49 protein-coding genes, 5 tRNA genes and 1 riboswitch are annotated in these 55,980 nt (G+C 67.2%); of the genes, 12 read left to right on the top strand and 42 right to left on the bottom strand.

Annotated elements, in window-relative coordinates; all coding sequences use genetic code 11:
• Nucleotides 1-3: 3 nt before the first annotated feature.
• The 18 genes from AC1DKQ_RS16420 to AC1DKQ_RS16335 form a co-directional block, all read right to left on the bottom strand.
• The gene (locus tag AC1DKQ_RS16420) at nucleotides 4-1,170 is read right to left on the bottom strand and encodes an NAD(P)-binding domain-containing protein (RefSeq protein ID WP_476885147.1); all 1,167 of its coding nucleotides are present in this window, start codon (nucleotides 1,168-1,170) and stop codon (nucleotides 4-6) included.
• Between the two features lie 43 nt (nucleotides 1,171-1,213).
• Nucleotides 1,214-1,426 carry an alkylphosphonate utilization protein gene (locus tag AC1DKQ_RS16415; protein WP_476885146.1) on the bottom strand — a complete coding sequence of 71 codons (213 nt, stop codon included), beginning with the start codon at nucleotides 1,424-1,426 and terminating at the stop codon, nucleotides 1,214-1,216.
• A 48-nt stretch (nucleotides 1,427-1,474) separates the two neighbouring features.
• Entirely contained in the window at nucleotides 1,475-2,326 is an 852-nt protein-coding gene (locus tag AC1DKQ_RS16410) for an amino acid ABC transporter ATP-binding protein (protein ID WP_476885145.1), read from the bottom strand.
• Nucleotides 2,313-2,978: an amino acid ABC transporter permease gene (locus tag AC1DKQ_RS16405; RefSeq protein WP_476885144.1), complete on the bottom strand. Its 666-nt coding sequence runs from the start codon at nucleotides 2,976-2,978 to the stop codon at nucleotides 2,313-2,315. The genes AC1DKQ_RS16410 and AC1DKQ_RS16405 overlap by 14 nt, the downstream gene beginning before the upstream one ends.
• A 36-nt stretch (nucleotides 2,979-3,014) precedes the next feature.
• Nucleotides 3,015-3,836, bottom strand: a complete 822-nt coding sequence (locus tag AC1DKQ_RS16400; RefSeq protein WP_476885143.1) for an amino acid ABC transporter substrate-binding protein — start codon at nucleotides 3,834-3,836, stop codon at nucleotides 3,015-3,017.
• 220 nt (nucleotides 3,837-4,056) lie between these two features.
• Nucleotides 4,057-4,132 (bottom strand) — tRNA-Ala (locus AC1DKQ_RS16395).
• A 187-nt stretch (nucleotides 4,133-4,319) separates the two neighbouring features.
• A tRNA-Ala gene (locus AC1DKQ_RS16390) sits at nucleotides 4,320-4,392 on the bottom strand.
• A 166-nt stretch (nucleotides 4,393-4,558) separates the two neighbouring features.
• Nucleotides 4,559-4,960: a ribosome silencing factor gene (rsfS, locus tag AC1DKQ_RS16385; protein ID WP_277525625.1), complete on the bottom strand. Its 402-nt coding sequence runs from the start codon at nucleotides 4,958-4,960 to the stop codon at nucleotides 4,559-4,561.
• A gap of 132 nt (nucleotides 4,961-5,092) precedes the next feature.
• Nucleotides 5,093-6,352, bottom strand: coding sequence for a hypothetical protein (locus tag AC1DKQ_RS16380; protein ID WP_476919585.1), 1,260 nt, complete (start codon nucleotides 6,350-6,352; stop codon nucleotides 5,093-5,095).
• A gap of 7 nt (nucleotides 6,353-6,359) precedes the next feature.
• A complete protein-coding gene (gene nadD / locus AC1DKQ_RS16375) occupies nucleotides 6,360-7,043 on the bottom strand; it encodes a nicotinate-nucleotide adenylyltransferase (RefSeq protein WP_476885216.1) in 684 nt (227 codons plus the stop codon).
• A gap of 55 nt (nucleotides 7,044-7,098) precedes the next feature.
• Entirely contained in the window at nucleotides 7,099-7,338 is a 240-nt protein-coding gene (locus AC1DKQ_RS16370) for a hypothetical protein (protein ID WP_476885141.1), read from the bottom strand.
• An 80-nt stretch (nucleotides 7,339-7,418) separates the two neighbouring features.
• Nucleotides 7,419-8,810 (bottom strand): glutamate-5-semialdehyde dehydrogenase, encoded by a 1,392-nt coding sequence (locus AC1DKQ_RS16365; RefSeq protein ID WP_476885140.1) that lies wholly within the window; start codon nucleotides 8,808-8,810, stop codon nucleotides 7,419-7,421.
• A 26-nt stretch (nucleotides 8,811-8,836) separates the two neighbouring features.
• Complete coding sequence (gene proB, locus AC1DKQ_RS16360) at nucleotides 8,837-10,009, bottom strand: glutamate 5-kinase (protein ID WP_476885139.1); 1,173 nt, start codon at nucleotides 10,007-10,009, stop codon at nucleotides 8,837-8,839.
• Nucleotides 9,999-11,585, bottom strand: a complete 1,587-nt coding sequence (gene obgE / locus AC1DKQ_RS16355) for a GTPase ObgE (protein WP_476885138.1) — start codon at nucleotides 11,583-11,585, stop codon at nucleotides 9,999-10,001. The genes proB and obgE overlap by 11 nt, the downstream gene beginning before the upstream one ends.
• A 117-nt stretch (nucleotides 11,586-11,702) precedes the next feature.
• Nucleotides 11,703-11,966: a 50S ribosomal protein L27 gene (rpmA, locus tag AC1DKQ_RS16350; RefSeq protein ID WP_069952019.1), complete on the bottom strand. Its 264-nt coding sequence runs from the start codon at nucleotides 11,964-11,966 to the stop codon at nucleotides 11,703-11,705.
• Between the two features lie 61 nt (nucleotides 11,967-12,027).
• Entirely contained in the window at nucleotides 12,028-12,336 is a 309-nt protein-coding gene (gene rplU / locus AC1DKQ_RS16345; RefSeq protein ID WP_018773353.1) for a 50S ribosomal protein L21, read from the bottom strand.
• Nucleotides 12,337-12,739: 403 nt separating this feature from the next.
• Nucleotides 12,740-14,425, bottom strand: coding sequence for a bifunctional hydroxymethylpyrimidine kinase/phosphomethylpyrimidine kinase (locus AC1DKQ_RS16340; protein WP_476885137.1), 1,686 nt, complete (start codon nucleotides 14,423-14,425; stop codon nucleotides 12,740-12,742).
• A riboswitch (TPP riboswitch) is annotated at nucleotides 14,408-14,505 on the bottom strand. (Overlaps the previous gene by 18 nt.)
• 145 nt (nucleotides 14,506-14,650) lie before the next feature.
• On the bottom strand, nucleotides 14,651-17,923 hold the full coding sequence (locus tag AC1DKQ_RS16335) for an Rne/Rng family ribonuclease (protein WP_476885136.1): 3,273 nt from the start codon (nucleotides 17,921-17,923) through the stop codon (nucleotides 14,651-14,653).
• A 474-nt stretch (nucleotides 17,924-18,397) separates the two neighbouring features.
• Between AC1DKQ_RS16335 and AC1DKQ_RS16330 the strand changes: the two genes are divergently transcribed.
• The gene (locus tag AC1DKQ_RS16330) at nucleotides 18,398-19,069 is read left to right on the top strand and encodes a vitamin K epoxide reductase family protein (protein WP_476885135.1); all 672 of its coding nucleotides are present in this window, start codon (nucleotides 18,398-18,400) and stop codon (nucleotides 19,067-19,069) included.
• Nucleotides 19,070-19,179: 110 nt separating this feature from the next.
• Here the strand turns inward: AC1DKQ_RS16330 and ndk are convergent, their stop codons facing one another.
• From ndk to ileS, 4 genes are all read right to left on the bottom strand, one after another.
• Complete coding sequence (gene ndk, locus AC1DKQ_RS16325) at nucleotides 19,180-19,593, bottom strand: nucleoside-diphosphate kinase (RefSeq protein WP_476885134.1); 414 nt, start codon at nucleotides 19,591-19,593, stop codon at nucleotides 19,180-19,182.
• A 108-nt stretch (nucleotides 19,594-19,701) separates the two neighbouring features.
• A complete protein-coding gene (locus AC1DKQ_RS16320; protein ID WP_476885133.1) occupies nucleotides 19,702-20,157 on the bottom strand; it encodes a DUF4233 domain-containing protein in 456 nt (151 codons plus the stop codon).
• Nucleotides 20,158-20,160: 3 nt separating this feature from the next.
• A complete protein-coding gene (locus AC1DKQ_RS16315) occupies nucleotides 20,161-21,519 on the bottom strand; it encodes a bifunctional folylpolyglutamate synthase/dihydrofolate synthase (protein WP_476919584.1) in 1,359 nt (452 codons plus the stop codon).
• Nucleotides 21,520-21,522: 3 nt separating this feature from the next.
• Complete coding sequence (gene ileS, locus AC1DKQ_RS16310) at nucleotides 21,523-24,867, bottom strand: isoleucine--tRNA ligase (protein ID WP_476885131.1); 3,345 nt, start codon at nucleotides 24,865-24,867, stop codon at nucleotides 21,523-21,525.
• Between the two features lie 447 nt (nucleotides 24,868-25,314).
• Here ileS and AC1DKQ_RS16305 point away from each other — a divergent pair, with 447 nt between their 5' ends.
• Nucleotides 25,315-26,337, top strand: a complete 1,023-nt coding sequence (locus tag AC1DKQ_RS16305; RefSeq protein ID WP_476885130.1) for an endonuclease/exonuclease/phosphatase family protein — start codon at nucleotides 25,315-25,317, stop codon at nucleotides 26,335-26,337.
• Here AC1DKQ_RS16305 and AC1DKQ_RS16300 read toward each other — a convergent pair.
• The 3 genes from AC1DKQ_RS16300 to AC1DKQ_RS16290 form a co-directional block, all read right to left on the bottom strand.
• Nucleotides 26,334-27,404, bottom strand: coding sequence for a glycerophosphodiester phosphodiesterase (locus tag AC1DKQ_RS16300; RefSeq protein WP_476885129.1), 1,071 nt, complete (start codon nucleotides 27,402-27,404; stop codon nucleotides 26,334-26,336). The genes AC1DKQ_RS16305 and AC1DKQ_RS16300 overlap by 4 nt on opposite strands.
• A 203-nt stretch (nucleotides 27,405-27,607) precedes the next feature.
• Nucleotides 27,608-28,414 carry an SDR family oxidoreductase gene (locus tag AC1DKQ_RS16295; protein WP_476919583.1) on the bottom strand — a complete coding sequence of 269 codons (807 nt, stop codon included), beginning with the start codon at nucleotides 28,412-28,414 and terminating at the stop codon, nucleotides 27,608-27,610.
• Between the two features lie 65 nt (nucleotides 28,415-28,479).
• Nucleotides 28,480-28,851, bottom strand: a complete 372-nt coding sequence (locus AC1DKQ_RS16290) for a DUF488 domain-containing protein (RefSeq protein ID WP_476919582.1) — start codon at nucleotides 28,849-28,851, stop codon at nucleotides 28,480-28,482.
• 95 nt (nucleotides 28,852-28,946) lie between these two features.
• Between AC1DKQ_RS16290 and valS the strand changes: the two genes are divergently transcribed.
• Nucleotides 28,947-31,565: a valine--tRNA ligase gene (valS, locus tag AC1DKQ_RS16285; protein WP_476919581.1), complete on the top strand. Its 2,619-nt coding sequence runs from the start codon at nucleotides 28,947-28,949 to the stop codon at nucleotides 31,563-31,565.
• A 102-nt stretch (nucleotides 31,566-31,667) separates the two neighbouring features.
• Here valS and AC1DKQ_RS16280 read toward each other — a convergent pair whose 3' ends face one another.
• The 8 genes from AC1DKQ_RS16280 to AC1DKQ_RS16245 form a co-directional block, all read right to left on the bottom strand.
• A complete protein-coding gene (locus tag AC1DKQ_RS16280) occupies nucleotides 31,668-31,961 on the bottom strand; it encodes a putative quinol monooxygenase (protein WP_476885125.1) in 294 nt (97 codons plus the stop codon).
• Nucleotides 31,962-32,119: 158 nt separating this feature from the next.
• Nucleotides 32,120-34,012: a glycoside hydrolase family 15 protein gene (locus AC1DKQ_RS16275; protein ID WP_476919580.1), complete on the bottom strand. Its 1,893-nt coding sequence runs from the start codon at nucleotides 34,010-34,012 to the stop codon at nucleotides 32,120-32,122.
• Between the two features lie 350 nt (nucleotides 34,013-34,362).
• Complete coding sequence (locus AC1DKQ_RS16270; RefSeq protein ID WP_476919579.1) at nucleotides 34,363-34,968, bottom strand: mycothiol-dependent nitroreductase Rv2466c family protein; 606 nt, start codon at nucleotides 34,966-34,968, stop codon at nucleotides 34,363-34,365.
• A gap of 140 nt (nucleotides 34,969-35,108) precedes the next feature.
• Nucleotides 35,109-36,389, bottom strand: coding sequence for an ATP-dependent Clp protease ATP-binding subunit ClpX (gene clpX, locus AC1DKQ_RS16265; RefSeq protein ID WP_229993382.1), 1,281 nt, complete (start codon nucleotides 36,387-36,389; stop codon nucleotides 35,109-35,111).
• Nucleotides 36,390-36,520: 131 nt separating this feature from the next.
• Nucleotides 36,521-37,180 (bottom strand): ATP-dependent Clp protease proteolytic subunit, encoded by a 660-nt coding sequence (locus AC1DKQ_RS16260; RefSeq protein ID WP_264357398.1) that lies wholly within the window; start codon nucleotides 37,178-37,180, stop codon nucleotides 36,521-36,523.
• 38 nt (nucleotides 37,181-37,218) lie between these two features.
• Complete coding sequence (locus AC1DKQ_RS16255; protein WP_476885122.1) at nucleotides 37,219-37,857, bottom strand: ATP-dependent Clp protease proteolytic subunit; 639 nt, start codon at nucleotides 37,855-37,857, stop codon at nucleotides 37,219-37,221.
• A gap of 297 nt (nucleotides 37,858-38,154) precedes the next feature.
• Entirely contained in the window at nucleotides 38,155-39,549 is a 1,395-nt protein-coding gene (gene tig, locus AC1DKQ_RS16250) for a trigger factor (RefSeq protein WP_476919578.1), read from the bottom strand.
• Nucleotides 39,550-39,617: 68 nt separating this feature from the next.
• Nucleotides 39,618-39,692 (bottom strand) — tRNA-Pro (locus AC1DKQ_RS16245).
• A gap of 131 nt (nucleotides 39,693-39,823) precedes the next feature.
• Here AC1DKQ_RS16245 and AC1DKQ_RS16240 point away from each other — a divergent pair.
• A tRNA-Gly gene (locus tag AC1DKQ_RS16240) sits at nucleotides 39,824-39,894 on the top strand.
• A 151-nt stretch (nucleotides 39,895-40,045) separates the two neighbouring features.
• Here the strand turns inward: AC1DKQ_RS16240 and AC1DKQ_RS16235 are convergent.
• Nucleotides 40,046-40,963, bottom strand: a complete 918-nt coding sequence (locus tag AC1DKQ_RS16235; protein WP_476919577.1) for an Fpg/Nei family DNA glycosylase — start codon at nucleotides 40,961-40,963, stop codon at nucleotides 40,046-40,048.
• On the bottom strand, nucleotides 40,963-41,454 hold the full coding sequence (locus AC1DKQ_RS16230) for a ribose-5-phosphate isomerase (RefSeq protein ID WP_476885119.1): 492 nt from the start codon (nucleotides 41,452-41,454) through the stop codon (nucleotides 40,963-40,965). Before AC1DKQ_RS16230 ends, AC1DKQ_RS16235 begins: the two co-directional genes overlap by 1 nt.
• 212 nt (nucleotides 41,455-41,666) lie before the next feature.
• Between AC1DKQ_RS16230 and AC1DKQ_RS16225 the strand changes: the two genes are divergently transcribed.
• Nucleotides 41,667-41,963, top strand: a complete 297-nt coding sequence (locus AC1DKQ_RS16225) for a hypothetical protein (protein ID WP_476885118.1) — start codon at nucleotides 41,667-41,669, stop codon at nucleotides 41,961-41,963.
• Nucleotides 41,964-41,988: 25 nt separating this feature from the next.
• Here the strand turns inward: AC1DKQ_RS16225 and AC1DKQ_RS16220 are convergent, their stop codons facing one another.
• Entirely contained in the window at nucleotides 41,989-42,990 is a 1,002-nt protein-coding gene (locus tag AC1DKQ_RS16220; RefSeq protein WP_476885117.1) for a hypothetical protein, read from the bottom strand.
• Between the two features lie 236 nt (nucleotides 42,991-43,226).
• Here AC1DKQ_RS16220 and pepN point away from each other — a divergent pair, with 236 nt between their 5' ends.
• Complete coding sequence (gene pepN / locus AC1DKQ_RS16215; protein ID WP_476885116.1) at nucleotides 43,227-45,782, top strand: aminopeptidase N; 2,556 nt, start codon at nucleotides 43,227-43,229, stop codon at nucleotides 45,780-45,782.
• A gap of 84 nt (nucleotides 45,783-45,866) precedes the next feature.
• A complete protein-coding gene (locus AC1DKQ_RS16210; protein WP_476919576.1) occupies nucleotides 45,867-46,352 on the top strand; it encodes an OsmC family protein in 486 nt (161 codons plus the stop codon).
• Nucleotides 46,353-46,401: 49 nt separating this feature from the next.
• On the opposite strand, the gene AC1DKQ_RS16205 is transcribed toward AC1DKQ_RS16210, so the two are convergent.
• The gene (locus AC1DKQ_RS16205) at nucleotides 46,402-47,424 is read right to left on the bottom strand and encodes an NAD-dependent epimerase/dehydratase family protein (RefSeq protein ID WP_476919575.1); all 1,023 of its coding nucleotides are present in this window, start codon (nucleotides 47,422-47,424) and stop codon (nucleotides 46,402-46,404) included.
• A gap of 133 nt (nucleotides 47,425-47,557) precedes the next feature.
• Between AC1DKQ_RS16205 and AC1DKQ_RS16200 the strand changes: the two genes are divergently transcribed.
• Entirely contained in the window at nucleotides 47,558-48,217 is a 660-nt protein-coding gene (locus tag AC1DKQ_RS16200) for a mechanosensitive ion channel family protein (RefSeq protein WP_476885113.1), read from the top strand.
• A gap of 4 nt (nucleotides 48,218-48,221) precedes the next feature.
• Nucleotides 48,222-48,680, top strand: coding sequence for a globin (locus AC1DKQ_RS16195; RefSeq protein ID WP_476885112.1), 459 nt, complete (start codon nucleotides 48,222-48,224; stop codon nucleotides 48,678-48,680).
• 46 nt (nucleotides 48,681-48,726) lie between these two features.
• Here the strand turns inward: AC1DKQ_RS16195 and AC1DKQ_RS16190 are convergent, their stop codons facing one another.
• Nucleotides 48,727-49,386 (bottom strand): DUF8185 domain-containing protein, encoded by a 660-nt coding sequence (locus AC1DKQ_RS16190; RefSeq protein WP_476919574.1) that lies wholly within the window; start codon nucleotides 49,384-49,386, stop codon nucleotides 48,727-48,729.
• A gap of 81 nt (nucleotides 49,387-49,467) precedes the next feature.
• On the opposite strand from AC1DKQ_RS16190, the gene AC1DKQ_RS16185 reads away from it, so the two are divergent.
• Nucleotides 49,468-50,412, top strand: a complete 945-nt coding sequence (locus AC1DKQ_RS16185) for an acyl-CoA thioesterase (protein WP_476885110.1) — start codon at nucleotides 49,468-49,470, stop codon at nucleotides 50,410-50,412.
• Between the two features lie 159 nt (nucleotides 50,413-50,571).
• Here AC1DKQ_RS16185 and ettA read toward each other — a convergent pair whose 3' ends face one another.
• From ettA to AC1DKQ_RS16170, 3 genes are all read right to left on the bottom strand, one after another.
• Complete coding sequence (gene ettA / locus AC1DKQ_RS16180) at nucleotides 50,572-52,254, bottom strand: energy-dependent translational throttle protein EttA (protein ID WP_476885109.1); 1,683 nt, start codon at nucleotides 52,252-52,254, stop codon at nucleotides 50,572-50,574.
• A gap of 163 nt (nucleotides 52,255-52,417) precedes the next feature.
• Nucleotides 52,418-53,011 (bottom strand): DUF6993 domain-containing protein, encoded by a 594-nt coding sequence (locus tag AC1DKQ_RS16175; protein ID WP_476885108.1) that lies wholly within the window; start codon nucleotides 53,009-53,011, stop codon nucleotides 52,418-52,420.
• 67 nt (nucleotides 53,012-53,078) lie between these two features.
• Nucleotides 53,079-53,663 (bottom strand): single-stranded DNA-binding protein, encoded by a 585-nt coding sequence (locus AC1DKQ_RS16170; protein ID WP_476885107.1) that lies wholly within the window; start codon nucleotides 53,661-53,663, stop codon nucleotides 53,079-53,081.
• A gap of 245 nt (nucleotides 53,664-53,908) precedes the next feature.
• On the opposite strand from AC1DKQ_RS16170, the gene AC1DKQ_RS16165 reads away from it, so the two are divergent.
• A tRNA-Arg gene (locus tag AC1DKQ_RS16165) sits at nucleotides 53,909-53,981 on the top strand.
• 65 nt (nucleotides 53,982-54,046) lie between these two features.
• On the opposite strand, the gene AC1DKQ_RS16160 is transcribed toward AC1DKQ_RS16165, so the two are convergent.
• Nucleotides 54,047-55,063, bottom strand: coding sequence for a magnesium and cobalt transport protein CorA (locus AC1DKQ_RS16160; protein WP_476885106.1), 1,017 nt, complete (start codon nucleotides 55,061-55,063; stop codon nucleotides 54,047-54,049).
• Nucleotides 55,064-55,356: 293 nt separating this feature from the next.
• Between AC1DKQ_RS16160 and AC1DKQ_RS16155 the strand changes: the two genes are divergently transcribed.
• Nucleotides 55,357-55,830: a LapA family protein gene (locus AC1DKQ_RS16155; RefSeq protein ID WP_476885105.1), complete on the top strand. Its 474-nt coding sequence runs from the start codon at nucleotides 55,357-55,359 to the stop codon at nucleotides 55,828-55,830.
• The last annotated feature ends 150 nt before the right edge of the window (nucleotides 55,831-55,980 follow it).

Raw genomic sequence — 55,980 nt, 5'->3', positions numbered from 1 at the left:
GCGTTATCCCGAACGGGCCAGCAGTGTGACGATTCCGGCCACGGCAGCCCTGCCGGCACGGTTGGCGCCGATGGTGGACGAGGACGGCCCGTAACCGACGAGGTGCACCCGGGGCTCGGCGGCAACCTGGGTGCCGTCCATCGCGATGCCGCCGCCGGGTCCGCGCAGGTGCAACGGTGCGAGGTGTTCGAGTTCGGCCCGGAATCCCGTGGCCCACAGGATGACCCCGGCGGCCAGGAAGCTGCCGTCTGCCATCCGGACGCCGTCGGGCTCGATCGCCGTGAACATGGGGTGCCGGTCCAGGACGCCGCGCGCTGCGGCGGCGCGCAGGGCCGGAGTCCAAATGAGGCCGGTCACGGAGACAACGCTCTGCGGCGGGAGGCCCTGGCGCACCCGCTCCTCAACGAGGGCGACGGCGTCGTGGCCTGCCTGCCGGTCGAAGGCAGCCTCGCGCCAGAGGGGTACCCGGCGCGTGAACCATGTGGTGCTGGTGACCTTGGCGATCTCATCGAGCAGCCCGACGGCCGAGATCCCGCCGCCGACCACGATGACGTGCTGGCCGCGGAAGTCGTCGGCGGAGACGTAGTCGGCGACGTGCAATTGGCGGCCGCGGAAGCTGGCCTTGCCCGGATAGATGGGCCAGAACGGCCGGGTCCAGGTGCCGGTCGCGTTGATCACGGCGCGGGCAGAGAACCTGCCGCGGGAGGTAGTGACGGTCAGCCGTCCGGCGGGATCATCGTCTTCCCGGGTCACCGACTGCACTTTCACGGGCCGCTCGATCGCGAGGCCGAGGTCGTGTTCGTACCCGCCGAAATAGCGGGTGAGGAAGCTGGAGCTGGCCTCGGCGGGATCCACGTCGGGCTGCGGGATTCCCGGGAGGTCGCTGATGCCGTTCACCGTGGCCATCAGCAGGCTCTTCCAGCGGTGCCGCCAGGCGCCGCCTGGCCCGTCCTCGGCGTCGAGCACGATGTACGTCCCCGCCGGCGGGCCCTCCCCTGCTGCCGGTCCTCCTTCTGCGGCCCCTCCCGAGCCGGCCCCGCCTCCCGAGCCGGCCGCGACGAAGCCCGCCGGGACAAATCCACGGCGCTGAAGGTGGTAGGCCGCCGACAGCCCCGCCTGCCCCGCGCCGACCACGACGACGTCGGCCAGGCGCGCTGTCTCCGCAGTCAAGATCGGGCCAGTCAAGATCGGGCCAGTCAAGATCCGGCCCCGGTCAGATCTTTTTGACGACGCTGGACTTGAGCTGCATGGGGCCCACGCCGTCCACCTTGCAGTCGATGTCGTGGTCGCCAACACCGTTGACCAGGCGGATACCGCGGACCTTTGTGCCGACCTTGATGACCGTGGAGCTGCCCTTGATTTTCAGGTCCTTGACATAAGTGTATTCGCTGGAACATTCGGGACACGGGGGCAGGGAGTCGTTCACCCGTCCAAGTTTAGTCGCCGTTGCTCGCCCGTCACCGCCTGGAACGCCTTAGAACGGGTTCAGAAGGCGGTCCACGAACTGCCGCGTGCGTTCTTCCCGCGGGTCCCGCAGCACAGTGTCGGGGTGGCCGCGTTCGACCACCACGCCGCCGTCCATGAAGATGACTTCGTCGGCCACCTGGCGGGCGAACGCGAGCTCGTGAGTGACCACCACCATGGTCCAGCCCTCGTCCGCGAGTTCCTTGATGACGGTCAGGACCTCGCCCACGAGTTCCGGGTCCAGCGCCGAGGTGGGCTCGTCGAAGAGCAGCAGTTGCGGGCGCAGGGCGAGGGCACGCACAATGCCGACACGCTGCTGCTGGCCGCCGGAGAGCTCAAAGGGATAGCTGTCCTCCTTGCCGGCCAGGCCAACGCGGGCCAGCAGCTCCCGGGCCGCCTGGATCGCCTCGGCTTTGGGCCGCTTCTGCACCTGGACGGGGCCTTCGATCACGTTCTCCAGGACGGTCTTGTGCGGGAAGAGGTTGTAGTGCTGGAACACCATGGCGCTGCGGTCGCGCAAGGCGAGCACCTGCTTCTTCGCCACCGGATTGGAGAAGTCGACGGTCAGTTGCCCCGCGAACTCAGCGACGCCGGCGTCGGGCATTTCGAGGCCGTTCAGGCACCGGAGGACCGTCGTCTTGCCTGATCCGGACGGCCCGATCAACGTGACCACTTCGCCGCGGCGGACCTCAAGGTCGATGGATTTCAGCACTTCGTGCTGGCCGAACGCCTTGCGCAGGCCAGTGACGGTCAGCAGGGCGGCCTCCGGGAGGGCGGCGTCCGGGACCGGAACCCCAACGGGCGGCGGTTCAAGGGGGCCGGAAGGGTGCCGTTCAGGGGGCGGGAGTTCAGTGGGCGACATAGCGGTCCAATCTCTTCTCCAGGGCGGACTGTCCGCTGGCGAGGACGAGGCAGATGATCCAGTAGATCACGGCCGCCTCCAGGTACAGCAGCATGAATTCCTGGCTGAAAGCGGCCACCTGCTGCGCCACGCGGAACAGTTCGGTGACGAGGATCAGCGACGCCAGCGAGGTGTCTTTGACCAGGCTGATGAAGGTGTTGGACAGCGGGGGGACCGAGACCCGCGCGGCCTGCGGCAAAATGATCCGCACCAGGGTCTGGTGGCGCGACATCCCGATGGTGTGGCCGGCCTCCCACTGCCCCTTGGGGACAGACAGGATGGCCGCGCGGATGACCTCCGCGGCATACCCCCCGACGTTCAGGGAGAACGCGATGATGGCGCTGGGCCAGGGGCTGATGGTGATTCCGACGGACGGCAGTCCGTAGAAGATGACGAACAGCTGGACCAGGAGCGGGGTTCCGCGGATGACGGAAATGTAGGTCCGTGCCACCGCGGAGAGCGCGCGATTGCGGCTCAGCCGCATGAGGGCGACCACCAGGGCCAGCAGCAGGCCGAGGCTGAACGAGGCCAGCGCCAAGGGAATAGTGCCGGTGATTGCCCCGATCAGGAGGGGGCCCAGCGATGACCACACGAGTTCCCAGTTGATGTTCATGCCCGGACTCGGCGTTTCTCTGCGGCTTTCACAGGCCTACTTTGAGACGTCGGCGTCGAAGTACTTCTGGGAGATCTTCGTCAGGGTGCCGTCGGCCGCCAGCTCGCCGAGGGCCTTGTTGATGGCGTCGGTCAGGCTGGTCGATCCCTTGCGCAGGGCGAAGGCGCTCAGCGACTTGTCAGTGGTCTCGGCGGCAATCTTGATGGCGGCGTCGTGGTCGGTCTTCTGGGAGTCCAGGTAGGTCAGCTTGTCGTTGATGGTGGCATCGACACGGCCCTGCTTGAGCAGCGTGATGGCCTGTGCCCAGCCCTCCACGGCCTCGACGTTCGCGCCGCTCTGCTGCGCCAGTTTGTACCAGTTGCTGGTCAGGGACTGCGCCGTGGTCTTGCCCTTCAGGCTGTCGAAGGAGGTGATGTCGTGGTTGTCAGACTTGGTGACGATGACGCCGGTGCTCACCGTGTAAGGAGTGGAGAAATCGTACTTCGCCTTGCGTTCGTCCGTGATGGAAACCTGGTTGGCGACGACGTCGAACCGTTTGGCGTCCAGGCCGGCGAAGATGGCGTCGAACTGCGTCTCCTGGAAGGCCGGCTTGACGCCCAGCTTCGCGGCGACGGCGTTGATGATCTCCACGTCGTAGCCGGTCAGTTCACCGCTGCCGTTGGCGTGGAACGTGAACGGCTTATAGGTGCCTTCCGTGCCGACCTTGAGCACGCCCGCGCTCTTGACGTCGCTCAGGGACGTGTCCGCGCCGGCTGCCGGCGCCGAGCTGGCCGGAGTGGTGGACGCGGAGCCGCACCCCGCCAGGGCGAGCCCTGCTGCAGCAATGAGGCCGATAACTGAAAGTCGTGTGCGCTTCATGATGGTCCTTAGTCGTCGAGCCGGAAATGGCCTTCCAGCTGAGCCGCGTGGCGGCCTGTCTCCTAGCGACGATAGCAAGGTCCTGCTCAGGGTGGAGAGCTTAAATGACAGTTTGTGACGTCCGGCCATGAGACGGTCTTGACTGATGGACGTTTTGACGTGCGGCACACCTGCGCAGGATACGAAAAAGGGAACCACCGCCTGACGGTAATTCCCTTTCTGGTGGAGCTGAGGGGACTCGAACCCCTGACCCCCTGCATGCCATGCAGGTGCGCTACCAGCTGCGCCACAGCCCCGAATTTCCTGAGGACGAATCAACGTCCCGCAAGCAACCTGATTAGCTTAAACCACAAATCGCGTTCACGCTAATCGGCTCGCCGGCCGGTGAAACTGGACGAGTGAGCTGCCCCGGGTGCGGTCCCCATCCTGGATCCGGGCAGAAAAAAATCCGCCGGAATCTTTCGATTCCGGCGGATTACCCGGTGGAGCTGAGGGGACTCGAACCCCTGACCCCCTGCATGCCATGCAGGTGCGCTACCAGCTGCGCCACAGCCCCGAATTTTCGCTGCTCCGAGCACGTCTACTGACCTGCAAAGCTCCGGTTCTTTGTCCGGATCTCTCCGAAGCAACTCAAATATCTTAGACCAGCCCTTCGGAAAATTCCAAATCGGGCATATTCGCCTCTGTTTAGCGCCGCCGGCGCGTGGCCGGTGCGCGGATTGTTACTCCGTGTCGGTACCGGCGGAGGCCTTGGCGGAGGCGTCGTCGCCCAGCTGCAGATCGACGACGGGGCAGTCCTTCCACAGGCGTTCGAGGGCGTAGAAGATGCGGTCTTCCTCGTGCTGGACGTGGATGACGACGTTGGAGTAGTCCAGCAGGACCCAGCGACCGCCGGAGCGGCCCTCGCGGCGGACGGGCTTCTGGTCGAACTTGGCGAGCTCGTCCTCGATGCCGTCCACGATCGCATTGACCTGGCGTTCGCTCGGGGCCGAGGCGATCAGGAAGACGTCAGCCAGGGCCAGCCGTTCGCTGACATCCAGGGCCACGATGTCCTCGGCAAGCTTCTCCGAGGCAGCGCGGGCTGCGTGGCGGGCGGTAGTGATGGATGAATCGGTTGCAGTCACGGGACTCCTTGTAGTGATGAAAATCTATGGTGATGAAAATTCTTGGAACGAAAACTGCGGGGCGAACGCTGCGGTGAAAATAGGGCCGAATCGCCGCGGTGCCGTTTCTTAATGACGTGGACGGCCGCCGGCCTAGCGGGCCAGCCCGGTGACGATCAGCGTGATGCCGGCGATGAGGGCAACGATCCCCAAGGCCAGGACGCCGAACTGCAGCATGCGCAGGCGCCGCGCCCGGCCCAGCCCGGCGGTAGCGGCATCCAGGGGTTCCAGTCCGTAGGCCGAATTCGCGGCCACGGGCTCCCCGCCCACCAAGCGCTCGTCGTTCTCCCCGGCGGTATTCGCCGCGGCGCTTGCCGGCCGTGCCGGTCCGGCCTTGGCGGCAGCTTCTGCCCGGGCCAGGACGCCTGCCCTGCCAGCGGCAGAACCCGTAGCCGGAGCTGCGGGCCGCTGGCGGGACAAGCTTGGCCGCCGCAGGCCGGGTTTCCGTGGTGTATCCAGCCGGGGACCCGGGTTGGTGACCACCGGAACGTACGACGTGGCAGGGCGCTTCATGACGGGCCGCTCCACGCCGGGAACCTTCTCAAATTCCAAGGGGGTGACCATGGCCAGGTTGTTGGCCGTGGTCGGATCGTTGCGGGGAGCTGCCGGCTGGCTGTTTTGCTCTGCGAGCTTCTGCTTGGCGGCGGCGCGGCGGTTCAGCACCGCGGCGCGCTCCGCCAAGGCGATCTGCTCGGCCAGGACGGCAGGGTCGACGGCGTCGGGATCCGTGGCCGCGATGTGCTCCATCTTGGCCACTTGGTTCTTGGCCTGCTCCGCGAGGAGTTCCCGGGCGGCCAGCGCCTGCTCCACGGTCAGGCCCTCTGACGTCTTCCCGCCGGGTCCTGCGCCGCCGGCCGCCGGAACCTTGGGCGCCGGGGCGGCTGACGGGGCGGCATCCTTCGGGGCGGCATCCTTCGGGGCGGCGTCCTTCTGACCAGCGTCCTTCTGAGCCGCGTTCTTCTGAGCAGCGTTCTTCTGAGCCGGGGAAACCACCGGAGTGGCGCGGGTCCGCGGCGACACCGGCACGATCGTGTTGGCCTGGGTGGCGGGGGCGGTCTCGGTGGCCAGTTCCAGGAGCCGGAGCTGGCGCCGTGTGGGTGGCCCTCCCTGCGCCAGCTGGCCTTCCTTCTCGGCGAGTTCCTTGATGGTGCGCAGCGCGGCACGGTCCCGTGCCCGGACCTGGGATGACCGCTCGGCAGCGCCAGGCACAGAGTCCACCGGAGCGTCAGCGACGCGACGCCGGCCGGTGATTTCGGCCTCGGTCGGCTCGCCGGGTCCCGGAGTGTCCAGACGTTCATCTCTGGCCTGCCGCAGTTCGCGGCGGCTGCGGATGGGAGGCTGTTCCTGACTCATGGCAAACTCATTCAGTGCTGGCTGGTTGGGTTATCTCGAAGGTGGGATCGTGCTGTGCGGGGTCAACCCCTGTGCTGCCGTTTCCGGTATTGGTGGCCTCGGCGTGTTCGGCATCGGCGCGAAGCGGGTCGGTGCTGCTGTGGTACAGGCCGTACTTGGCGATGTACTGGACCACCCCGTCCGGAACGAGATACCAGACAGGGTTGCCTTCGGCCACCCTCGTGCGGCAGTCCGTGGAGGAGATGGCCATGGCCGGGACCTCCAGGAGGCTGACGTCTTTGCGGCCCATGCCGTCCAGGACGTGGCCTGGCCGGGTCACGCCCACGAAGTGTGCCAGGGACCAGAGTTCGTCGATGTCTTTCCAGGACAAAATCTGGGCCAGGGCGTCCGCGCCGGTGATGAAGAACAGATCGGCTTCCGGCCGCAGGGTGTGCAGGTCACGCAGGGTGTCGATCGTGTAGGTCGGCCCCGGACGGTCAACGTCAACCCGGCTCACAGTGAAGCGCGGGTTCGAGGCCGTGGCGATGACCGTCATGAGATACCGGTGCTCGGCTTCGCTGACCTTCTTGGCATTCTTCTGCCAGGGCTGGCCGGTGGGCACAAACACGACCTCGTCGAGGTCGAACTTGGCCGCGACCTCACTGGCCGCGACAAGGTGGCCGTGGTGGATGGGATCGAACGTGCCGCCCATCACACCCAGACGCAGGCGGCGCTGGGCGCCGCGCTGCCTCATGGTGGCGGAAATATTAGTGACCTTGGCCGTGATCGTGCTTGTTCGGGTGCTGGCGGTGCGGATCCGCGTGCTCCTCGACGGCCACGTGGCGCCTGCCCAGGTTGGAGTAGGACAGCGTGATCAGCAGCAGGGTTACCAGAATCAGGAACATGGAACCGCCAATGACAAACGGCGGTGCGATGAGCGGTGCGAGTTCCTCGTGGCCCGATTCGCCGACGGCGGCGACGAAAGTGGCGATCTGCTGCGACAGCATGTTCTCCCCTAGTGAGTTTAAAATTTGACGACGGCGGAGGTGCCCGCCGTTCCGGTCTTCCGTTCCATGTTACAGCGTTGCTAGCCCCGGATCTGGCCCTCGCCCTGCACGATCCACTTCGTGGTGGTCAGCTCCGTCAGTCCCATGGGGCCTCGGGCATGCAGTTTTTGGGTGGAAATCCCCACCTCGGCGCCGAGGCCGAGCTCGCCGCCGTCGGTAAAGCGGGTGGAGGCGTTCACGATCACGGCGGCCGAATCGACCTCGGCGATGAAGCGCTCGGCGTTGGCGAGGTCGTTGGTCAGGATCGCCTCGGTGTGGCCCGTGGTCCACTTCCGGATGTGGTTGACGGCCTCGTCCAGGCTGTCCACCATGGCCACCGCCAAGTCCAGGTCCATGTATTCAGTGGCCCAGTCTTCCTCCGTGGCCGGAACGGTGGGGATCGACGCGGGCAGCGCGGCGCGGATCCGCTGGTCCACATGGAGGGTGACCCCCGCTGCCCGCAGTGCCGCGGCGACGGCGGGAAGGACTGTGGACTTGGAGTGCACCAGGAGCGTTTCGACGGTGTTGCAGACGCTGGGGCGCTGGGTCTTGGCGTTCAAGAGGATGTCTACGGCCATTTCCTCGCCGGCGGAAGCGTCCAGGTAGATGTGGACGTTTCCCTCACCGGTCTCTATGACCGGTACGGAGGAGTTCGTCACTACGGCCTGGATCAGCTCGCGCCCGCCGCGGGGAATGAGCACGTCCACGCGGCCGCGCGCCCGCATGAGGGCGTTGGCGCCGTCGCGGCCGTACTGGTCCACGGTCTGGACGGCGTCGGCGGGCAGGCCCACCGATTCCAACGCATCCCTCAGGATGGTGATCAGGGCGGCGTTGGTGGCAGCGGCGGCTGATCCGCCGCGCAGGATGACGGCGTTGCCGCTCTTGAGGGCCAGGCCGGCGATGTCGACCGTGACGTTCGGGCGGGCCTCGTAGATCGCGGCCACCACCCCCATGGGCACGTTGATTTGGCGCAGGCGCAGCCCGTTGGGGAGGGTCTGGCCACGCACCACGTTTCCTACGGGATCGGGCAAGGTGGCGAGGTTTTCCAGGGCGGCGGCCAGGGCCGTGATGCGTGACTCGGTCAGCGTCAGGCGGTCCAGCAGGGCAACGCTGGTGCCACCGGACCGGCCGGCCGCGACGTCCTTGACGTTGGCGGCCAGGATCTGGTGCTTGTGTTCCACCAGCGCCTTGCCGATGGCGCGCAGGCCCCGGTCCTTCCAGGCCCGGTTGGCGTGCGCCATCTTGCGGGCGGCGTGGCGTGAGCGGTCGGCGATCGCGTGGACGGCGGCTTCGATGTCCGCTGCCGTGGCCGGCGTTCCAGCCGGATCCGGCTCCCCGGCGTAACCCTGTGCGGGAACGGGAGTGCCAGAGGTGGCGGGCTCAGCCGGGGCGGCGTTGGCGGGCACGGCAGCGGAAGTCAGGGCCTCAGTCATGCTCCCAGTTTAGGCGTCCAGTGGACCTAGACCAGCACCAAGTCGTCAACATGAACAACTTCGCGGTCATATCCGCGGCCCAGCGCCTCGCCCAGTTCCCGCGTGGAGCGGCCCAGCATTTGGGGCAGCTCAGCGGCGGAATAGTTGACCAGCCCGCGGGCGATCAATGTGTTGTCGACAGACACCATCTCCACGGCGTCGCCGGCCTCGAAGTGGCCCTTCACCGCGGCGATCCCGGCCGGCAACAGCGAGGTGCGGCGGTCGCGGACGGCCTTGACCGCACCGTCGTCGAGCACCAGAGTGCCCTGCACCGACGCGAGGTGGGCCAGCCACAGAAGCCGGATCGGCTTGCGCGCACCATTGACGGAGAACCAGGTGCCCACGTCCTCGCCGGCCAGTGCGGCAGCCGCATTGGGCGTGGAGGTGACCAAGGCATGGATGCCGGAACCGGCGGCCATGCTGGCGGCTTCGACCTTGGTGGCCATGCCGCCCGTGCCCACGCCGGCCTTGCCGGTACTGCCAATCGACACGCCATCGAGGTCGTGGGGGCCGGAGACGTGCGCAATCCGTTTGGCGCCGTGCGAAGGCGGGCCGTCGTACAGGGAGTCGACGTCGGAGAGCAGCAGGAGTGCGTCGGCGCGGACCAGGTGGGCCACCAGGGCCGCGAGCCGGTCGTTGTCGCCAAAGCGGATTTCGTGGGTGGCCACGGTGTCGTTTTCGTTGACCACGGGGACGACGCCGAGGTTCATTAGCCGGTTCAGCGCGCGGAACGCGTTGGTGTGCTGGCTGCGGCGCACGAGGTCTTCCGCGGTCAGCAGCACCTGGCTGACGGTGACCCCGTGTGCCCCGAAGGCATGGGTGTACCGGGCCATCAGCAGGCCCTGGCCCACACTGGCTGCGGCCTGCTGCGTGGCGAGGTCCCGGGGACGCTTCTCAAGTCCCAGTGGGGCGAGCCCGGCGGCGATGGCGCCGGAGGACACCAGAATGATCTCCGTGCCGGCGTTGCGCTTGTGCGCCAGGGCGTCGGCGAGGGCGGTCAGGGCCTCTTCGGAGATCCCGCCCTTGATGGACGTCAGCGAGGACGAGCCCACCTTGACGACAATCCGGCGCGCCCCGGACAGCGCGGTGCGGTCCGGGGCGTTGAGGGTCTGGGCCTTGAGGGGCTGCGACCGGTGCTCGATGACGGTCTTACTCGTCATCTGTTGCGCCCAGTCCACTCTCCTTGAGCGGCCGCGCCCGGCGTCCGCTGACGGACTCGGTCCAGATGCCGGCCTTGCGTTCTGCTTCGAGTTCAGCGCGGGCGGCGGCCTTGGCGTCGCGGCGTTCCTGCTGTTCGTCGCGCTTCTGGCCACGCGTCGGGCGGTCGCCGATGTCGGCGAAGCGCACGTCGGTGCCGCGCGGCGAGGCGAGCAGCTCGGCGCCGGCCATCATGGTCGGCTCCCAGTCGAAGACGACGCCGTCGTCCTCGCCGATGACCACCGTGTCGCCCGGCACGGCACCCTGCTTGAACAGTTCGTTTTCCACGCCGAGCTTGGCCAGGCGGTCTGCGAGGTAGCCGATGGCTTCCTCGTTGGTGAAGTCGGTCTGCTTGACCCAGCGCACGGGCTTGTCGCCAAGGACGCGGAAGAGCGGCTCGAGGTTCTTCTCTTCGCGGCGGATTGTGAAGCCGCTCTCGTTGACGGCGCGGGGGCGCAGCACGGGGGCCGCCACCTTCGGCGGGGCCGCGGCGACGGCGTCACGGGCGGCCTGGACGATTTCGGCCATGGCGAAGCCGAGCTGGCGGAGGCCTTCGTGGCTTGTCGCGGAGATTTCGAAGACCTTGTAGCCGCGGGATTCCAGTTCGGGGCGGACGAACTCGGCCATGTCCTTGCCGTCGGGCAGGTCCACCTTGTTCAGGGCCACCAGGCGGGGGCGGTGGTTCAGCGGAACCACTTCGCCGTCGGATCCGCTGTAGCTCAAGTCCACGGCGTACTTCTCCAGCTCGGCCTCGATGATGGCGAGGTCGGAGAGCGGATCGCGGTCGGATTCGAGCGTGCCGCAGTCCAGGACGTGGACCAGGGCGGCGCAGCGTTCGACGTGGCGCAGGAAGTGGTGGCCGAGGCCCTTGCCTTCGCTGGCGCCTTCGATCAGGCCGGGAACGTCGGCGATGGTGAAGCGGACTTCACCGGCCTGGACGACGCCCAGGTTCGGGATGAGGGTGGTGAAGGGGTAGTCGGCGATCTTGGGCCGGGCGGCCGACATGGCGGCGATCAGGCTGGATTTGCCGGCGGAGGGGAAGCCGACCAGGGCGATGTCCGCGATGGACTTCAGTTCCAGGACGACGTCGCTGGATTCGCCCTCGATGCCGAGCAGCGCGAAGCCGGGGGCCCGGCGCTTCTGGGAGGACAGGGACGCGTTGCCGAGGCCTCCGATGCCGCCGGCGGCGGCGATGTATTCGTCGCCTTCGGCCACGAGGTCGGCGATGACTTCGCCGGACTTGGACTTCACCACGGTGCCCACGGGCACCGGAAGGATCAAGGTTTCGCCGTTCTTGCCGCCGCGCCAGTCGCCCATGCCGGGGCCGCCGTTGGTGGCGTGCCGGTGGGGCGCGTGGTGGTAGTCGAGCAAGGTGGTGGTCTGGGGGTCGACGCGCAGGATGACGTCGCCGCCGTTGCCGCCGTTGCCGCCGTCGGGACCGCCGAGGGGCTTGAACTTCTCGCGGTGAACGGAGACACAGCCGTGGCCGCCGGTACCGCCGGATACGTGCAGTACTACCCGGTCTACAAAGCTCGCCACGTGGATCTCCTCAGTGCTGTTCCCCGGACCCACAAAGGGGCCCAAGATGATTGTAATGCGGTTAAAACACCGGTGGAGCGGACCTAATGGCCCGCCCCACCGATTTAGAACTTATTGCTACTCTGCAGCTGCAGCAGCCACGATGTTCACAACGCGGCGACCACGGCGGGTGCCGAACTCGACAGCACCGGGGGCCAGTGCGAACAGGGTGTCATCGCCGCCGCGGCCGACGCCGGCGCCCGGGTGGAAGTGGGTGCCACGCTGGCGGACGATGATCTCGCCTGCGGAAACTACCTGGCCACCGAAGCGCTTGACGCCAAGGTACTGGGCGTTGGAGTCACGACCGTTGCGAGTGGAACTCGCGCCTTTTTTATGTGCCATTTGGAATGCCTGCCTTCAAAAATTCTGGGGAATCTGCTGGAACCTGAACGGTAACGAAGAGTTACTTGATACCGGTGATCTTGACCTTGGTCAATTCCTGACGGTGACCCTGGCGCTTCTTGTAACCGGTCTTGTTCTTGAACTTCTGGATGACGATCTTCGGACCACGAAGGTCTTCGAGGATCTCAGCCGTAACCGTTACCTTGGCCAGGTCCGCAGCGGCAGACGTGACTTTGTCACCGTCCACCAGGAGCAGTGCGGGCAACTCAAAGGTGCTGCCGGCTCCACCGGGGACGCGGTTCAGGGTAACGAAGTCTCCAACGGAAACCTTCTCTTGGCGGCCGCCTGCGCGGACAATCGCGTACACCACTGGGGAACTCACTTCTCTCGACGTTTATTACTAGATTTGCGTGCGGAACCTGGAACCAAATTTTATGGACCGGTTCACGCTGTGCCTCAACGCCGGTGGGTTCCCCGGGGGAACCCATGAGCTACCCCCGGAACAAATCCACTTGGAATTCCAAGCAGGCTGTTCACAGGGTCGTAACCCAAGTGTTGGCGTAAGCACCGAAGATCTAGAATACGCTAATTTTGCCTTCGGCCGCAAATGAGGCTGGTTCCGGCGGATAGTCCGTGATAGGCGCCACAACGTCTTGAAGCAAAGATCATGTCAATGTTCTTGACCTTGATCTCGACCGTCTAGATGCTGTGATTCCGCAACGACTTCCGGAACCGTGCCCCACTATCGTACCGGCTGTGCGCGGCAGGTTGTGTCAGGCGTACAGCCGCGGCGCGTCGAAGAAGGCCACTTCGTACCCCGATGACTGGCGGAAAGCCAGTGCCATGGCCTCCCGCTCGCTCCCGGATGCCCGTCTTGCCGCAGTGTCCGTGTACGCGATGGCCTGCCGGGTGGCGGCGGCGAAGTCCTCATCGGCGTACGTCCGCAGCCAGTCGGCGTACGGGTGTGCCACGGAGGCGCCGCCGGCCAGGAACTCTCGGTGCAGGGTGGAACCGACCTCGGCGTAGAGCCAGAAGCACGGCAGGGCTGCCGCCACGAGGACCCCGTAGCTGCCGGACACCGAGGCGGCCAGCAGGTGGTCCACGTAGGACTTCGTCACTGGGCCCAGGGTGGGCGCCGTGGGGCGGGTGCTAAGCCAGGACCGGTGCAGCTCGGACTCGACCTCCAGGCAGGTCTGCGCCGAACGGGCCCAGAACAGCTGTTCGGCCTCGGTGGGGGCGATCGCGGCAGCTCGGGCCAGGACCCGGGAGTAGCCGTTGAGGTAGATGGCGTCCTGGGCGAGGTAGTAGGCGAACTCGTGCTCGGGCAGGGTTCCGTCGGCCAGTCCGCGGATGAAGTCCAGGGCGTAGATGGCGTCAAGATCGCCAGAAGCCCCTTCGCGCAGGGCTGCGGCGAACTCGCCTTCGGCCGGACCGTGTACGTGGCTTGCCTGGCTGACCTGGCCGTGCTGGCCGTTCGCGAGGTGCTGCACGTGGTGGAAGTGGTGGACCGGGCCGTTCCCGGAACCGACGTCCAGGACCGCGGCTTCACGGAGCGCACCCAGCAGCCACGGCTTCACCTCCCGCAACGCCGCTTCCCAGTCCCCCACCCGGGCCTGCACGGTGGCCATGGCCGAGGACAGGGAGCAGCCGGTGCCGTGGCTGTTGCGCGTGGCGATCCGCTCCCCCGGCACCACCACCGTTTCGGTGCCGAGCAGGCCACCGGTGTTGACCAGCGCATCCGGGCAGCCGCCGTCGGCGCCGTTCCCGCCCTGCGCGACGTCGCCGTCATCGCAGTCAGGGCCGGGCCCGTTCCCGGGTTGTCCGCCCTGGAGATGACCGCCCTTGACCAGCACAGTGGTGCCGGTCAGGGCGGCCAGCCGCTTGCCCTGGGCCAGGGCCTCGGCCCAGTCGGCCGCGGCGGGCTCTTTGAGCAGGATAGCGAGTTCGGCCAGGTTCGGCGTGATGAGGTCCGCCAGCGGCAGGAGGGCCTGCAGGGCGGCCTCGGCCGACTCCTGGAGCAGCCGGTCGCCGCTGGTGGCGACCATTACCGGGTCCAGGACGACGACGGCGGGCCGCACCTTCTCCAGCCAGACGCGGACGGCGTGGATCACTGCGGCGTCGCCGAGCATGCCGATCTTGACGGCATCGATGCCGATGTCGTCGCTGATGGCGTCCAGCTGGGCGGTGAGGAACGCGGCCGGGGGCACGTGGACGGCGCGCACGCCCTGGGTATTTTGTGCTGTCAGGGCCGTGATGGCGGCCATGCCGTAGCCGCCGTTGGCTGCGATGCTCTTCAGGTCGGCCTGGATCCCGGCCCCGCCGGACGGGTCGGAGCCGGCGATGGCGAGCACGCGGGGAATGCGCAGCGGCGCGGACGGGGACGGCGGTGAGGACTGGGGGAGCAGAAACTCGCTGGGCGGAAACTCGGACGGATTCGATCTCGCGGACAAGTCAGACATCCCTTCGCCGGTGCTAACCGGACAGGTTCAACGGGTCTGGATCTCAGCCGGCCCGATGCGCGGCACCCCGTGTCAGTGTCCCAGCCTAGCCGTTGCCGCCGGGCTGGCCCGTTAACGCAGCAGCGGGCCCGGGCCGGAGCGGACGTATGTTACGCCCGCTCGGGCCCGGGCCCGCAGCCCGACCGGTCGAAGTGACCGGCCGGGGAAGCGATGAGTCGCGGAGGACTAGAGCTCCGACGCCGGTACGCCGACGCCGAGGATGATCGGCTCGTTACCGGCCGGGACGGAGGCCGGCCTGGCCGCTGCGGGTGCCTTGGCCTCGTGAACAGATCCTGCCGCTGCAGGCCGTGTGGCCTCGCGGTGCTCCACGGAGGTCTCGTTCGCAGCGCCCTGGGCGCGGCTGGCGCTCCGGTTGCGGCGCCCGCGACGGCCACGGGTGGTGGTGTCCGCTGCCCGTGAAGCCGGAGCCTCCGCAGCGCGCACGGTTGCGGGCGCCTCGGGTGCTTCGGTGGCCGGGGCCTGCAACTCGTCCTGCCTAGCGGCCTGCTTGCCGGCCTCGGCGTCGCCCAGGTTGGCGAAGGCCTCGGTCAGCAGGTCCAGGGTCAGGGCCGGTTCCGGCGCGTCCTCGGCGTGCTCGACGAAGGGCAGGGCCACCTGTTCGCCGCCGAACGTCAGCACGGTCGCGGGGCGTCCGGCTGCCTCTTCCGCGGCAGCAAGCTGTGTGACGGCGTCGACGGCGGCCTGGCGGGCCCCGGCGTCGCTGGCAGCGGCTGCCTCACCGTCGTGCAGATGCGCGGCGTGCGCAGCGGCGGCGATGTTCGCCAGAGCGGCACGGGTGGCTTCAGCCTTGGCGTGGCGTTCGGCCTCGGTGGGCTCGGCGTGGACGGCGGCGGGCGTGGCCGGAGCGGTCTCCGGGCCCTGGGCTCCCCTGCCGCGGCGACGGCTCTTGCGCTCCGTACGGGCAACCGGCTGAGCCTCGGTGCGCGGCACGTAGTGCTCCGCGGCAACCGTGTTGGCGCGGCGGTGTTCCACGGGCTCGTCGTGCGTGACGATGCCGCGGCCCGCGCAGGTTTCGCACTGTTCGCCAAAGACCTCCAGCAGCCCGGTGCCCATCCGCTTGCGGGTCATCTGCACGAGGCCCAGCGAGGTCACCTCGGCCACCTGGTGCTTGGTCCGGTCCCGGCCCAGGCACTCCACCATGCGGCGCAGCACGAGGTCGCGGTTGGATTCGAGCACCATGTCGATGAAGTCGATCACGATGATGCCGCCAATGTCGCGCAGGCGCAGCTGCCGGACCACTTCCTCGGCGGCTTCCAGGTTGTTCTTGGTGACGGTTTCCTCGAGGTTGCCGCCGGAGCCGGTGAACTTGCCGGTGTTGACGTCCACCACGGTCATGGCTTCGGTGCGGTCGATCACGAGGGAGCCGCCGGAGGGCAGGAAGACCTTCCGGTCCAGGGCCTTGTGGATCTGCTCGTCGATGCGCCAGGCAGCGAAGATGTCCGTATCCTTGGTCCACTTCTCGAGCCGGCCCACGAGGTCCGGTGCCACGTAGGTGACGTAGGCCTCGATGGTGTCCCAGGCTTCCTCGCCGGAGACGATCAGCTTGGAGAAGTCCTCGTTGAAGACGTCGCGGACCACCTTGATGGTCAGGTCAGGTTCGCCGTAGAGCAGCTCGGGAGCGAGGATCTTGGTGGACGTCGACTGGCTCTCGATGCCCTCCCACTGTGCGCGGAGGCGGTTGATGTCGTGCGTCAGCTCTTCCTCGGAGGCACCCTCGGCCGCGGTGCGGACAATGACGCCCGCGTCCTCGGGCAGGCGGTCCTTGAGGATGCGCTTGAGGCGGTTGCGTTCGACGTCGGGCAGCTTGCGGGAGATGCCGGTCATGGAACCGCCGGGCACGTACACGAGGTAGCGGCCGGGCAGCGAGATCTGGCTGGTGAGGCGGGCGCCCTTGTGGCCGACCGGGTCCTTGGTGACCTGGACCAGCACGGAATCGCCGGACTTCAGCGCGTTCTCGATCCGGCGCTGCTTGCCCTCGAGGTTGACGGACTCCCAGTTCACTTCGCCGGCGTAGAGCACGGCGTTGCGGCCGCGGCCGATGTCCACGAATGCGGCTTCCATGGAGGGCAGCACGTTCTGGACCTTGCCCAGGTAGACGTTGCCGATCAGGGAATCCTGCTGGGTCTTGGACACGAAGTGCTCGGCCAGGACGCCGTCTTCGAGGACACCGATCTGGATTCTGTCGTCGCGCTGGCGGACGATCATCTGGCGGTCCACGGACTCGCGGCGGGCCAGGAACTCGGCCTCGGTGATGACGGTGCGGCGGCGGCCGGTGTCGCGGGATTCGCGGCGGCGCTGCTTCTTGGCTTCCAGGCGGGTGGAGCCCTTGACGGACGTGACGCGGTTGTTGACCGGCGCCTCGGCCATGGCCCGGGGCGCCCGGACGCGGGTCACCGTGTTGGGCGGGTCGTCGCCTTCCCCGCCGGTCAGTTCCAGGTCCTGGTCACCGCGGCGACGGCGACGGCGGCGGCGCGAGGTCACGCCGTCTTCAAGGGTGCCTTCGGAGCGTTCGTCGCCCTCTTCCTCAGAGCCCTCGGCAATGCCTTCGGTCTCGGTGTCGGAATCGGCGGACGTGCGCGTACGCCCGCGACGGCCGCGGCTGCGGCGCCGACGGCGGTTTCCGGCGTCCTCGTCCTCGTCGCCTTCTTCTTCCGCAGGCTCCGCTGCTGCTGCGGCGGCAACGGGGACCGAACGCACCACGGTGCTGAGGTCGGGGGCCTGGAAGATCACGGAAGTGAGGGCACCGGGTTCCATGAACAGCGAGGCGGCCGGGCTGTCCTCGGGCCGGGCTTCGGGCTCTTCGGGCTGGGCTTCTTCGATCCGGGCCTGGGCGGGCTGGGCGTCCGCGGCGGGCGCGTCCACGGGCTGGGCTGCAGCGGCTTCCTCCGGTTCGGCCTGCTCGGCCGGGACGGCTACTGCGGGTACGTCCTCGGCTTTCGGAGCGGCCTTGGCGCGGCTGGCGCGGCGGCGGACCGGCTTCTCGGCGACCGTCTCTGTGACGGCGGCTTCGTCGGAAGCAGCGGCTGCCTCGGGAGCCTCTGCCGCGGCGGAGGCGTTGGCTTCGGGCTCTCCGGCGAAGGCAGGGAGCGGTTCCGGCGCGGCAACAGCCTTGCGGGCACGGGTGCGCCGAGCGGGCGCCTTTGCCGGCGTTTCGGCGGCGTCGGGCGCCGCAGTTTCGGGTACAGCTGCTTCGGGGGCGGTTTTAACGCCGGCTGCTTTGCGGCGGCCGGCGACGGGCTCGTCCGAGCCGGCTGCGTCCGCCAGGGCCGCGGCTTCAGCCACAGCCTCCGCGGCGGCCGCAGCGTTAACCTTTGCGACGGGCGCCTTCCGGCGCGTCCGGACGGCCCTCTTCGGCGCTACCGGAGCCTCTGCTTCCGCAGTTACTGCTTCCCCGGCGACTAGTTCTTCGTTACCGGCTACAACCTGGTCATTATCCATATGTGGCGACACTCCTGCCCCTGATGCGCCGCCACATTCGGCGCCCGTTGGGGCAAATATGCGTCAACACCCGCAGGCATTGACAGAAGTCAATTGGATACCCTCAGGTTCGCACCGGCAGTGGGGTGCGGCAGCCCTGGAGGGCCGGCGAGATTGTTTTGGAACCCGTTGACCTACATGCCACAACCAGGTGCCGTCCAATGGCATTGCGGGACAGCTGGAATCAGAGGATCCGCAGCTCCCTGCTCATCATTGGCGGTCTTGAAACAAAATCGCCGGACCGGAATCCGGATGTGGATCGGGTTCCAGCCACGATCATTGTCTCACAGGAGCCGCCAAAGCTGGCGTAGGCGGGGCCCCGGAGCGCAACAGGTGCGGCAGGGCGGGCACGGGCAGGGGCTGTTCTGCGGCGCCGCCCAGCCTGCGGCGTTACAATCGGGGCCAGAAGCACACGATCAAAAGGACTCATATTCCATGCCCAGCATCTCCAGCACTGCCGGCGACGCGACCGTACACCAACCGGGTTCCGGCCCGGCTCCCGCGGACCGGTCCCTTCCCACGATGACCCGCGACCGCCCGTTCGCCTGGCTCCTCCTGATCACCGGCGTCATTGGCTGGCTCGCTTCCGGGGCCCTGGTGCTGGAGAAGCTGGAGGTCCTCAAGGACCCCAACCACGTCACGGTCTGCGACGTGAACCCGTGGATCTCCTGCGGCCAGGTCATGCAGACGCCGCAGAGTTCCGTGTTCGGCTTCCCCAACATGTTCATCGGGATCGTCGCCTTCGCGGTGATCATCACCACAGCCATGGGTATCCTGGCGGGCGCGAAATTCGCCCGGTGGTACTGGCTGGGGCTTCAGGCAGGGGTGACGCTGGGCTTCGCGTTCGTGGTCTGGCTCTGGTCCCAGGCCCTGTACGCCATCCACATCCTCTGCCCGTTCTGCATGATCGTCTGGGCCGTGATGATCCCGTTGTTCGTCTGGGTGAGCGTCCGCAACATCTCCCACGGTGTGATCGCGCTGCCCGCCGGTCCCACCAAGATCATCGGCGACTCCGGCTGGATCCTCACGGCACTGCTGTACATCGCCGTCATCGCGACCATCTTCTTCGCCTTCATCCAGGTTTTCATCGGGACCTCCGGCTACTAAGCGCTCCAAAACGCCGCGAGACGACAGAAAAGGCCAATGTTCGCTCGCGTTCATTGGCCTTTTCTGTCGTCTCGGTCTCTCACATGGTGAGGTCCGCGTCAGGGGTTCCCCTAGAACCAGATCTTGATCTCGCGCTCGGCCGATTCCACCGAATCCGAGCCGTGGACCAGGTTCTGCTGCACCTTCAGGCCCCAGTCACGGCCGAAGTCGCCGCGGATGGTGCCGGGCGCCGCCGTCGTGGGGTCCGTGGTGCCGGCGAGGATACGGAAGCCCTCAATCACTCGGTGGCCCTCGAAGATCGCGGCGACCACCGGGCCGCTGAGCATGAACTCAACCAGCGGCTCGTAGAACGGCTTGCCGACGTGCTCCTCGTAGTGCTGCTCCAGCAGCTCGCGGTTGGCATGGACCTTCTTGAGCTCGGCCAGGGTGTAGCCCTTGGCTTCGATCCGGCTCAAGATGGCGCCGGACAGGTTGCGGGCGACGCCGTCGGGCTTGATCAGGACGAGGGTGCGCTCAATGCTCACAGCTGCTCCAATGTGTTGGGGTGGGGTTCGGGTCAAGTCTACGGGGTGCGGGCTAACGCGCCTGGCGCAGGTACAGGCGCAAATTCAGGCTCAGGTTTCGGCGCAGGTTCAGGCGCCGTTTGTGGGTGCGGGTCCCTGGGGGTGGGCCGCATCCCAGTCAGCCTGCTCGCGCTCCCGCTGCGCGGCTTCCTGGTCAATCCGGATGCCGGTGCGGATCCCGTACCACCAGGCCACGGCGAAGAGCGCGCCGACGAGGTACATGGCAGGTTCCACGAGGCCGCCCAGGATCAGGACGAGCTGCAGGACCCAGCCCAGGGCCACTCCCCACGGCTTCGAGAGGACCGCGCAGGTGAACACGTAGACCAGGCACAGGCCGATCCCCACCGCGAAGACCAGGCCCGCAGGATATTCGTTCCGGTGCAGGCCAAAGACGGCCAGTGTCCCGAAGAGCACCACGAAGGCCTCCAGCAACAGGACCGTGGAGGCGAACATGACCTTCGTGGAACGCCGCTTCTTGGGCATGCCCGGGCGCCACTCGCGCTGGGCTTTGGTGAGTTTCGCCATTGCTTACGCGTCCGCCTTTCCGAGCAGGATCCGGGCGTCCGCAACGAGCGTGATGGAACCGGTCACCAGGACCCCGCCGGCGAGCTCGTCATCGGCCTCGGCGCGTTCCACGGCCCATTCAAGGGCGTCGTCGAGCTTTGCGGCGACGTGGATGTTGTCCTCACCGAAGCCGAGGTCAAGGGCGGTCTCGGCCAGGTCCTCGGCCGGGACGGCGCGGGGCGAGTTGGACTCGGTGAAGCAGTATTCGGTGGCCAGTCCGCCCAGGGATTCCTTGAGCTGGCGCAGGATTTCCTCGGCGTCCTTTTCCCGCAGCACCCCCACCACCACTACCAGCTTGGTGAAGTTGAAGGCCTCGTGGATCGCCTCGGCGGAGACCCGGATGCCTTCCGGGTTGTGGGCCGCGTCCACAATGATGGTCGGCGCGGTGCGGACCACCTCGAGCCGCCCTGGGGAGGTGACGGAGGCGAAGGCCTCCTGCAGGATTTCGGCGTCGATCGCCTTTTCCCCGCCGAAGAATGCTTCCAGCGCGGCAATCGCGACGGCGGCGTTCTCGGCCTGGTGCGCGCCGTGCAGCGGCACCAGCAGGTCCTCGTAGCGGCCGGCGATGCCCTGGATGGTGACCATCTGGCCGCCCACCGCGACGGTGCGGGATTCGACGCCGAACTCCACGCCCTCGAAGCGGAACGGCACGCCGACCTCCTTGGCCTTCTCCAGCAGGACCTGGGCCGCGTCGACGGGCTGCGCCGCGCTGATGAGGAAGCCGCCGGGCTTGATGATGCCGGCCTTCTCGTAGGCGATGTCCCCCGTGGTGTCGCCCAGCAGTTCGGTGTGGTCCAGGGAAATCGGGGTGATCACGGCCACCTGGCCATCGCCCACGTTCGTGGCGTCGGTGATGCCGCCCAGGCCCACTTCCATGACCGCGACATTGACCGGCTGGTCGGCGAAGACCGCGAAGCCCAGGATGGTCAGGCACTCGAAGTAGGTTAGCCGGGGCTGGCCCGTTTCTTCGAGTTCGCCGTCCACGATCTGCAGGTAGGGCCGGATTTCGTCCCAGATCCGGACGAAGGTCTCATCCGGCACCGGGGCGCCGTCGATGCTGATCCGTTCGGTGACCTTGGACAGGTGCGGGCTCGTGTACCGGCCGGTGCTCAGGCCGTGGGCGCGCAGTCCGGCCTCGATCATCCGGGCCGTGGACGTCTTGCCGTTGGTGCCCGTGACGTGGATGATCGGGAAGGCCTTGTTCGGCTCCCCCAAGATTTCCATGGCACGGTGCAGCGGCGCGAGCCGGGGCTCCATCTTGTTTTCCGGGGCCCGGCCCAGCAGCTCGGCGTAGACGCTCTCTACGGAGAATTCGTCGGTCATGGCTTAGGCTCCAACTTTCTTAGCGACACTGACCTGTGGTTCCTTGACGTCGGCCGCCAAGGTTTCCAGCTCGATGGTCAGGGTTTCGGTCTTGACCAGCTCCGCGTTGGCCAGCAGGGCCTCGACGACGTCCGGCTTGGCCGTGACGGAGGTGCTGATCCGGTCGCTGACATTGAGTCCGGCGTCCTTGCGGGCCTGCTGGATGGCGCGGACCATGTCGCGCGCCATTCCCTCGGCCTCCAGTTCGGGGGTGACCTCGGTGTTGAGGACCACGAACCCGCCGCCGGGCAGGACGGCCGCGGCGCGGGATCCCTCACCCTCTGCGGCTTCGGCTACGACGGTTTCCAGGGTGTATTCCTGCGGCTCGAGTTCGAGGCCGCCGGCAGTGACCACTCCGGCGTCGTTGACCGACCAGTCCCCGGACTTGGAGCCCTTGATGGCCTGCTGGACGTTCTTGCCCAGCCGCGGGCCGGCGGCCCGGGCGTTGACCACGAGCTTCTGCTCGATGCCGAACTCCTCAGGGGAGGCGGCCTCGGCGTCGAGCAGGCGGACCGAGCGAAGGTTCAGTTCATCGGCGACGACGGCGGCGAAGCCTCCCAGCGCGTCCGCGCCGGGTGCCACGACCGTGAGCTCCTGCAGCGGCAGGCGCACGCGCAGGTTCGCGGCCTTGCGCAACGAGGAGCCGGTGGAGCAGATCTGCTGCACGCGGTCCATCGCCTCGACCAGTCCGGGGTTGGCCGGGAAGAGTCCGGCGTCCGGCCAGTCGGCAAGGTGCACGGAGCGCCCGCCTGTGAGGCCGCGCCAGATTTCCTCGGAGACCAGCGGCAGCAGGGACGCGGCCACGCGGGTGACGGTTTCCAGCGCGGTGTAGAGCGCGTCGAAGGCGTCAACGTTCTCGTCGAAGAAGCGCTGGCGGCTGCGGCGGACGTACCAGTTGGTGAGCATGTCCAGGTAGCTGCGGAGCTCGTCGCAGGCGCCGGAGATGTCATAGCTGTCCAGCTGGGCGGTCATGTTCCGGACGAGGTCCCCGGTGTTGGCCATCAGGTACTGGTCCAGGGTGTCGGCGTAGCCGTCGTAGCGCAGCTTCGCGTCATACCCGTTCCCGCCATCGGCAGCGTTCGTGTACAGCGTGAAGAAGCTGTACACGTTCCACAGCGGCAAGATGACTTGGCGGACGCCGTCGCGGATTCCCTGTTCGGTGACCACGAGGTTGCCGCCGCGGAGGATGGGGCTGGACATGAGGAACCAGCGCATGGCGTCGGAGCCATCACGGTCCAAGACCTCGGAGACGTCCGGGTAGTTCTGCAGGCTCTTGGACATCTTCTGCCCGTCCGAGCCCAGCACGATGCCGTGGCTGATGACGTTGCGGAAGGCCGGGCGGTCGAACAGCGCCGTAGAGAGGATGTGCAGCATGTAGAACCAGCCGCGGGTCTGGCCGATGTACTCGACGATGAAGTCCGCCGGGTTGTGGGTGTCGAACCATTCCTCGTTCTGGAACGGGTAGTGCACCTGGCCGTACGGCATGGAACCGGAGTCGAACCAGACGTCCAGGACGTCCTCCACCCGGCGCATGACGGACTGGCCCGCTTCCGGGGTGCGGGGGTCATCCGGGTTCGGGCGCGTGAGCTCATCGATGAACGGCCGGTGCAGGTCCACCTGGCCGTCGTTGTTCAGCGGCAGGCGGCCGAAATCGGCCTCGATCTCGGCCAGGGAGCCGTAGACGTCGGTGCGCGGGTAGTCCGGGTCCGTGGACTGCCAGACCGGGATGGGGCTGCCCCAGTAGCGGTTCCGGCTGATGGACCAGTCGCGGGCATTGGCGAGCCACTTGCCGAACTGGCCGTCCTTGACGTTGCCAGGGATCCAGTTGATCTCCTGGTTGAGCTCGGACATGCGGTCCTTGAACTTGGTGACCTCGACGTACCAGGAGGACACGGCGCGGTAGATCAGCGGGTTACGGCAGCGCCAGCAGTGCGGGTAGCTGTGCTCGTAGCTGGCCTGGCGGACCAGGCGGCCCTGGGCGCGGAGCACCTGGGTGATGGGCTTGTTGGCCTCGAAAACCTGCAGTCCGGCGATTTCTGCGAGGTCGCCGTGGCCAAAGAGCGGCAGGAACTTTGCGCCCTCGTCGACCGAGAGGACCACCGGGATGCCGGCTTCTTCACAGATTTTCTGGTCGTCTTCGCCGTAGGCCGGGGCCTGGTGGACGATGCCGGTGCCGTCGGTGGTGGTGACGTAGTCGGCTTCGAGGAAACGCCAGGCGTTCTCAGTGCCGTACTTTTCGGCGTCGTGGAAGTAGTCCCAGAGCGGTTCGTAGCTCAGGCCATCGAGCTCGGCGCCGGTGTGGCGGGAGGTGATGGCGGCCTCCGCGGCGGCGGCGCCCTCAGCCCCGTCGCCGTACCCGAGGTCCTTGGCGTAGGCGCCCAGGAGGTCAGCGGCGAGCAGAAAACTGCCCGTGACGGGGGCCTCGGCCGACGCGGCCTTGATCCCGTGAGGGCCGGCCGGGAGGACCACGTAGGTGATGGCGGGCCCGACGGCGAGCGCCAGGTTGGTGGGCAGCGTCCACGGCGTGGTGGTCCAGGCGAGCGCCTGCACCCCTGCGAGCTGCCTGGACAGCTCTGACTCCCCTGCCGTGATGGGGAAGGTGACCGTGACGGTCTGGTCCTGGCGGTTCTTGTAGACGTCGTCGTCCATGCGGAGCTCATGGTTGGACAGCGGCGTTTCGTCCTTCCAGCAGTACGGCAGGACACGGTAGCCGTTGTAGGTCAGGCCTTTTTCGTGCAGCTGCTTGAAGGCCCACAGCACGGACTCCATGTACTCGACGTTGAGCGTCTTGTAGTCGTTCTCGAAGTCCACCCAGCGCGCCTGGCGGGTGACGTAGCTCTTCCACTCGTCGGCGTACTTCATGACGGAGGCGCGGCAGGCGTCGTTGAACTTGTCGATGCCCATGGCCTCGATCTGGGTCTTGTCCGTCATGCCCAGCTGCTTCATGGCTTCGAGCTCGGCGGGAAGGCCGTGCGTGTCCCAGCCGAAGCGACGCTCCACCCGGCGCCCGCGCTGGGTCTGGTAGCGGCCCACGAGGTCTTTGGCGTAGCCGGTCAGGAGGTGGCCGTAGTGCGGCAGGCCATTGGCGAAGGGCGGGCCGTCGTAGAAAACGAATTCGTTGCTGCCGTCTTTGCCGGCATCCCGCTGGTCGATGCTGGCCTGGAAGGTGCCGTCCTGGCCCCAGTACTTGAGGATGCGCTCTTCGATCTCCGGGAACTTCACGGAGGCGGATACGCCTGCGGCGTTGGACGCAGAGTTGGTGGAACCGGCGCCTGCTGGTGCGGCGGAGGCCTTGGGGTAGTAAGTCATCTCGACATCCTGGGTTGAGCGGTGAACACGTGTATTCATTCAGGATGCGAGGACGGCCCCTGCGCTGTCTTTCGACAACACCGGCTCCGCGGTACCACCTCACTTACCGCCACCGGTTCCCACCCTTCCGAGAAAGGGTCTGCGCCGGCGTCGGCCGCTCATTACTGCTGTGACGGGCTTACCCGTCCGGTTCTACTGGCCCGGGCACGCCCGGTGGCGACTGAGTCTCCACCGCATGCGGGGTGTTCTTCCGGAAGCTCACCGGTGATGGCCGGGTCAAAGCTGCTAGTTCGATGGTACCGGAGAATTTACGGCGTTTCACAGCGCGGCAAACTCCGCCAGCAGGGGCGACGCAGGCGGCCCGACTGCATAGACTTCTGCCATGACCGTCCCCCGGCTGCTTCGGGCCGACCCGTGATGAGCGGCAGCTCAAGCCGCCGTTGGCACTTGTCCTCTGCCCTCTGCGCGCTGCCCGTGGCGGTGGTGTCCGTGTTCCGGGCGGTCCCGGCGCCGTGGCCGGCCCCGGTTGTCCAGCTGGTGGCGTTCACTCCCTGGCTCGTGGTCCCCGCCGGAGCGGCGCTGGTGCTGGCGCTGCCGGCACGGCGTCCCTGGGCGGCCCTCCCGGCCGGTGCCCTGCTGGCCCTCCAGCTGCTCTGGCTGTTCCCGCCGGACCGCGTGGCGGACCGGTTTCTGGGCCGGCTAGCGGATCCGTTGCAGGGGCAGGAACAGGACACACAGCGGCCGGCGGCCGAACTGAAGGTCATGACCCTCAACGCCTGGAAGGGCCAGGCGGATGCCGCGGAAGTGGTCCGGCTGGTCCGCGACAACGGCGTCGGCCTCCTTGCCGTCCAGGAACTCTCGCCGGCCCTGGAAAGACGGCTGGACGCGGAGGGGCTGGGCGGGCTGCTTCCGCACCGGATCAGCCGCTCGAGGGATGGCGCGGGCGGCGGAGCCGTGTACTCTTCCCGCCCGCTCGTTCCCGTGGACTCCGTAGACGGTTCCGCCTTCCACATGCCCACGGTGCAGGTGGAGCTCGACGCCGGCGGCCGGCCGGCCTCCCTCACCGTGACCAACGTGCACACCAAGGCTCCGGTGTGGGGCCGGGCCGGGCAGTGGCGGAGCGAACTGGCCACCCTGGGCCGCCTGGCCGCCCGTCCCGGCAACGTGCTCATGCTGGGCGACTTCAACGCCACCCTCGACCACGCCGAGTTCCGCCAGATGCTGGAGGGGTCCGCCGGGGCAGGAACAGGCGGAACCGGATCCGGCGGTCCCCTCGTCGACGCCGGGGCCGCGGGTCTGGCCCGGCTGGTTCCAACGTGGCCCATGGCGGGCCCGCCGCTGCCGGGCGTGGTGATCGACCACATCGTGACGGGCCCGCAGGTGCCCAGCCGAGACTATTCCGTGCTGCCGGTGGCGGCATCGGACCATGCGGCAGTGCTGGCCACGCTGTCCGTGCCGGCGGAGGACTAGCTGCGCGGCAGTTTCATGCCGGACTCGGCCATCACATCCCGGAGCCGGTCCGGGTAATCCGTGATCAGTCCATCCACTCCGGCTCCGATGAGCGCGCGCATGGTGGGCTTGTCATCGACGGTCCACGGAATGACCTGCATGCCTGCCGCATGGGCACGGCGGACCATGTCGGCGGTGACGTAGGGAACATAGTCCGGATCCGTGACGGCGCCGTTCTGCGGCGTGCCGTGCACCGGAGAGATGGCGTCGAAGCCAAGGGAGGATGCTGCGGCGACCAGGTCACCGCCGAAGTCATCGGCGTCGATTCCGCCCAGCCACGGCGACTTGCCGGGCTGGCCTGCCTGGAGGAAGTCCTTGTTGGTCAGTGCCACGGTGCGGATCTGGGGATCGCGCTGTTGAACCAGGCGCAGTGAACCCCAATCGAAGCTCTCAATCGAGACTCGGCTCTGCATGTGGGCGGCCTTGATTTCGCGGAGTGCGACGTCGACGAACTGCTCGCGCGGCGCGGTTTCCTGCGGCGCGCCTGCCTCCACCTTGGTTTCGATGTTGAACTTCACCTGGCGGGCGCGGTGCGAGTCCGCCAACGCGAAGACCTCGGCCAGTGTGGGCATCTTTGCGCCCGGCGAGGCCGCCTGGCCCGGGAATTGGGGCAGCGTGAGGCTGCCGCAGTCCAGGCTGCGGACCTGCGCGAACGTCAGGTCCTTGACGTACTTGCCGACGTAGGGGAACTCGGGGTCGTTCGGCGTGACTGGAGCTGTGTCCAGGCACTTCTGGCCGCTGATCTTGCGGTCGTGGGTGATGACCTCGCGGCCGTCCTTGGTGATCTGGAGGTCAAGTTCGAGGGTGGAGACGCCGGTCTCGATCCCCTTGGCGAAGGAAGCCAGCGTTGACTCGACGGTCAAACCGATGCCGCCGCGGTGTGCCTGGAGATCGAAGTGGTTTTTCTGGCCGTTGGCGTTGGTGTTGGTGTCGGCCGCGTTTGCCTGGGCTGCGTTTGCCTGGATTGGGGCTGCGAGGAGCAGGGCTGCGCTGAGTACGGCAGCGCCGAGCTTCGTCGGGGTTCGCATGGGAAAGTTCTCCACTCTGGTGGTGTGCAGTTGCACGGGCCACCTTGCCCCGCCGCGGCGAACGCCGGACCAGCGCAGCCTGACCACCGCGCCACGCCACGGTGAACGTCCGGCGTCGCCGCCGGACGCCCGCCGTCGTGCCTGGCCCTGGCCCTGGACAAGGCCTGGACCGGAGCCCAGAGCCCTTAGCCCGGGTCCGGGCCTTACTGGCTCTTGCGGATCAGCTTGTAGTTGGCCGCCTGCGCTACCGGGCGGATCACGATCTGGTCCAGGTTGATGTGGTGCGGCGCCACGACGGCGTAGCGGACCACATCGGCGACGTCGGCGGCCGTCAGCGGCTTCTCGACTCCCTGGTACACCTTGGCCGCCGCGTCCTGGTCGCCGAGGCGGTTCAGCGCGAACTCCTCGGTCTGCACCAGGCCGGGGGCTACCTCGATCACGCGGAGGTTGTGTTCTGCCTCTTCGAGCCGCAGGGCGCCGGTCAGGGCGTGCTGGGCGAACTTGGCCGCGTTGTAGCCGCCGCCGCCCTCGTAGGCCGAGAGCCCGGCGGTGGAGGTCAGGTTCAGCACGGTGCCCTCGCCGCCGGCACGCAGCATGGGCAGGAACGCGCGGATCAGCTTCATGCTGCCCAGTACGTTGACCTGGAACATCCATTCCCAGTCCTCGGTCTTGGCCCCGGCAACCTTGTCGGCGCCGCGGGCGCCGCCGGCGATGTTGATCAGCGTGTCGATGCCGCCGGCCCGGGTCACCTCGTCGAGCAGCCGTGCCACATCGGCGTCGTCGGTCACGTCGGCGGGAAGGGCGACGGCGCCGGTTTCGGCAGCGAGCGCTTCGAGCCGGTCTGCACGGCGGGCGACGGCGAACACGGTCCAGCCTTCTTTGCGCAGTGCACGCACCGTGGCCTCGCCGATCCCCGTGCTGGCGCCGGTGACTACTGCTGCTTTGGCTGTTTTTGATTCGGCTGCTGCCGCTGTATTTGCAGTTCCTGCGTTGTGGATTCCCTCAGTCATGGCACCACCCTAACGGCAACGCCACGGACTCCGCGCCGGGCACCTGCTGGATGAACCCGCGTGAATCAGCCCGCCAGGAACTCCTTCAGCACCACGGCATGGTTGGTCTCCGGATTCTTGGCGCCGAACAGCAGCGTCACTTTCCCGTGCTCCGCCGCGAGTCCATGTAGCGTCTGCACAGCGGGGTTGATTTCAAGCTCAGCTTCGTAGGCCGCCCTGAAGTCCGCGAAGCGTTCCTGCATATGCCCGAATTCCTTGCGCAGCGCCTCGGACGGCGCCACGTCCTTGAGCCAAAGCGCCAGCTGCGCCCGTTCCTTGCTGACTCCGCGCGGCCAGAGCCGGTCCACCAGGACCCGGCAGCCGTCGTCGTCGGAAGGGTCTTCGTAGATGCGCTTGATCGCGAAGATCCCGGCTGAACTTCCCTGAGAATTGCCCATCTGCGCATGCTACTGCAGGGCAGCCAGCAGCGCCGATACCCCAAAACAACCTGTCGAAAGTACATTTTGGGGTAATAAATGGAAGAATTGAGCCCATGGCTGAAGACACGCAGGGTACAGACACGCCCACCACCGCCCCCATCAACGTTCCGGACAAGCCCGCCCTGGAGGGGCTGGAAGAAGCGCTCACGCAGCGCTGGCTTGACGAAGGGACCTACAAGTTCAACCAGGACACCACCCGGGAGCAGGTCTACTCGATCGACACTCCCCCGCCCACGGCGTCGGGATCCCTCCATGTCGGGCACATGTTCTCCTACACGCAGACCGACGTCCTGGCGCGCTACCAGCGCATGACCGGCAAAAACGTCTTCTACCCCATGGGCTGGGACGACAACGGCCTGCCCACCGAGCGCCGCGTGCAGAACTACTACGGCGTGCGCTGCGACCCCACCACCACGTACGACGCCGGCTACCGCCCCCCGGCCGAGCCCGCCAAGAACCAGCGCGACTTCGACGTCGTCTCCCGCCGGAACTTCATCGAGCTGTGCGAAGAGCTCGCGGTCGAGGACGAGAAGGTCTTCGAGCACCTCTTCCGGACCCTGGGCCTGTCCGTGGACTGGGACCTGACCTACCGGACCATCGATGACAAGTCCCGGGCCATCTCGCAGCGCGCCTTCCTGGCCAACCTGGCTGCCGGCGACGCGTACATGGCCGAGGCGCCCACCCTGTGGGATGTCACCTTCCGCACCGCGGTGGCCCAGGCGGAGCTTGAGGACCGCGAAGTCGCTGGCGCCTACTACCGCTACCCGTTCTTCACCGAGGACGGCGAGAAGATTTACATTGAAACCACCCGCCCCGAGCTGCTGGCCGCCTGCGCCGCGCTGGTGGCTAACCCCGACGACGAGCGCTACAAGCCGCTGTTCGGCAAGAAGGTCACCTCTCCCCTGTTCGGTGTCGAGGTAGAGGTCAGGGCCCACCCGCTCGCCAAGGCGGACAAGGGCTCCGGCGCCGCCATGGTCTGCACCTTCGGCGACCTCACCGACGTCACCTGGTGGCGCGAACTGCAGCTGCCCACCCGCGCGATCGTGGGTCGCGACGGCCGCATCATGGGCGAGACCCCGGAATGGATCACCACCGAGGAAGGCCGCGCCAACTTCGCGGCCATCGCCGGCAAGACCGTGTTCAGCGCCAAGGAAGGCGTGGTGGAGCTCCTGGCCGCCGCGGACCTGCTCGACGGCGAGCCCAAGAAGATCATGCACCCGGTGAACTTCTTCGAGAAGGGCGACAAGCCCCTCGAGGTCGTCACCTCCCGCCAGTGGTACATCCGCAACGGCGGCCGCGACGAGGACCGCCGCGAACGCCTGATCGGCCGTGGCAACGAGATCGAGTTCCACCCCGCCTTCATGCGCTCCCGCTACGAGAACTGGATCTCGGGGCTCAACGGCGATTGGCTCGTGTCCCGCCAACGCTTCTTCGGCGTGCCGGTGCCGGTCTGGTACCCCCTCGATGCCGACGGCAACCCCGAATACGACGCGCCGATCGTCCCGTCCGACGCCCAGCTCCCCGTGGACCCCGCGGCGGACGCCGCCCCCGGCTACGAGGAAGCCCAGCGCGATGTGCCGGGCGGCTTCACCGGCGACGCCGACGTCCTCGACACCTGGGCCACGTCCTCCCTGACCCCGCAGATTGTGGGCGGCTGGAGCACGGACGAGGCGCTCTTCGCCAAGGTCTACCCGTTCGACGTCCGCCCGCAGGGGCACGACATCATCCGGACCTGGCTCTTCTCCTCCGCCGTCCGCGCGGACGCGCTGCAGAAGTCCGCCCCGTGGAAGCACGCGGCCATCTCCGGCTGGATCCTGGACCCGGACCGGAAGAAGATGTCCAAGTCCAAGGGCAACGTCATTGTGCCCACGGATGTCCTCGAGGAGTACGGCTCGGACGCGGTGCGCTACTGGGCGGCCTCGGCCAAACTCGGCGCGGACACCGCCTACGAGATCGCGCAGATGAAGATCGGCCGCCGGCTGGCCATCAAATTGCTCAACGCCTCCAAGTTTGTCCTGAACCTGGGCGCCACCGAGGACTCGGTGGTTTCCGGCGACCTGTCAGTGCTGAGCAACCCGCTGGACCGGGCTGTCCTGGCCCAGCTCGCCGACGTCGTCCAGCAGGCCACCAAGGCGTTCGAGGGCTACGACTACGCCCGGGCCCTGCAGATCACCGAGAGCTTCTTCTGGAACTTCACGGACGATTACGTGGAGCTCATCAAGGACCGTGCCTACGGCGCGGCCGGCGAGGAGCAGCAGGCGTCCGTTCTGGCCGCGCTCGCGACCAGCCTGGACACGCTCCTGCGGCTCTTCGCGCCGTTCCTGCCGTTCGCCACGGAGGAGGTCTGGAGCTGGTGGCGCACCGGTTCCGTACACCGCGCCCAGTGGCCGTCCGCCGTCGCGGTCGACGGCGACACGACCCTCCTGGCGACGGTCGGCACAGCGCTCAGCGGCATCCGCAAGGCCAAGTCCGAGGCGAAGGTCAAGCAGCGCACCGAGGTGCTGTCCGCGACGATCACGGCCTCGGAATCCCTCACGACGCAGCTAAAGGCCGGGCTCGGCGACCTCAAGGCCGCGGCCAATGCGCGTGAACTGGCGCTTGTGGCCGGCGAGGGCGAACTGGCCGTGAGCGACGTCGTACTGGCTCCGGCCGAGCCGGCCGCCCAGGCGTAAGGCCTGCGGGCATATCGAATATCAGGACTAGGGCCCTCCGCCCGGCTCAGGCCGGGCGGAGGGCCCTCGTTTTGTTTATCGGGTCTTTGCTTTTCGGGCGCCTCAGATCTCGAAGGAAGTCTCGAAGCGCGTCAGCACCGGTGGGGCGGCCAGGAGCTCTCCCAGCCCGCTCGCGCCGTCACCTGCCCGCCAGGCGCGGTAGGCGGAGTCGTGCTCCAGCGATGCCCACTGTTCAACCACAAGAATGTGCGCCGGATCATTGCTATCGACCAGCACATGGACACCGAGGCAGCCGTCAAACGCCCGGGTACCGGAGAGGATGTCGCGGAGCACGGCAGGCGCCGTGGGCAGGGATTCCGCTTTAAGGTTCAGGTCAAGGTGGGCTGTGATGGGCATGGCGCTCCAATGTTCGCAGGTGGGCAAAAGGACACAGGACACAACCGGGCAGGATGTCTGGACATCACGGCACCGGGACCGCTGCCCTGCCATTGGAAGCAACAGTGGTGCAACCGGGCTTGTTCCTTCGGCCCTGATCCGCCTGCCTTGTTCCTCAGCTAGGCGCCGGAGCGCCGGCTTTGCCGTTCCGCCTCGCTGATCGCCCAGGCCGCGTTGACGAGGCCGATGTGGCTGAACGCCTGCGGGAAGTTGCCCAGCAGTTCGATGCTGTCCGGCGCGACCTCTTCGGCCATCAGGCCAAGGTCCGTGGCGAACGCGGCCGCCCGCTCGAAGACGGCCCGGGCACGTTCCGTGCGTCCGGCCAGGGCAAGGGCGTGCGCCAGCCAGAAGGTGCACAGCAGGAACGTGCCCTCCTCCCCTGCCATGCCGTCATCGGCCAGGTAGCGGTACACGAGGCCGCGCGAATCCGTGAGCCGCTCCTCGATCGCCTCAATCGTTGCGATCATGCCGGGATCGTCGGCCGGCAGGAATCCGACGATGGCGAGCATCAGGGCCGACGCATCGAGGTCCTCGGACCCGTAGGCCTGGGTGTAGGCGTTCGCCATCCCGCTCCACCCCTCGGTGCGGATGGACGCCGCAATCGCGTCCCGCGCCTCGGTCCAGTGCGGGACCTTTTCGGTTGACTGCAGGATCGCGGCCAGCGATATGGCGCGGTCCACGGCCACCCAGCACATCAGCTTGGAATGCAGGTAGTGGCGCGGCTCGCCGCGGACTTCCCAGATGCCCTGATCAGCGGACCGCCAGCGCGCGGCGGCCGTGTCCGCGGCGTCGGCGAGGAACTTCCGCGTCTCCGGTGCCAGCTCCGCGAGATACTCCGGCAAGGTAGCGGCGGCGTCGAGGAGCTCGCCGTAGACGTCCAGCTGGCGCTGGTTCCAGGCGCCGTTGCCCACCCGGACCGGGGCGCTGGCGCGCCAGCCCGGCAGATGGTCCAGCTCGTGTTCGGGCAGTTCCCGCTCCCCGCCGATGCCGAACATGATCTGCAGATCCTCGCCGGCGGCCAGCTGGCTGGCGGCCGCGGTGGCCAGGAACTGGAAGAACTTCCCGGCCTCATCCGGGCAGGCCGCCACCCAGAGGGCCTGCAAGGTCATGCTGGCGTCCCGGATCCAGCTGAAGCGGTAGTCCCAGTTGCGCGTGCCGCCGGCCACCTCCGGCAGCGACGTGGTGGGGGCGGCCACGATCGCGCCGCTCGGGAAATAGCTCAGCGCCTGCAGAATTCTCCCGCTGCCGGCCACGAGCTCCTGCCATGGGCCGCGGTAGTTCTGGTGGATCGCGGACCAGCTGGCCCAGCCCTGCACGGTGTCCTCCAGCCTGTGGGTGATCTCCGTCTGGCTCCAGAACACCGGGGCGCCGCTCCCGCCGCTACTGGGATCTCCGGACCTGGAGTGGAGGGCAAAGCCGGCAACGTCGCCGGCACTGAGGCTCAGGCGTGCGTGCACGGTGCCAGTGCCAGTGCTGGCTCCGGTTTCCGTGCCGGGGCCCGTGCTCAGCCGGAACGCCGCCGGCGTCGAAATCGACAAAACCTCATCTCCGGCGCGAACCAGGATGCCGCCGTCGGCCCAGCTGAGAAGGGGCGTGGCGAGGCCGTAGTCGGGCCGGGCGCTGAGGACGATGTCGACGTCGACGGAGCCCTGCGTGCAGGACACCTGGCGCAAGAGGGTGCCCGGGGAGTCCGCCCCGAGCTCGTGGCCGCGCCGGCCCTCCCCGAGGGCGAGCGCATCCGTGACCGTCACCCGCCCTTCGGAGGTGGTGTGGGTGGTTTCCAGCACCATCGTGGGTCCGAGGTAGCGCCGGGCTGAGGAGTGGGCGGCGGCGGGCTGGATCGACCAGAATCCCGCCTCCGGGCCGAGGAGCCGGCCGAACACCGACGGGCTGTCGAAGCGGGGGAAGCAGAGCCAGTCCACCGAGCCGGCCGCACTGACCAGCGCGCCGGAGCAGCAGTCGGACAGGAGGGCATAGTCCGCAATGGGTTCACTGCCCTGGACACTATTCATTGGCATACTCTGACCAGTTTTTGGGCAAAGGGGAAGCCCCATCAGCGTTAGCCGTTGGTGGGGCTTCGACTTTTCGATTGTCACGTGACGTCTTAGACAATCTGGCGGGATCCTTAGACTTTCAGGTCTTCCTACCTCGTCACTGGTAGCCATCATCTGACTTTGCCGAAGGCTGCGTCGGATGAGTGTCACTGAATCTTTGGTTCCTGCGTCCCTCTTCCTTCGAAGTGGGTAAGTTCTATTGTTGTCCCCCGGTTTGGCATGCACAAGAGCCCCGGTAGAACTACATCGGAGTAGTTCTACCGGGGCTGTTGGCGCCCGGTAAGAGTGCCCGGGCGGCGTTTTCCAGCCTAGTTGAAGACCGGGCTTTCAGTCCGGCTGCGCTTGATTTCGAAGAAGTAGGGGAAGGATGCCAGTGTCACTGTGGCGTCCCAGATCTGTCCGGCTTCCTCGCCGCGCGGGATGCGGGTCAGGACCGGGCCGAAGAAGGCGGTGCCGTTGAAGGCGACGACGGGTGTGCCCACATCCTGACCGACCAGGGAGATGCCTGCGTCGTGGCTGGTGCGGAGCTGCGCATCGAATTCGTCGCTCTGGCCGGCGGCCGCAAGTTCGGCCGGCAGGCCCGCCTCGGCCAGGGACTTGGCGATGACCTCGTCGATGTCCTTGTTGCCCTCGTTGTGGATCTTGGTGCCCATGGAGTCGTAGAGCGGCTTGATGTACTGCGCACCGTGCTTTTCAGCGGCGGCAGTGATGACGCGGACAGGGGCCCACGCCTTCTTCATGAACTCCCGGTACTGCTCGGGCAGCTCCTCCCGGCCCTCATTGAGCACGGCGAGGCTCATCACATGCCACTCGGTCTTGATGTCGCGGACTTCTTCCACTTCGCCGATCCAGCGGGAGGTGACCCAGGCGAACGGGCACATCGGGTCGAACCAGAAGTCAGCTTTATTGGTCATGGTTTCAGGCACAGGTGTTCTCCTTAAGGAAGTCTGCGGGAAGCGCGCTGCGGTGGATCACATGCACGGCACGCTAAGAATGACAGCGACGGGTACGGCTGATTTATTCCGAAGGAATTTAGTTCGAGTGAAGCAAGTGGTCAGGCGGACTTGCGGCGCTTGACGTCGTGGGCGATCATCGTGGGCGCCGCCTTCTTTGTCACGACCTCTTCCGTGATCACGACGCTCGCGACGTCGTCGCGGCTGGGGAGATCGAACATGACCGGCAGCAGGACTTCCTCCATGATGGCGCGGAGCCCGCGGGCGCCGGTGCCACGCTCCAGAGCCTGGTCGGCAATGGTGTTGAGGGCCTCGTCTTCGAAGATGAGCTCGACGCCGTCGAGCTGGAACATCTTCTGGTACTGCTTGACGAGGGCATTCTTCGGTGTGGACAAGATCTGGATGAGCGCGGCACGGTCCAGGTTCGAGACGGTCGTGATGACCGGCAGCCGGCCGATGAATTCCGGGATCAGTCCGAACTTGAGGAGGTCTTCCGGCATGACCTCACCGTAGGAATCCGTGGTGTTCTTGACCTCGTTGAGCGGGGCGCCGAAGCCGATGCCCTTGCGTCCGGAACGCGAACCGATGATGTCCTCGAGCCCGGCGAACGCGCCGGCCACGATGAACAGCACGTTCGTGGTGTCGATCTGGATGAATTCCTGGTGCGGGTGTTTGCGTCCGCCCTGCGGCGGGACCGAGGCCACAGTGCCTTCGAGAATTTTCAGGAGCGCCTGCTGCACACCTTCGCCCGAGACGTCCCGGGTGATGGAGGGGTTTTCGCTCTTGCGGGAGATCTTGTCGATCTCATCGATGTAGATGATGCCCTGTTCGGCCTTCTTGACGTCATAGTCGGCGGCCTGGATGAGCTTGAGGAGGATGTTCTCAACGTCCTCGCCGACGTAGCCGGCCTCCGTCAGGGCCGTAGCGTCGGCCACGGCGAACGGCACGTTGAGGCGGCGGGCCAGGGTTTGGGCCAGATAGGTCTTGCCGCAGCCGGTGGGGCCGATCAGCAGGATGTTCGACTTGGCGATCTCGACGTCGTCGTGGTGCACGCCGTCGGCGAGGCTGCCGCTCTTGGGCGCGTGGCCAGCCTGGATCCGCTTGTAGTGGTTGTACACCGCGACGGCGAGCGACCGTTTGGCCGGTTCCTGGCCAATCACGTATTCCTGCAGGAAATCAAAGATTTCGCGGGGCTTGGGCAGCTCGAAACTGCCCAGGTCAGCTACTTCCGCGAGTTCCTCTTCGATGATCTCGTTGCAGAGTTCGATGCACTCGTCGCAGATGTAGACGCCGGGCCCGGCAATGAGCTTGCGAACCTGCTTCTGGCTCTTTCCGCAGAAAGAACACTTCAGCAGATCAGTGCTCTCGCCAATCCGAGCCATGTGTGAACCCCTTTAGTAGCTTGCTGCTGCCTGTGACATGTTCCACTCTAGGTCACTTTGGGCCCGTTGGGTGGAAAGCTGACGCCGGTGCGGCCAAGTAAAAGTGCCGCACCGGCGTCGCGAATTGCTGATTAGCGCGAGATTGCCTGGGGCTTGATCTTGCGGGAATCGAGGACCTGGTCAATGAGGCCGTACTGCATGGCCTCGGCGGCCGTAAGGATCTTGTCCCGCTCGATGTCGTTGTTGACCTGCTCCGGGGTACGGCCGGAGTGCTTGGCCAGCGTGTCCTCCAGCCAGGACCGCATGCGCATGACCTCGGCGGCCTGGATCTCCAGGTCCGAGGCCTGCCCGCCCTGTCCGCCGGACAGTGAGGGCTGGTGGATCAGGACGCGGGCGTTCGGCAGCGCGAGGCGCTTGCCCGGCGTGCCGGCCGCAAGCAGCACAGCGGCGGCGCTGGCCGCCTGGCCGAGGCAGACGGTCTGGATCTCCGGCCGGATGTACGTCATGGTGTCGTAGATCGCGGTCATGGCAGTGAAGGAGCCGCCCGGGGAGTTGATGTAGAGGGTGATGTCGCGGTCCGGGTCGGTGGACTCGAGCACCAGCAGCTGGGCCATCACGTCGTCCGCCGACGCGTCGTCAACCTGGACGCCGAGGAAGATGATGCGGTCCTCGAACAGCTTGGTGTACGGGTCCTGGCGCTTGAAGCCGTAGGGGGTGCGCTCTTCGAACTGGGGCAGCACGTAGCGGCTGCTCGGCAGGTTGCCGGCAGTCGAACCGAAGTTGTAGTTCATGTTCATTGCTCCTGAATTCATTGCTGTCTACCTGCCGGTCAGTTCTCGGTGGCCGTGGCAGCGCCGCCGCTGCTGCCGGAGCCGTTGGCGTTGGTTCCGCCGCCGCCAGCCACAGATCCGGCGTGCGCCGCGATCTTGTCGAAGAAGCCGTATTCCAGGGCTTCCGAGGCCGTGAACCACTTGTCGCGGTCGTTGTCCTTGAGGATGGTGTCCACACTCTGGCCGGTCTGGTCAGCGGTCAGTTCGGCCATGACCTTCTTCATGTGCAGGATCAGTTCGGCCTGGATCTTGATGTCCGACGCCGTGCCGCCGATGCCGCCGGAGGGCTGGTGCATGAGGATGCGGGCGTTGGGGGTGGCGTAACGCTTGCCCTTGGTGCCGGAGGAGAGCAGGAACTGGCCCATGGACGCGGCGAGGCCGGTGGCAACCGTGACAACATCGTTCGGGATGAACTGCATGGTGTCGTAGATGGCCATGCCGGCGGTGACGGAGCCGCCGGGTGAGTTGATGTAAAGGTAGATGTCCCTTTCAGGATTCTCCGCCGAGAGCAGCAGCAGCTGGGAGCAGATCGCGTTGGCGTTATCGTCGCGGACCTCGGAGCCGAGCCAGATGATGCGCTCTTTCAGCAGGCGGTTGTAAATGTAGTTATCCTGGGCTGCCGGATCGACAGTAGCCATCCTGGGTGCCCCTGCTTGCTGTGACATATGTACTTACCTCTCGCTGGCGACGGTGACGCCACTGGACGACATCACTGAACTTTCCTACAGCGACACTAACCGTTTTCACGCCCGCTTTGTTCGCTGGCGCGGGGCTGTTCGCTGACGGCGCACGATTGCCGGGACCGCAGAAGCGGGGTCGCTGATGCGCCGCCTCCGCGGCTTTCATCCGACCATGGCAGCAGGGCCCGGCCGGCAGTCGCGGGCTTAAAACGAACGGCCCCCGGATCGGTGATCCGGGGGCCGTCAGCGCGAATGCTAGAACTTCACTGCTGCGGGGTCATCGCTGGGCGTGGCCTCGGTGGCAGCTTCTTCTGCGCTGGCCTCTTCCTCAACGGACTCGGCGGCCGGGGCTGCCTCGTCGCCGGGGCGGACGAAGTCGCTCAGGTCAACCTTGTTGCCCTCGGAGTCCGTAACCTCGGCCTGGCCCAGAACGACGGCCAGTGCCTTACGGCGCCGGACCTCGGAAACCATCATGGGAACCTGGCCGCTCTGATCGATGATCTGGGCGAACTGGTTCGGGTCCATGCCGTACTGGCTGGCGGTGGTCACGATGTAGTCGATCAGCTCGTTCTGGCTGACGTTGACTTCTTCCTTCTCGGCGATGGCGTCAAGGATGACCTCGTTCTGGAAGGCACGCTCGGTGTTGGCCTTGACCTCGGCGCGGTGCTCCTCGGTGTCGTGCTCGCCTTCGCCGTGGGCGTTTTCAGCGTTGAAGTGCTGCTCAAGCTGCTCTTCGACGATCGATGCCGGGACGGGAACCTCGACGAGCTCAACGAGCTTGTCCAGGACCTTGTCGCGGGCCTCGACGCCCTGTTCAACAACCTTGGACTCGGCGGCCTGCTTGGCGAGGTCCTCACGGAGTTCGGCCAGGGTGTCGAATTCGCTGGCGAGCTGGGCGAAGTCGTCGTCGGCGACGGGGAGCTCGCGCTCCTTGACGGCCTTGACGGTGACCTTGACCTGGGCGGACTCGCCGGCGTGCTCGCCGCCGACCAGCGTGGTGTCGAAAATGGCGTCCTCGTCGGCGCTGAGGCCTGTGACGGCCTCGTCGAGGCCTTCGAGCATGGTGCCGGCGCCAACCTGGTAGGACAGGCCGGAGGCGGAGTCAACGTCGGCGCCGTCGATCGAGGCTGCGATGTCGATCGTCAGGAAGTCGCCATCGGCGGCCGGACGGTCCACAGACTTCAGCGTGCCGAAGCGGCCGCGGAGCTCGTCCAGGGCCTTGTCGACGTCGGTGTCCGAGGACTCGGCGGCGGCGACCTCAACCTTGATGCCGGCGTACTCCGGCAGTTCGATCTCGGGGCGGATGTCAACCTCGGCGTGGAACTTGAGTTCGCCATCGGTGGCGGACGGGTCCGGCACCTCGGTGATCTCGACCTCGGGACGGCTCAGGGGGCGGATGCCGGTTTCCTGCACCGCGGCCTGGTACCAGCCGTTGAGGCCTTCGTTGATGGCCGTCTCCAGGACGTAGCCGCGGCCAACGCGCTGGTCAATGAGCTTGGAGGGGACCTTGCCCTTGCGGAAACCGGGGACCTGGATCTGCGAAGCAACAGTCTTGTATGCCTCTGCGATGCTGGGCTTCAATTCCTCAAAGGGGACCTCAACATTGAGCTTGACCCGCGTGGGGGTGAGGTTCTCGACAGCGCTCTTCACAGTCTAAGTACTCCTGGTGTGGGGGGTATGGGGTTCTGCATTGCCACGTGCTGGCAGTGCTTGCAGAGTCGGGGTGACAGGATTTGAACCTGCGACTTCCTGCTCCCAAAGCAGGCGCTCTAGCCAAGCTGAGCTACACCCCGTAAGTGCACAGAACAGTCTACGGTCATACTGAGCCGATTTGCACATTTGACACCGGGGCCCTGAATTGGGTTTAGTTGTATCCGGCTTGAACAGCCGACCGGAAGTTTTGCTGGAGTTCCAGTAAGTTCCCGGGGACGTAGCTTAATGGTAAAGCCTCAGTCTTCCAAACTGATTACGCGGGTTCGATTCCCGTCGTCCCCTCGGAAATATGACGAAAAAAGCCCCTCTGCGGAGGGGCTTTTTTCGTGTCGGCTTCACGCCGCGCAGAGAGGGCCGCAGGACACCGGACCCGAGGGCCGGAATCGTGTCCAAAGGCGCCCCGGGCGGCGAGCCGCGGCGACGGGGTGCCGGGTCAAGCCTGCTGGCACCGCGGACACCAGTACAGTTTCCGCGCAGCCAATTCCGTGAGCGCCACGGGCGTGCCGCAGTCACGGCAGTCCAGCCCGTGTCGCCGGTAGACGAAGTGCGCGTGGTCCGGGTCCGGCAGCGCGGCCCCGTTCCAGTACCGCGGCGGCGTGGTGATGATCCGGCCGTCCCGGACGCCGTCGGACATCATCGCCGCGGTATCGTCCCAGAGCCGGCGGGCCGCGGCCGGTGACAGTTCGGCCCCGGGCAGCCAGGGGTTGAGCCGCTGCCGGAACAACAGTTCGGCCCGGTAGACGTTCCCGACGCCGGCAATCACCTTTTGGTCCATGAGCAGCCCCGCGACCGGTGTGCGTTTGGCCGCCACCGTGGCGATGAATGTGTCCCGGTTGTCTATCCGGTTACGCAGCGGGTCAGGGCCGAGCCGCGCCAGCACCGCCGCCGCCTCCGCCTCCGTGATCGCCTCGCACGTGGTGGCACCGCGCAGATCCGCCCAGCCGTGTCCGCCCACCAGCCGGACGCGGACGGCGCCAACCGGTTCCGGCGGCCCTTCGTATGCAGACGACGCAGCCGCAACACCGACCGGTTCAGCCGGGCCGCCGTCGTCGTAGACCTCCCGCTCCCCCACCTTCCGGGGCGCACCGATGCTGGAGGCGCCGCGGAAGCTGGCGTCGCCGCCGAAATCCCAGGCGCCGTAGAGGCCCAGGTGGACATGCAGGAGAAGCCCGTGCTCGAACTCGAGGAAGAGGTGCTTGCCGTGCGCGGTCGCGGAGGTCATGACGTGGCCGTCCAGCAAGGCGGCGCCCGGGGCGAACCGCCCCTGCGGGCTCGAGACCCTCAGCCTCTCCCCCGCGAAAACGTCACCGAACTGGCGCGCCAGCCGGTGGACGGAATGCCCTTCCGGCACTAGTCGACGACCTCGCCGGTGCGCTCGTACGTGGCGATCTTGCCGATCCTGCGGACGTGGCGCTCGTCGTTGCTGAACGGCTCCGTCAGGAAGGCCTCGATGATGTCAGTGGCCTCTTCGACGCTGTGCTGGCGGCCGCCGACGGCGACGACGTTGGCGTCGTTGTGTTCCCGGGCGAGCTGCGCCGTGGACAGGTTCCATGCCAGCGCGGCGCGGACGCCCTTGACCTTGTTTGCTGCGATCTGCTCGCCGTTGCCCGAGCCGCCGAGGACGATGCCCAGGGCATGGGTTCCGGCTTCCTGGTCCGCGACAACAGCGAGGGCGGCGTTGATGCAGAACGAGGGGTAGTCATCCAGGGCGTCGTAGACCTTGGGTCCGTGGTCCACCACCTCGTAGCCCTTGGCGCTGAGGTGGCTGACAAGGTGGGCGCTGAGCTCCATGCCGGCGTGATCGGTGGCAATGTGCACGCGGGGGAAGTCAGAATTGGTCACGGCTGTTCCGTTCAGTTGCGGCGCCAGACGGCGGCCGGGGGCGGGTTGGGGTCTGATCCAAGCGTACTAGGCCGAGTCTTCCGGGACGGTGCTCCCGCTGGTCGGAGGCCTCACCGGACTATCGTGTTACACAGAGGCCTGTTCTTGCCAACCGGGCGCCGATGCGGCCGTCCCTCTGCCGCACCGCCCCGATTGCTCCTAGAATGGCGCCAATGGATCCCGTCACACCGGCATACGCCCGGCTCCGCAGCGCCGTCACTGAACTCCTCAACGCCCACGACCTGGCCGGCGTCATAGCCCACGGGGCTCCGGACACAGAGTACGACCCGGAGATGGAGGACTTCGCCGCGCTGATAACGGCCGGCGGGGCGATTACGCCGGAGGCTGTGGCCGCAGTCTGGCACAAGTGGTTCGGTGACCCTTCAGAGCCACCGGGCCAGCCGACCCCGGGCATGGACGCCCTGGCGGCCGACTTGCAGGCTGTTCAAAGCGGCTTCCTTCAGTACTAGCCGTGCGGTACTGGCTGCCGGCGGGCTACACGGCGGGCGTCTCGCCGTTCCGCCGGGCCCGGTCCGCCACCCGGGACAGCGTTTGGGCAATGTTGTCCGCCGCGGTGGCGCTTCCGCCGCTCACCGCCAGCCGGCGCCCGTCCGAGCGGTCGATGACCACCGCGGGGCCGCTGCTGACCAGCATCGCCGTGGTGTTGCCGTGGATCCGGTATCCCCACCCGCCATAGTCCGCCGCGGTGACGTCCCTGGGCGTGGCGGCGTCGATGGCCGCGGCCGGAACATCCATCACCCGGACGAACCCTGCTGCGAAGACGTGCAGGCCGCTGCGGTCCACCCGGATCCTGGCCACCAGGAACGCCGCCACCACCAGGGCCGCAGCCACCAGGAGTACGGACAGCCACGGCACGGCAATGGTGAAAAGGGCGGCAGGCAGCAGCGTCGCGATGCCCAGCATGACGAAGATCGAGCTGCGGGCGTGGACCCAGAGGCTTACCCGGTCCCTGGCCAGTTCCGGATCCTGTTCGCGTTCGAGGGCCTGGCGCATGCCGAGGTCGTCATCGACAGACCAGCGTTCGTCTGCCTTGAAGACCATGCCCATGACGAAGCCCATGGCGAGGGCTGCACCGCTTCCCAGGGCCAGGACCGAGGCGTCCACATGGGAGCCCCGCGCGTCGGGCAGTCCCAGCTGGCCCACGAGGGCGGCGGCGAGGACGGTGGTGACGAAGAGGCTCAAGGCAAACCCGGCGCCCATCATGATCCGGCGCATCATCACAGGCCTGGACAGCGGCACGGCCTGCAGCAGCACGGCCCAGCCCACCACTACGATCAGCGCGGCGCTGGCGCCCACGAAGACGCCGAACGGCGCGAAGTCCACGGCGCCGGCGTCGGTCCAGCGGACGGCCAGCGGCTCGGGCAGCTCAGGGCGCAGCAGAAGCGCGCACACCACGAATCCGGCCGCCAGCACCATGGGGAACCCGATGGCAAAACGCATGGCCCTGACATCGACCGAGTCCCGAAGCTTTCCCATACTCCAACGCTACCCCGGCCGCGCCTGCCGCGACGGGAGGTATCGGCGCAGGCCAGGGTCCGACCCGGTGCCTCAGCGCGGATTCCGGGACGCGACGCTCAAGGCACCGTTCAAGGACAAAGGGAGCGGGCTAACTTGCCACGGGCCGCTGACGTGAAAGAATAATTTCACAGTATCGTCGGCGGCTGCGGCCGGCCGGCAGTATCCATCTTCTTCTGGAGGCCCCTTTGCCCGGTATGAACCTGACCCGCGCCGAAGCCCGCGAGCGCGCCGCCCTGATCGACGTCGACTCCTATGAGGTCAGCCTTGACCTGACGCGCGGCGATAAAGTGTTCGGCTCCACCACTGCCGTGAAGTTCCGGGCCAAGCCGGGCTCGTCGACCTTCATCGACGCAGTGACCCACGCCGTGCACAGCGTGAGCCTCAACGGCCGCGAACTGGACCCGGCCGAGGTCTCCGACGGGATCCGCATCCAGCTCCCGGACCTGGCGGCCGAGAACCACCTGCTCGTGGTTGCCGACGCGCCCTACATGAACACCGGCGAAGGCCTGCACCGCTTCGTGGATCCTGTGGACAACGAGGTCTACCTGTACACCCAGTTCGAGGTCCCGGACTCGCGGCGCATGTTCGCCGTCTTCGAACAGCCCGACCTCAAGGCCAGCTTCACGTTCACCGTCACCGCCCCCTCGCACTGGGATCTCGTCTCCAACTCCCCCACCCCGGTGCCGGTTCCGACCCTCCCCGGCGAGGACGGGGGCGCCCGCTCCGTCTGGGAGTTCACCCCCACTCCGCGGCTCTCCTCCTATGTCACCGCCCTGATCGCCGGGCCGTACCAGTCGGTGCGCAGCGAGGTCACCTCGGCGGAAGGCCGGGTCACTCCCTTGGGCATCTTCGCCCGCAAGTCGCTCATGCAGTACCTCGATGCCGAGAACATCTTCGAGCTCACCCGGCAGGGCTTCGAATTCTTCGAGGCCCAGTTCGGCTGCCCGTACCCGTTCGAGAAGTATGACCAGCTCTTCGTGCCCGAGTTCAACGCCGGTGCCATGGAAAACGCCGGGGCGGTCACCATCCTGGAAGGCTACGTCTTCCGCGGCAAGGTCACCGACGCCCAGGTGGAACGCCGCGCCATCACCGTGCTGCACGAGCTCGCGCACATGTGGTTCGGTGACCTCGTGACGATGCGCTGGTGGAATGACCTCTGGCTCAACGAGTCCTTCGCCGAGTACATGTCCCACCTGGCCGCCGTGGAGAACACCGAGTTCGACCACGCCTGGACCACCTTCGCCTCCGTGGAGAAGTCCTGGGCGTACCGGCAGGACCAGCTGCCCACCACCCACCCGATTTTCGCCGAGATCAACGACCTCCAGGATGTCGAGGTGAACTTCGACGGCATCACGTACGCCAAGGGCGCCTCGGTGCTGCGCCAGCTCGTGGCCTGGGTGGGCCCGGAGGAATTCATGTCCGGGGTGCGCGAGTACTTCAGCAAGCACGCCTGGCAGAACACCGAGCTCAGCGACCTCATGGCCGAACTCGAGAAGGCCAGCGGCCGTGACCTCGAAAAGTGGGGGCAGCTCTGGCTGGAGACCGCCGGCGTCAACACCCTGACGCCGGAGATCTCGGCCAACGCGGACGGCACCATCGGCTCCTTCGCCATCGTGCAGTCGGCGATCGAGAGCGAGCCGACGCTGCGCCCACACCGCCTGGCCGTCGGCTTCTACAACCTCAACGGGGCCGGCAAGCTGGAGCGCGTGCACCGGGTGGAGCTCGACGTCGACGGCGAGCGCACCGACGTCCCGGCCCTGGCCGGCCTGGCCCAGCCGGACCTGGTCCTGCTCAACGACGACGACCTCGCCTACGCCAAGGTCCGCCTGGATCCGAAGTCGCTCGCCACCGCGACGGCCCACCTGAAGGACTTCAGCCAGAGCCTCCCCCGCACCCTTGTCTGGGGATCGGCCTGGGACGCGGCGCGCGACGGCGAATCCCCGGCCCGCGGGTACGTGGACCTGATCCTGGCCAACATTGCCGAGGAATCCGATTCCTCCGTGATCCTGGTCCAGCTCCGGCAACTGGCCACCACGCTGACCTTCTATGTGGCCGAGGAGCACAAGGAGGCCACGGCCGTGGCCGCCACCGATAGGCTCTGGGATCTCGCCTCGTCCGTGCCGGCAGGTTCGGACGCCCAGCTGCAGTTCGTGAAGTCCTACGCCCTGCTGGCCCGCAGCGCTGGCCAGCTGGACACGGTGTCCGGGCTGCTGGACGGCTCGCTCACCCTCGACGGGCTGAGCGTGGACCAGGACCTGCGCTGGGAGCTGCTGGCGTCCCTCGTGGCAGGCGGCCGCGCCGGGCAGGAACGGATCGACGAGGAACTGGGGCACGACAACACCTCCAACGGCCAGAACGCGGCGGCCCTGGCCAAGGCCGCCATCCCCACTCCGGAAGCCAAGGCCGAAGCCTGGGAGTCGATTGTGGTCAAGGGCGATCTGTCCAACGCCCTGCAGGGCTCCGCGGTGGCCGGTTTCACCCGGGTCCTGGACACGTCCCTGCTGGAGCCGTACGCCGAGAAATACTTCGAAGCCGTCCCGGGCATCATGGCCAACCGCACCCACGCGCTCGCCTCGCAGATCGTCGTCGGGCTCTACCCGGCCCAGCTGACCACGCAGGCCACCGTGGACCGGACGGATGATTTCCTGGCCTCGCTTCCGGAGGACAGCTCGGCGCTGCGCCGGATGATGCTGGAGAACCGCGACGGCGTGGAACGCTCCCTGCGGGCCCGCCAGGCCGACGTCGACTAGGAAAGTCACCGTTGCCCCGGCAATCCTGGAACCCCGGCGCCGCCCCCGTGCGGCGCCGGGGTTCCGGCGTTCTAGGCTGGAGTCATGAGCCTTGACGAACACCGCTACGCACTGACCGTCCGCTGGACCGGGAACCTCGGGGCCGGGACCTCCACGTACCGCGGCTACTCACGCGACCACGACGTCGAGATCCCCGGGCTGCCGGTGTTGCGCGGCTCCGCCGATCCGACCTTCCACGGGGACCGGGAGCGCTACAACCCCGAACAGCTGCTCCTGGCCGCGCTCTCGCAGTGCCACATGCTCTCCTTCCTGCACGTGGCCGTGAAGCACGGGGTGGTGGTGACGGCCTATGAGGACCGCGCCGAGGCCCTGATGCGGACCAACCGGGACGGCAGCGGGCAGTTCGAATCCGTCACGCTGAAGCCCAGGGTGACCCTGGCGGGACCGGCGGCCCCGGATCTCCTGGAGGAGCTTCACGTCGAGGCCAACAAGGTCTGTTTCATCGCCCGCAGCGTCAATTTCCCGGTACTGCACCAGCCCACGGCCGTGGTGGAGGGCCAGGCGGACTGACCACGTTCCGCCTGACCACGTTCCGCCTGAACACGTTCCGCCGGGCCCGTCAGCCGCGTCGGCCGGGCCCGGCTGAGGCCTCTGCTCTGTACTCGGCCACGATCCGGCGTTCCGTCTCCGGGCTCATCCCGGCTTTGCGTTCGCGGCCGAGCCCGCGGCGGCGTTCGTCCTCCAGCGTGTCCCGCAGGGTGTCCATCCAGGGCCGGATGTGCAGTCCGGCCGCCCGGGCAGCGTCATTACTGCGGGCCGCGAAGCCCTCGTGGCCTGGCGGCAGCCACAGCGGCAGCGAGTCCGGACCGGCCCAGTAGTTCGCGCCGTGGGACGCCAGCCAGTCCCCGGGGGCGACAACCGCCTCCGACTCGGCGTCGGCGAGTTGACGCGTTTCCTCCAGGTAGGCGGCAAAGGGAACCGGCTCGCCGACGGCGTTCAGCGCCCCGGTGGTGCCGTTTTCGGCGGCGGTGAGGATCCAGGACGCGAGGTCGCGGACGTCGATGATCTGGGTGGCGTTGGCGGGGATGTCCGGAACCAGGACAGGATCGTCGTCCCGGGCAAAACGGGCCGGCCAGTACCCGTAACGGTCGGAGCCGTCCCCGGGTCCGCCGATCAGGCCGGCGCGGCAGAGGTGCGCCGTGTCCCCTGCCAGTTCCCGGGTCCAGTGCTCGATCGCGGACTTGGCTTCCCCGTAGTTGTCCATCGTCAGTTCCGTGCCCGGAGCCAGCGCTGGGAGCAGCTCAGCGTCTTCGGCGGCGCCGGCCACAGAATGGTCCGCGTAGACCGAGCAGCTGGAGATGAAGGTCCAGTGCCGGGCCGAGCCGGCCAGCGCCTCTAGCGCCTCCCGCGCCTGGTCAGGGTCCCGCGAAACGTCGACGACGGCGTCCCACGCGCCGCTGCCGGCGGCCCCCTCGTAGGCGGCCTTTCCCTGCGTGCGGTCCGCGCGCAGCCAGGCGGCGCCGTCGGGCGGTGCGGAGGCCGTGCCACGCGCGAGACAGGTGACGTCGTGGCTGGCGGCCAAGGCCTGCCGGGCTATTTCGGCTGAGAGGAAGGCGGTGCCGCCAAGGACCAGGATGCGCATGGGGCCACGCTACGGCGCTAATGTTGACGTAGACCAGAGTGTTATGCGCCCGGCGAACGCCGGCCGCCTATCCGGATGCCCAGCCCCGCTGGCGGCAGCCGGGGACGAAGCAACAAGGAGTTTTCCCCCACCGATGATCAGCCTGACCACCATCGAACCAATCACCGCTCAAGAAATCGCCGCCGTCAATCTGCCGGGCGCCCTGATAGCCCTGGGGATCGGCGTCGCCGTGTGGCTGCTGGCGTCCTTCGTGATCGCCGGAATCACCAAGCGTGTCGCCGAGGGCAGCACATTCTTCAAGAAGCGGCATTTCCGCTGGGTGTCCCCCGCTCTGCGGGCACTGGACCACGAGCGCCGGGTCCAGCGGGCCCACACCATTGGCGCACTGCTCAACAGCGTTGTCGGCGTCCTGGTGGCCGTCCTCACCATCGTGTACGTGCTCAAATACCTGAACGTGGACATTGCACCGCTGCTGACCAGCGTCGGTATCCTCGGTATCGCCATCGGCTTCGGCGCCCAGCAGCTGATCCGCGACTTCCTGGCCGGCATCTTCATCACGCTCGAGGACCAGTACGGGATCGGCGATGTCATCGAAACCTCCGAGGTTGTGGGCACGGTGGAGGCCATGAACCTGCGGATCACGCGCGTCCGCGCGGATGACGGCACCATCTGGTACCTGCGCAACGGCGAAATCCTGCGCGTGGGCAACCGTTCCCAGGGCAATTACATCGCGCCGTCTGCCCTGCCGGCCGAAGAGGCCGATGCCACGCCCCAGCAGCAGGCCGGAGAATAGAGCCATGACGATTCCCAGCGCCGGCGAACCACGCCAGCCCAGGCAACTGCTGCAGAACGATCCGTTCAGCCAGCCCGGCTACACCGACAACTTCTATGACGCCGTGGGTGGCCACAAGACTTTCGTGAAGCTCGTCGACGTCTTCTACGACGGCGTCGCGACCGATGCGCTGCTGCGCGCCATGTACCCGGAAGAGGACCTCGGCCCGGCCAAGCGGCGCTTCCTGATGTTCCTGGAACAGTACTGGGGCGGGCCCACCACCTACGGCGAGGAGCGCGGGCACCCCCGGCTGCGGATGCGCCACATGCCGTTCCGGGTGACGCCGGAGGCCAAAGAACGCTGGCTGTTCCACATGCGCGCCGCGGTGGACGCCCTGGAGCTGCCGCCGTTGTACGAGGGAACGCTCTGGGACTACATGGAGCGGGCGGCCCTGTCCATGGTGAACAGCCCGTCGGAGGCCTGAGCGCGGACGGTGTCTGGAGCTTGCCTGAAGCTTTTGCTGAAGCTTCCTAGAGACCCGTGCCGGTCCGGACCAGCACGTGGCCGCGGGTGCCGCTGAGCCGGAACCAGCGTCCGGCCCGGTACAGCCTTTGTTCGCCGTCGAACAGGAAGCCCAGGGTCAGCCCGGCGAAAGCGGCGCCGGCCGGCAGGCCGCCGGCGTCGGGCAGTTCCCGGCCCCAGACCGTGGCCCGGGCGTTGTTGACGATCAGCGCCCCCGGCTTGTCCGGGATGAGCGCGGCGATCTCCCTGATGCCGGCCTCGGCGGCGGCCCGCAGTTTGCTGTCCTGAACGGTGCCGAGCAGTTCCCAGCCGGCCCGCGGCGCCCCGATCCCGGCCCACGACTCGCTGACGGTCACCGGCGGGACGGGAAGTTCGACGTCGTGCTCCCCCGCCCGCGCCAAACGGTCCAGCACGGCGGACAGCGGCACTGTCACGTCAGTGTCCGCCGGCTGTGCCAGCGCCATGGTCCGCAGCCCCAGGATGGTGGGCGTGGATTCACCCAGGAGCCGGGGCCGCAGGACGCAGACGTAGGCGGCCAGGACCGGGCCAGCGGCCTGGAGCCGGATGGCGCCGTCGTCAATGGACTTGGCGCGCGTGGCGAAGGTGCGCAGGTCATCGAGATCGCGGGGATCGGAGAACTGCAGGGGCTGGGTTAGGACATCAGACACACTACCGACTCTACCGGCTGCGCTTCTTTGGAGCGGCGCCCCATTTTTGAGCAGTGTCACAGTGCCGTCTAGAGTCAGACCATGACTGAAGCCGAAGCCGGACTGGGGCTCCCGACCCAGAACCCCACCTCCTCGCTCATCCAGCTCCTCAACCTCGGCGAGCTCGAGGGCGCGCGGACGGACGAGGACATCTTCATGGGTCCCTCCCAGCAGCAGCCCGGGCAGCGCGTCTTCGGCGGCCAGGTGCTGGCGCAGTCCCTGATCGCCGGCAGCCGCACCGTCGACCCGGACCGCAGTGTCCACTCCATGCACGGGTACTTCCTCCGCCCGGGAGACGCCAACCAGCCGATCACCTTCGGGGTGCAGCGCCTGCGCGACGGCCGGTCGTTCTCGGCCCGCCGCGTCCACGCCTACCAGGACGGCATGCCCATCCTGTCGATGATCGCGTCCTTCCAGGCCGAGGACGAGGGGATCGAGCACCAGTCCGAGATGCCCGCCGGGATCCCGGACCCTGAATCGTTGCCCAGCACCGCGGACCTGCTGGGCCAGGTCGACCATCCCGTGGCCCGGCACTGGGCCTACGAGCGGCCGTTCGATATCCGCCACGTCGATCCCGCGCTGTATGTCTCGGCCAAGGGGCCCAAGGAGGCACGCAACGCCGTCTGGATGAAGACCTTCGGCCCCATGCCCGACGACGCCGGCCTGCACCGGGCCGCCCTGGCCTACGCAAGCGACTACACCCTGCTGGAGTCCGTCCTCCGCAGGCACGGGATGAGCTGGATTACGCCCGGGATGTCCGTGGCGAGCCTGGACCACGCGATGTGGTGGCACCGGCCGGTCAGGGTGGACGACTGGCTCCTGTACGTCCAGGAGTCCCCCAGCGCCCAGGGCGCCCGGGGCCTCGCCACCGGCAAGATCTTCAGCCGGGACGGCCGGCACGTCGCGACGGTGGCCCAGGAAGGCATGGTCCGCGTCCCGAACGACTTCAAGAACACCGTGAACGGCGCCGTGCGGGCCGCCGTCTAATCCAGAGTGCTGCAGCACCAGATGCGCAAGGCCGAGCGTAGCTAGCTCGCCCGTCCGCTGGCCGGCACGAAGACTCCCAGGGCACACAAAAGCCGGCTCCTCACGCTGAACTGCAGCGCGGGGAGCCGGCTTTTTCGTGGCGCTGTAAGCCTTGCGGGCTTAGTCGCGGGTGAGGCGGCGGTGCGTGACGCGGTGCGGCTTGGCCGCGTCCGGGCCCAGGCGCTCCACCTTGTTCTCCTCGTAGGACTCGAAGTTGCCCTCGAACCAGTACCACTGGGACGGGTTCTCCTCGTCGCCTTCGTAAGCCAGGATGTGGGTGGCCACCCGGTCCAGGAACCAGCGGTCGTGCGAGACCACCACGGCGCAGCCCGGGAATTCGAGCAGGGCGTTTTCGAGGCTGCTGAGGGTTTCGACGTCGAGGTCGTTAGTCGGTTCGTCGAGCAGCAGCAGGTTGCCGCCCTGCTTGAGGGTCAGCGCCAGGTTGAGGCGGTTGCGCTCACCACCGGAGAGCACCCCGGCCTTCTTCTGCTGGTCCGGGCCCTTGAAACCGAAGGCGGCCACGTAGGCGCGGGACGGCATTTCGACGTGGCCGACCTGGATGTAGTCGAGGCCGTCGGAGACGACTTCCCAGAGGGTCTTGTTCGGGTCGATGCCGCCACGGCTCTGGTCGGCGTAGGAGATCTTGACGGAATCGCCGATCTTCAATTCGCCGCCGTCGAGCGGTTCCAGGCCCACGATGGTCTTGAAGAGCGTGGACTTGCCGACGCCGTTGGGGCCGATGACGCCGACGATGCCGTTGCGGGGCAGGGTGAAGGACAGTCCGTCGATCAGGGTGCGGTCATCGAAGCCCTTCTGGAGATCCTTGGCCTCCAGCACGAGTCCGCCGAGGCGCGGTCCCGGCGGGATCTGGATCTCTTCGAAGTCGAGCTTGCGGGTGCGGTCGGCCTCGGCGGCCATTTCCTCGTAGCGGGCCAGACGGGCCTTGGACTTGGTCTGGCGTCCCTTGGCGTTGGACCGGACCCATTCGAGTTCCTCAGTCAGGCGCTTGGCCTGCTTGGCGTCCTTCTTGCCCTGGACTTCCAGGCGGGCGCGCTTCTTCTCCAGGTACGTGGAGTAGTTGCCCTCGTACGGGTAGAGGTGGCCGCGGTCCACTTCGGCGATCCACTCGGCCACGTGGTCGAGGAAGTACCGGTCGTGGGTGACGGCGAGGACGGCGCCGGGGTAGCTGGAGAGGTGCTGCTCGAGCCACAGCACGCTCTCGGCGTCGAGGTGGTTGGTGGGCTCGTCGAGGAGCAGCAGGTCCGGCTTCTGGAGCAGGAGCTTGCAGAGGGCGACGCGTCGGCGCTCACCACCGGAGAGCAGGGTGACGTCGGCTTCCGGCGGCGGGCAACGGAGGGCGTCCATGGCCTGTTCCAGCTGGGAATCGAGGTCCCAGGCATCGGCGGCGTCAATCGCTTCCTGCAGCTGACCCATTTCCTCAAGGAGGACATCGTAGTCAGCGTCGGGGCTGGCCATTTCCTCGGAGATCTCGTTGAAGCGCTGGATCTTGCCGATGATTTCGCCGACGCCTTCCTGGACATTGCCCAGGACAGTCTTGTCTTCGTTCAGCGGCGGCTCCTGCAGGAGGATGCCTACCGAGTAGCCGGGGCTGAGCCGGGCCTCGCCGTTGGAGGGAGTGTCCAGGCCTGCCATGATCTTCAGAATGGTGGACTTACCGGCACCATTCGGGCCGACAACGCCAATCTTGGCCCCCGGGAAGAAGGACATGCTTACGTCGTCAAGGATGAGTTTTTCGCCGACAGCCTTACGGGCCTTGGTCATTGTGTAGATAAATTCCGCCATGCCTACAAATCTAGTGGTTCGGCCGGGATAACTCACATTCCATAAGCCGCGATGCGCCCCCGGGACGGCCCGGTTGCCGCTGCCGTTGCCGTTGCTGTCGCTTCATTGGCCCCGGCTGCACCGGCCGCCGTGCCCGGCCGTTCCCGGCCATGGACGGATCGGTTCAGTCCTGGACGCCCACGAGGCAGCCGCCCGAGGCCAAGATCGGCACCACGCTGACGGCGACGCTGCCGTGGCGGATCTGGGCAACGACGCAACTCCTGCCATCTCGCACACCGGCCTCGACGGCGTCGGCAGCCAGGCCCGTGGGTGTCCGGCTGGCGGTGACTTCCACGTCGCCGGCTGGGATCCCGGCGTTGACCAAAGACTCGCGGATGCCCGCTGTTTCGGGCTGGCCCCCGCCGCGGACGGCGGTGTCCAGGACCGACTCGACCTTGGATTTCATGTCGGGCCCGGATGTCCCGGCCCCGCCGCCGCGCGCCTGCCCAGCCGGGGGTGGGGAAGCTGCGGAAGTCGCGCCTTCAGAATGCCCGGCTCCAGAGGCCTCGACTCCGCTGCCGCCGGTCGGCGTCGCCCCAGCAGAAGCGTTGGGGAGAAGCACGAGCAGGAGCACGAGCAGGAGCGGCACGACGGTTGCGGCCCCTGGAACTTTCCTGCCGCCGCGGCGGCGTTGGGCCCCGCCCGTGGCGGTAGTAGCCGCCCCCGGTTCCGCAGCGGCGGCCGCCGCGGGTCCTGCGCCGATGCTGGCATGTTGCATCCGGCCATCTTGCCACGCTGTGGTGCCCGGTCCGGCGTCCTGGGTATGGTCCACCGGCCCACGGGATTCAGGCTGCGGCCCCTTTCAGTTCGCCGGTTTCCTGGTCCACCTCCTCTTCCTCGCCACTCGCGTCACTGATGAAGGTGGCACGGGGCCCGCCGTCGTCATCCCCGCCAGCATCACCGTCTGTGTCCCCGGCTGTATCCCCTGGCTGGGTCTGGGGTCCGCCGTCATCGCCGTCCCCACTACCGGGTGCACCAGGGGCACCGGAGCCGGCGGCCGCCTGGATTCCGGTTCCGGATGAGCGGATGAAGTTGGCAGTGCCCCACATGAGGTCGTGGCCGACTGACTCCGCGTTAATTTCGGCGTCGTGGTAGACCCTGCCGTCCTTTTCCCAGCTGCGCATCTTCAGCCGGCCAACCACGATGACCCGCTGGCCTTTCTTGATGCTGCAGCCGATGTTGCCGGCCAGTTGCCGGTATCCCTGGACAGTGAACCAGTTGGTGTTGCCGTCCACCCAGGTGCTGGAACCGCGGTCGTAACGGCGCTCGGTGGCGCCGAACCGGAAGGACGCCGTGGCCACGCCACCGGGGGTGGTTGCGCTTCTGATCTCCGAGGCGACGAAGCCACGGACCGTAATGTTGTCGCTCATTCTCATGTCCTGTCTCGAATTGTCGTGCCCAGCCGGGCAGTTCCAGCTTCCCGCCGCGGGCCGCCGCCGGGGAGGGCCCGGCTGTGCCATGTGGAAAACTTCCTGCAGTGGCGATGGTGGTGTGTTGAATGGTCCGGGCCGCAGGACCGGCCACCGTCCAGGGTTGACCGGTTGACCCCCACCGGCCGTCCGGCACTGTAAACTTTTTGAGGCGTCCCCCGGCAGCGGCCGGTGGGTGCCACCGTGCCCCAGTAGCTCAGGGGATAGAGCAGCGGCCTTCTAATCCGCCGGTCGGGGGTTCGATTCCCTCCTGGGGCACAAGAGAGCGGCTCTGACCTGCGACAACGCAAGGGTCAGGGCCGCTTCCCATTTCAACCAGAACGTCAGATCCACTTGTTGTGCTTGAACGCCAGGAACAGGATCCCGCCCATGACCACCATGAGTCCGAGTGCCATCGGATAACCGAAAATCCAGTCGAGCTCAGGCATTGCGCGGAAGTTCATGCCGTAGATCGACGCGATCAACGTCGGCGCGAACAGGATCGCAGCCCACGACGAGATCCGCTTGACTTCCTCGTTTTGGGCGAAGCTCGACTCCGTCAGGAGCCGCATTTCGTCGTTCTGCCGCTGCGCCACAAGGGCTGCGTTGACGGCCAACGCATTTTGCAGCAAGGCACGGAAGGCAGACACCCGCTCCCCCAGCCTGATGGCGTGATCCAGGACGTCGCGGAAATGGTCCTGCAGTTCGGGGTTCGGCACCCCGTCCGGTCCGCTGCCCATAAGGGCCTGCAGGATTCCAGCCAGAGGGGCCGTCGCACGCTGGAACGTGATGACCTGGCGGGAGAGCTCATAAATCCTGCGCGACACCCCTGGATCGGCGGCGAACAGGTCATCTTCGATTTCATCGATGTCGTTTTCCAGCCCCGCGGCCACCGGCTCATACTCGTCCACCACCTGGTCCAGAATCGCGTACAAGACCGCATCCGGACCGAGCGCCAGGAACTCCGGCTCGGACTCCATGCGCCGGCGCACCCGGGCAAGATCGGGAGACTCTGCCCGGCGGACCGTCACCACAAAGTCCGGCCCGGCGAACACATGGATCTCGCCGAACTCGACCTTCTCCACTTCGTCCAGATAGCGGGCGGGCCGCAGAACCAGGAACAAAGTTTCGCCATAGTGTTCCAGCTTGGCGCGCTGGTGGCCGGCGAGCGCGTCCTCCACGGCCAGGTGGCTGAGGTCGAATTCCTCGGCCACCGAGCGCAGCTCATCAGGCTCCGGCCGGTACAGCCCGATCCAGGCCATGCCCTGGCGCTGCCGCAGGAGAAAATAGGTCTCCTCGAGGCCTTCCGGGTCGGCGGTCCGGTGACCGTCCACGTAGACGGCGTTATCAATAATGGTCACGGCCGCGCCTCCTCTTCAAGGCAATCCCTTGGCTGTGACGTTATACCGTGCCCGGGCCGGTGCCAACAGGCCGCCCTGGCCCACAACCGCCTTCGGATTGCCGGGGACAATGAGAGCGCGACGGCGCTCGCCCGGACCCCGGCCGGCAAAGTTTCCGGCGTGGGCGGTGCGTCCGACCGGCGCGCCCAACTGCCAGGCCACTCCAACCCATCAGCACGCTTAGTATTGAATGGACCGGGAGGCCGCAAGAGAATGTCTATGCGCCCTGCCCGCAATCGAAAGGTACGGCCGCTATGACCGAGACACCCCGAAGCTTCGACACCAACAATGCCGACGACGCCCTGACCACGCAGCCCCCGGGCGCCGCTGACGCCACGTCCGGGACAGGTTCCGGGACCTCCGAGGTTGAAACATCCCGTTCAGGGGTGCCCGCGGCGCGCACTGAAACTTCCCGTGCAGACGTACCGGCGCCGGCCCCCGCCCCGGAAGCCCGCCAAGTCACCCGCGCGGGAATGGTCTGGGCCGCGGTTGCCTGCGCGCTGGTGGTGCTCATCGTGCTCATCGCCTTCATCCTGCAGAACCAGGAATACGTGCAGGTGAAGTTCTTTGGCCTCGAAGGATCGGTCCCGCTCGGCATGGCACTGTTCATCGCGGCCGTCGGCGGCGGCGTGCTGGTCGCCATCGCCGGAGCCGCCCGCATCATCCAACTGCGGCTCGCCGCGCACCGTGTCCGCCGCCAGGCCAGCGGCACCAACCTCCGTGGGTAATACAGCTGATATGTAGGAGTTCTTTGTCAAGAGGGCAAGGGTGAGCGGTCCAAGGCTGGTTTGTCTTGGACCGCTCTTTTGTGTCCGTTCCCTGGCCTGATCTGGATGGCTGGCGCGTCGTGAACGACGGCGCTGTCAGACTGATATGCG

This window comes from Arthrobacter sp. 05L421 (genome assembly GCF_056397785.1).
The sequence above is the reverse complement of the archived record's forward strand: the minus strand, read 5'-3'. Positions and strand labels throughout refer to the sequence as shown.

Bases quoted from the DNA above. Each gene is read 5' to 3' on its own strand.
- AC1DKQ_RS16410 (WP_476885145.1), bottom strand. From the start codon at position 2,326: ATGTCGCCCACTGAACTCCCGCCCCCTGAACGGCACCCTTCCGGCCCC.
- AC1DKQ_RS16405 (WP_476885144.1), bottom strand. From the start codon at position 2,978: ATGAACATCAACTGGGAACTCGTGTGGTCATCGCTGGGCCCCCTCCTG.
- AC1DKQ_RS16400 (WP_476885143.1), bottom strand. From the start codon at position 3,836: ATGAAGCGCACACGACTTTCAGTTATCGGCCTCATTGCTGCAGCAGGG.
- AC1DKQ_RS16380 (WP_476919585.1), bottom strand. From the start codon at position 6,352: ATGAGTCAGGAACAGCCTCCCATCCGCAGCCGCCGCGAACTGCGGCAG.
- nadD (WP_476885216.1), bottom strand. From the start codon at position 7,043: ATGGGCGGCACGTTCGATCCCATCCACCACGGCCACCTTGTCGCGGCC.
- AC1DKQ_RS16370 (WP_476885141.1), bottom strand. From the start codon at position 7,338: ATGCTGTCGCAGCAGATCGCCACTTTCGTCGCCGCCGTCGGCGAATCG.
- AC1DKQ_RS16365 (WP_476885140.1), bottom strand. From the start codon at position 8,810: ATGACTGAGGCCCTGACTTCCGCTGCCGTGCCCGCCAACGCCGCCCCG.
- proB (WP_476885139.1), bottom strand. From the start codon at position 10,009: ATGACGAGTAAGACCGTCATCGAGCACCGGTCGCAGCCCCTCAAGGCC.
- rpmA (WP_069952019.1), bottom strand. From the start codon at position 11,966: ATGGCACATAAAAAAGGCGCGAGTTCCACTCGCAACGGTCGTGACTCC.
- AC1DKQ_RS16340 (WP_476885137.1), bottom strand. From the start codon at position 14,425: ATGTCTGACTTGTCCGCGAGATCGAATCCGTCCGAGTTTCCGCCCAGC.
- AC1DKQ_RS16335 (WP_476885136.1), bottom strand. From the start codon at position 17,923: ATGGATAATGACCAGGTTGTAGCCGGTAACGAAGAACTAGTCGCCGGG.
- AC1DKQ_RS16330 (WP_476885135.1), top strand. From the start codon at position 18,398: ATGCCCAGCATCTCCAGCACTGCCGGCGACGCGACCGTACACCAACCG.
- AC1DKQ_RS16320 (WP_476885133.1), bottom strand. From the start codon at position 20,157: ATGGCGAAACTCACCAAAGCCCAGCGCGAGTGGCGCCCGGGCATGCCC.
- AC1DKQ_RS16315 (WP_476919584.1), bottom strand. From the start codon at position 21,519: ATGACCGACGAATTCTCCGTAGAGAGCGTCTACGCCGAGCTGCTGGGC.
- ileS (WP_476885131.1), bottom strand. From the start codon at position 24,867: ATGACTTACTACCCCAAGGCCTCCGCCGCACCAGCAGGCGCCGGTTCC.
- AC1DKQ_RS16300 (WP_476885129.1), bottom strand. From the start codon at position 27,404: ATGCGAACCCCGACGAAGCTCGGCGCTGCCGTACTCAGCGCAGCCCTG.
- AC1DKQ_RS16295 (WP_476919583.1), bottom strand. From the start codon at position 28,414: ATGACTGAGGGAATCCACAACGCAGGAACTGCAAATACAGCGGCAGCA.
- AC1DKQ_RS16290 (WP_476919582.1), bottom strand. From the start codon at position 28,851: ATGGGCAATTCTCAGGGAAGTTCAGCCGGGATCTTCGCGATCAAGCGC.
- valS (WP_476919581.1), top strand. From the start codon at position 28,947: ATGGCTGAAGACACGCAGGGTACAGACACGCCCACCACCGCCCCCATC.
- AC1DKQ_RS16280 (WP_476885125.1), bottom strand. From the start codon at position 31,961: ATGCCCATCACAGCCCACCTTGACCTGAACCTTAAAGCGGAATCCCTG.
- AC1DKQ_RS16275 (WP_476919580.1), bottom strand. From the start codon at position 34,012: ATGAATAGTGTCCAGGGCAGTGAACCCATTGCGGACTATGCCCTCCTG.
- AC1DKQ_RS16270 (WP_476919579.1), bottom strand. From the start codon at position 34,968: ATGACCAATAAAGCTGACTTCTGGTTCGACCCGATGTGCCCGTTCGCC.
- clpX (WP_229993382.1), bottom strand. From the start codon at position 36,389: ATGGCTCGGATTGGCGAGAGCACTGATCTGCTGAAGTGTTCTTTCTGC.
- AC1DKQ_RS16260 (WP_264357398.1), bottom strand. From the start codon at position 37,180: ATGAACTACAACTTCGGTTCGACTGCCGGCAACCTGCCGAGCAGCCGC.
- AC1DKQ_RS16255 (WP_476885122.1), bottom strand. From the start codon at position 37,857: ATGGCTACTGTCGATCCGGCAGCCCAGGATAACTACATTTACAACCGC.
- AC1DKQ_RS16225 (WP_476885118.1), top strand. From the start codon at position 41,667: ATGGATCCCGTCACACCGGCATACGCCCGGCTCCGCAGCGCCGTCACT.
- AC1DKQ_RS16220 (WP_476885117.1), bottom strand. From the start codon at position 42,990: ATGGGAAAGCTTCGGGACTCGGTCGATGTCAGGGCCATGCGTTTTGCC.
- pepN (WP_476885116.1), top strand. From the start codon at position 43,227: ATGAACCTGACCCGCGCCGAAGCCCGCGAGCGCGCCGCCCTGATCGAC.
- AC1DKQ_RS16210 (WP_476919576.1), top strand. From the start codon at position 45,867: ATGAGCCTTGACGAACACCGCTACGCACTGACCGTCCGCTGGACCGGG.
- AC1DKQ_RS16205 (WP_476919575.1), bottom strand. From the start codon at position 47,424: ATGCGCATCCTGGTCCTTGGCGGCACCGCCTTCCTCTCAGCCGAAATA.
- AC1DKQ_RS16200 (WP_476885113.1), top strand. From the start codon at position 47,558: ATGATCAGCCTGACCACCATCGAACCAATCACCGCTCAAGAAATCGCC.
- AC1DKQ_RS16195 (WP_476885112.1), top strand. From the start codon at position 48,222: ATGACGATTCCCAGCGCCGGCGAACCACGCCAGCCCAGGCAACTGCTG.
- AC1DKQ_RS16185 (WP_476885110.1), top strand. From the start codon at position 49,468: ATGACTGAAGCCGAAGCCGGACTGGGGCTCCCGACCCAGAACCCCACC.
- ettA (WP_476885109.1), bottom strand. From the start codon at position 52,254: ATGGCGGAATTTATCTACACAATGACCAAGGCCCGTAAGGCTGTCGGC.
- AC1DKQ_RS16175 (WP_476885108.1), bottom strand. From the start codon at position 53,011: ATGCAACATGCCAGCATCGGCGCAGGACCCGCGGCGGCCGCCGCTGCG.
- AC1DKQ_RS16170 (WP_476885107.1), bottom strand. From the start codon at position 53,663: ATGAGCGACAACATTACGGTCCGTGGCTTCGTCGCCTCGGAGATCAGA.
- AC1DKQ_RS16155 (WP_476885105.1), top strand. From the start codon at position 55,357: ATGACCGAGACACCCCGAAGCTTCGACACCAACAATGCCGACGACGCC.